Genomic DNA, 56,559 nt, shown 5'->3' with positions numbered 1-56,559 from the left:
CTTGGACTTGAGGTGGTTGACCAGCAGGGTGAACGGCTGGCCGCCGCCCGCGCGGCGGAAGGTCTGGATCAGCGGCGGGCGGCTGAACACCGGGTCCTCCGACGCCGCCGGCGCGCCGACCGGGGTGAGCCTGGCGGGCTTGTAGATCAGGCCGACCTGGATGGCGTCGGTGCCGGGGTACGGGTGCGCGAGCGCGGCGTACGTGCCCGCCCCGACCTCGGCGTTGACCGCGTCCACCAGTGCCTGCAGCGCCGTCTGGCCGTTGTTCTCGACCTCCATGAGGGCGACCGCGTCGGCGTCGATCCCCTTGAGCGCGGCCACCAGCTTGGCGAGCTGGCGGCGCTGCTCCTCGGCGTTGCCCGCGCCCCGGGAGCCGAGCGTGGTGAACCAGTTCAGGGTGTTGAACGAGGCCACCTTGACGTTGCCGATCACCGGGAACGGCCTGGGCGGGCGCGGGTTGGCGTCCTTGTAGTCGATGGGCTCGGTGGGCTGCAGCCGGTACTTGCCGAAGCCGTACCCGAGCACGCCCGTCACCCCGCGCGCCACGTCGCCGCCGCGCACGATGGGCGGCAGGACGGCGGGGTTCTCCCGGTTGGAGCCGTCGTCGACGAGCAGGGAGCGGCGGGCGTTGCGTGCGGCGTCCACGCCCGGCCGGTCGGTCGGCTGGAAGAGCCGCCCCTGGGAGGAGAGCGTGACCTCGCCGTAGCGGCCGAGGTTGTAGTGGTCGCTGACGGTCAGCGGCTGCGGGAAGGTCAGCAGCATGTTCTCGACCGGCTCCAGGCCGTCCGACGGCAGCCGGTACGGCTGCGCCGCCACGCTCCCGGTACCACAGACGTCCACGGCGGTCACGGGCGACAGCTCGGTCCAGCCGTTGTACTCCACGGCCCGGCCGGTCACCAGGACCCGGTCGCCGACGTTGACGTCCTTGAAGGTGTCGCGCGCGTACGCGAACAGCCCCTCGGAGGTCAGCGGGTCGGAGTCGGGCCGGGGGTCCTGGAGGAAGAATCCGCTGAGCTGGTCGCTCCGCTGGAAGTCGGCGGTCACGACGCCCTCGACCCGCACGGTCCGGCCGGCCAGCGGGGTCGCGTCGCCGGCGCCCTGCACCTGCGCGACGCGGTGGGTGACAGGGGTGTCGCAGGGGGCGGCAGGGTCGCTGGACAGGCCGCCGGACAGGTCGCCTGAGGGGCCGGCGGACGGGTCCGCGGCCGCGGGACTCGCGGCGAAGGCCACCACAAGCACGGCAGCCAGGGCTGCTCGGGATAAAGCGCGCATGTCCGGCACTTTAGAGCTAATTTAGCTCGCATATTTCCACACAAAAGTGGATAGAACATTAAATCGTCGAACCTTGACATGGCCCGCTGCGGGTATCACCCATGCATGGACTGGGTCACCTGCGCGTATTCCGCTGCCTGCACCGGAGTCGCCCGCCGGCCGTCCGGCCTCTGCCTGGCACACCTCGCCCCGGAACAGCTCGGCGCCGCGCTGGCCGAGCTCTCCCCCGGCCGCCTGCTCGACCTGCGCGGCATCACCGTCACCAGCGACCTGCTGTCCATGGTGCTGGAGGCGACCGGCCGCCGGCCGGGCCGCACCCGCCTCGACCGGGCCAGGTTCACCGGCGACGTCCGGCTGGCGGGCGTCACGTTCGCGGGCGACGTGTCGCTCGACGGCGCCCGGTTCGACCGGCTGGCCTCGTTCTTCGGCGCGCGCTTCGAGGGCAACGTGTCGCTGGCCGGGGTCAGGTTCGGCCGCGAGCTGTCCTTCCACGGCGTCACCGTGCGCGGGCACGTCTCGCTCGACCGGGCCGTGATGGCGCGCGACGCGCTGTTCAGCCAGGCCGTCTTCGGGCACGGGCTGTCGTGCGAGCGGGCCAGGTTCGACGGCTACGCCACGTTCGACGGCGCCCGGCTCGGTGACGGCGCCGCCTTCAGGGGGGCGCGCTTCGGCCGTACGCTGTCCTTCCGCAAGGTCAGCGGGCACGCCGGGTTCGAGGCGGCGCACTTCGCCGCCGACGCCTACCTGTCGGCCACCGGCCGCCTGTCGGCCACCAGGGCGCGCGCCGACGGGCTGCTCGACGTGGCCGTGGCGCGGTGCGGCGTGGACCTGCGCCACGTGGAGGTGGCGGGCCCCACGACCGTGCGGCTGACCGACTCCCAGGCCGACCTGGAGGGCGCGGTGCTGCGCGGCCCGGCCACCGTGACCGGCCGGGGCAGGTCCACGCTCACGTCGCTGCGCCAGGTGGAGGCGGCCAGCCTGGGGCTGTCCGGGCTGGACCTGTCGGCGTGCCGGTTCGCCGGGCTGAGCCACCCGGCGGGGGTGCGGGTCAAGGACTGCACGTTCGCGATCACCTCGCGCGGGGTGCGGATGAGCCTGCGCTGGCCGATGCTGCGCTGGTTCTCGCGGCGGCGCTCGGCGGCCGACGAGCACCCGCTGCGCGGGCGGGCCGACCCCGAGGAGCCGGGCGCCTCGCCCGGCCGGCCGGCGACGCTCCATCCCGGCTCGCGGCCCGGCGACCGCGCCGGCTCGGCCGACTTCGCCTCCACGAGCCTGGTGGTGCGCCGGCGGGCCGGTCACGGGTGGTGGTTGTCGTTGTCCTGGCTGCTCTACGAGTACGCCCTCCGCCTCGACCGCCACCGCTGATCGCCACCAGTCCCGCCTCCGCCCCGGCCCCGCCTCCGCCTCGACCACCGCCGACCGCCACCGCCGACCGCTGCGCCTCCGCACCGGCCCCGCCTCCGCACCCGCGCCGGCCCGGTCGGAGGCGGGGGCGCGGGCGCGAGCGGGGGCGCGGGCACGGGCGGGGTGGGGTCAGAGTTCGGCGGCTATGGCGCCGATGGTGTCGAGGATGCGTGGCCAGCCGCCGCCCATGATGCGCCGCGAGAGCTGCTGCACCTCGTCGTCCGGGTCGAAGCCCTCGTGGTCGAGAAAGATCCGGGTGCCCCGGCCCTCGGGCTCCAGCCGCCAGGTGACGGTCCAGTCGCCCTGCCCGCGGGCGCCCCAGCTGATCCGCAGCAGCTTCTCCGGCTCGATCTCCAGCACCTCGCAGTGCACGGTCCCGTCGAAGCCGACCTGCTTCTTCGGCTTGGTGGTGAACGTGAACCGCTGCCCCACCTCGGCCTTGAAGCCGTCGTTGGGCATGAGCCAGCGGGCCAGCAGCTCCGGCTCGGTGAGCGCCCGCCACACCTTGGCCGGCGGGTGCGCGACGAACTGGTCGAGCCTGATCGCCCGCCGCTCCTCGGTGGTGGTGGTGTCGTCAGCCATCGTCGCCGCCCTCTTCGCTCCGCATTGCGCCATCCCTTTCGTCCGTTTCGTCGTCGATCTCGTCGAGCAGCGCGCCGAGCGCGGTGAGCCGCTCCCGCCAGAACCGTTCGTACGGGCCGAGCCAGTCGCGCAGCTCCATGAGCGGCGCCGCCTCCAGGCGGTAGTGGCGCTCCCTGCCCTTGCGGCTCTCGGCCACCAGCCCGGCGTCCTTGAGCACCTTCAGGTGTTCCGACACGCTGGGCCTGCTCATGTCGAACCGCTCAGCCAGCCGCCCGGCCGGCTGGTCGCCCTCGTCGCGCAGCAGGCGCAGCAGCTCGCGCCGGGCCGGGCTGGCCAGCGCGGTGAAGACGTGGTCGGCCGTCACGTCTGGCTGACCACGAAGCCGTTGCCGAACGGGTCGTGGAAGAGCAGCTGGCGGCCCCACGCCTCGTCGCTCGGCCCCTCGAAGGGCACGTCGTTCTCGCGCAGCCGGCCGGCCAGCGCGTCGAGGTCGGGCGCGCCCACGACCAGGCCGCCGATCGGCGCCATGCCGGGGAACCAGGAGGCCAGCAGCAGCGTGGTGTCCGTGCCCTTGGGCGCGACGGTGAGCCAGCGGCCCATGGGGAACGGGTTGTCGGTGCGGACCTCGAAGCCGAGCACCCCGGTGTAGAAGCCGAGCGCCCGCTCCTGGTCGGCGACGGGCACGGTGACCGTGAGGATGGAGGAAATAACCATGTCAGCCACTATATGTAGGATTTTTCCTACATAACAACCCCCGGAGGAAATCAGGGTGTTCCCGGATGAGGACCCGAGATCACCACTCCTAGACTTGAGCCATGCTCATCGACGACTACGTGGCGAAGCTCGACGGCGCCCTCAGGGGCCCGCGGAGACCCAAGCGCGACCTCGTCGTCGAGGCCCGCGACAGCCTGCTCGACACCGCCGACGCGCTGGAGGCGGACGGCCTGGACCGGGCGGAGGCCGAGCGGGTGGCGGTGGCGGAGTTCGGGGAGGTCTCCGAGATCGCGCCCGGCTACCAGGCCGAGCTGACCGCCGCCGCGGGGCGGCGCATGGGGGTGCTGCTGTTCGTCAGCGTGCCGATCACCGTGGCGATGTGGTCGGTGTTGTGGCGGATGTACCCGGCCACCGACGCGGCCCTGCTCGACGCGCCGTGGTGGCACGTCCCCGTCTCGCGGCTGCTCGACCTCGTCCAGCTCGGCACCGGCCTGTACGGCGGGCTCGCGGTGTTCGCGCTGAGCCGGGGCGCCCGGTGGATCCGCCGGCCGCGGCTGGTGACCAGGTCGCTGGGCGTGATGGTGTGGGCCGCGCTGCCGATCACGGCCGGGCTGGCGCTGCTGCTGTCGCATGGCGCGACGGGCTCGCACACCCTGGACGTCCTGCCGACCGTGCTGGCCAACCTGGTGACCTCGGTCACCTGGGGGATGCAGATCTACGGCGCCGTCCGGTGCGTGCGCGTCACGCGCGCGATGACGCCCGCCGTCGCCACCGGCTGACGGGTCCGAATGCACCGGCGACCACCGGCTGACCCGCCCGCCGTCATGACCCGGCCCCGGCCCCCGTCGCTGCCGCCCGTCGCCTGCCGCCCGTCGCCTGCCGCCCGAGCCTCCGGGGCGCGGGCCGGGGCGGCCTCCTCAGTGTTCGGCGCGGACCTCGGGGCGCAGGACGCCGCCGATCACGCTGGTGAACTCCTGCCAGGCCGACCGCTCCCCCTGGAGGTGCTTCCTGCCCGATTCGGTCAGCCGGTAGGTGCGGCGCTTGCGGCCGCCGACCGTGGCCCACTCGCTCGACAGGTAACCGATGCGCTCCAGCCGGCGCAGCGCCGGATAGACGGTGCCCGTGGGCACGGTGAGCGCACCCCCGCTGCGCTCCTGCAGCGCCTCCATGATGGCGTAGCCGTGCAGCGGCTCCCATTCGAGCACTGAGAGCAACAGCGCGTCCAGGTGACCGCGCAGCGCGTCCGGGTTCATGTCTCTGATCCTAAACACCTCCGTCACATGTAGCCAGTCTACATATAGAGTTCTACATGTAGACAGACATAACAACGGAGCGGTGATGGACGTACTCGATCTGGCGCGCACGCAGTTCGCGGTGACGGGCAGCCTGCACTTCCTGTTCGTGGTGCTCACGCTCGGGCTGGCGCCGCTGGTGGCGATCATGCACACCCGGTGGGCGCTCTCGGGCGGGCCCCCGCACGAGGGCATGACGCGGTTCTGGGGACAGGTCTACGTCATCAACTACGCGCTGGGCATCGTCACCGGGCTGGTGATGGAGTTCCAGTTCGGCCTGGCCTGGAGCGGGCTGTCGCACTACGCGGGCGACGTGTTCGGCGCGCCGCTGGCCATGGAGACGCTGGTGGCCTTCTTCCTGGAGTCCACGTTCCTGGGCCTGTGGATCTTCGGCTGGGGGCGGCTGCCGAAGTGGGCCCACGTGGCCTGCATCTGGCTGGTGACGCTGACGGCGTACGCGAGCGCCTTCTTCATCATGGTGGCCAACTCGTTCCTGCAGAACCCGGCCGGCGCGGTCGTCAGCGGCGGGCGGATGCACCTGACCGACTTCGCCGCGCTGCTCACCAACGAGGCCCTGCTCTTCTCCTTCCCCCACGTGGTCGGAGCCGGGCTGTTCACCGGGGGGATGGTGCTGGTGGGCGCGAGCGCGTACCGGCTGTGGCGCAGGGCCCCCGAGTTCGCCTTCTTCGCCAGGTCGCTGCGGCTCGGCGTGGTCACCGCGGCCATCGGCATCGTCGTGACCATGGCCTTCGGGTACGCCCAGTTCGGCGCCGTCCCCGAGGGCAAGTTCGGCGGCCACAACCCCGCCGCCGGCATCGCGCTCGGGCTGATGATCCAGTTCGGGCAGCTCCTGGGACTCGTCGTGCTGTTCGTGATGCTGCCGATGATCGCGATCCTGCCCCGGGCGCGCTGGACGCATCCGGTCCTCATCGCGATGACGCCGCTGCCGTTCGTCCTGTCGATCCTGGGCTGGATGGCCAGGGAGATCGGCCGGCAGCCCTGGATGATCTGGGAGCGGCTCACCGTGGCCGACGCGATGTCACCCGGACTGACCGCGGGCATGGTCACGGCCTCGCTCATCGGGTTCACCGCCGTGCTGGGGCTGCTGGCGGTCGTCGACTACGTCCTCATCGTCCGGGTGATCAGGCGGGGGCCGTCCGCCGTCCAGCTCGGGGCCGCCGCCGACGAGCCGCGTACCCCCGCGCTGAGCTACTGAGGAGTGCCGAGATGGAAGTGATCTGGTTCGTCGTCTTCGCGGTCCTGCTGACCGGGTACTTCGCGCTGGAGGGGTTCGACCTAGGAGTGGGGCTGCTGCTGCCGGTGCTGGGCCGGTCGCGGCTCAACCGGGACCGGATGGTGGCCGCGATGGCGCCGTACGTGCTGGCCAACGAGGTGTGGCTGGTCGCCGTGGCCGGGACCATGTTCGGGGTCTACCCGCTGCTGGAGGGCGAGATCCTGTTCGGGCTGTACCCGCTGGTCGTGGCCATGCTGCTGTGCTGGGTCCTGCGCGACGCGGGGCTGTGGTTCCGGCGCAGGATCGACGGCTCCGCCTGGCGGGGCCTGTGGGACGGGGCGATCGCGTTCGGCTCCCTGGGCCTGTCCGTGGGCTGGGGCATGGCCCTGTACGCCGCCGCCACCGGCTTCACGGCCTCGCCCGTGCACCCGGTCGGCCTCATGCTGGGCGTGGTCGTCACGCTGCTGTTCGCCTTCCACGGCTGGACGTTCCTGGGCTGGCGCACGCCCGGCCTGTTCGGCGTCACCAGGTCGGGGCGGGTGCTGGCGGTGTCGGGACTGGTGGCCGCGCTGCCCGTGCTGGGGGTGCTGGCGGGGGCGGCGCCGTACCTTCTGGAGCACAGCGCGCCCCCGGCTACGCTGAATGTGCTGAGTGTCATGGTGTTGCCCGTCGCACCCATCATGGTCGGCGCGCAAATATGGGTATGGCGCACTTTCCGGCCAGGGAAGGACGCTTCCCGGCTCCCGTCGTTCTTCTGAGGCCTCGTGCATAAGGATCTCCTCGCGCTCATGCGGGCCGAGCGCTCGGTTCGCCGCCACCTGGGCGTCACCCTGGCCGCCGCCGTGCTGGCGGGGCTGCTCGTGCTGGTGCAGGCCGAACTGCTGGCCGGCGTGCTGTCCGGCCGGTTCACCGCCGCCGCCCTGGCGGTGCTGGCCGCGGTGGTCGGCGTGCGGGCGCTGCTGGCGTGGACGCAGGGCGTCTTCGCCGGGCGTACCGCGACGGGCGTGAAGTCCGCGCTGCGGCAACGCCTGCTGGGCCGGCTGCGCGAGCTGGGCCCCGCCCGGCTCGCCGCGCACCGCTCCGGCGAGCTCGTCACGCTGGCCGGGCGCGGCCTGGACGGGCTCGACAACTACCTGACCGGCTACCTGCCCTCGATCGCGGTCGCCGCGGTGGTGCCGGTGGCCGTGCTGGTCCGGCTCTTCACCGCCGACCTGGCCAGCGCGGTGATCGTGCTGGTCACGCTGCCCCTCATTCCCGTCTTCGGCGCGCTGGTCGGGATGACCACGAAGGCGGTCACCGAGCGGCAGTTCCAGGCGCTGTCACGGCTGGGCGGCCACTTCCTGGACGTGGTGCGCGGTCTGCCCACCCTGCGGGCGTTCGGGCGGGCCCGCCACCAGGCCACCGTGATCCGGCAGGTCGCCGACGCGCACCGGGGCGCCACCATGCGGACGTTGCGGGTGGCGTTCCTGTCGTCGCTGGTGCTGGAGCTGTGCGCGTCGCTGTCGCTGGCGCTGGTGGCGGTGCCGATCGGGCTGCGGCTGCTCGGGGGGTCGCTGGACCTGACGACGGCGCTGCTGGTGCTGCTGCTGGCGCCGGAGGCGTACCTGCCGCTGCGGGCGATGGGGACCCGCTTCCACGCCTCCATGGAGGGGGTCGCCGCCGCGGACGCGGCCTTCGCCGTGCTGGACCGGTCGGCCGAGGAGCCCCGCCGGGAGCCCGCCCGCCGCCCGGAGGCCGTGGAGACCCCGGAGACCCCGGAGACCCCGGAGACCGGCGGGGCGCCGGAGATCCGCCTGGAACACGTCACCGTACGGTATCCGGGCCGCGACGGCGCCGCCCTGGACAACGTCTCGCTCACCATCGGCCCGCGCGAGCGGGTCGCCCTGGTCGGCGAGAGCGGCGGGGGCAAGAGCACGCTGCTCCACCTCATCCTCGGCTTCGTCGAGCCCACCGAGGGCCGGGTCCTCGTCGACGGCACGGACCTGCGCGACCTCGACCTGGCAGGCTGGCGGGCGCGCCTGGCGTTCGTGGCCCAGCGGCCGCACCTGTTCGCCACGTCGGTGGCCGACAACGTGCGGCTCGGCTCGCCGTCGGCCTCCATGGAGGAGATCCGGGCAGCCGCCGCGGCGGCGCACGCGGACTTCGTCGAGGCACTGCCCCAGGGGTTCGACACGGTGCTGGGCGAGCGCGGCGCCGACCTGTCGGCCGGCCAGCGGCAGCGGATCGCGCTGGCGCGGGCCTTCTGCCGCCCGGACGCCTCGGTGCTGCTCCTCGACGAGCCCACGGCCCGGCTGGACGGCCGCAGCGAGGCCGCCGTGGTGTCGGCCACCGCCGACCTGGCCCGGGACCGCACGGCCGTCATCGTCGCCCACCGGCCGGCCATGATCGACCTCGCCGACCGGGTGATCCGGATCCACGGCGGCCGCGTCGTCTCCGACACCCTCCGCTCCCCAGCCCCGCCCCCTGACGGGAGCGCGGGCGAGCCACGGCCGTCCCGGGGCCGGACCTCCGACAGCGGGGCGGGGACCGTGGTGGCGGCGCGGCGGGAAGGGAGCGGGCGATGAACCGGCGCATGGGCACGCGGCTGTTCTGGGCCGTGCTGGCGGGAGCGGCGGCCGACCTGGCCGGGCTCGGGCTCATCGCCGCCGCGGCCTGGCTGATCACCCGGGCCGCCGAGCAGCCGCCCCTGGCCGCGCTGAGCGTGGCGATCGTGGCGACCAGGGCGTTCGCCACCGGCAAGGGCGTCTTCCGCTACGCCGAACGCCTGACCGGCCACGACGTGGCCCTGCGCGCCCAGGCCGGCACCCGCGAAAGCCTGTACGAGGCCCTCATCCCGCCCCAGCGGCCCCGCCACGGCGGCGCCGACCTGCTGAGCCGGATGGTGGACGACACCGACGCCGTGCAGGACCTGCTCGTCCGCTGCCTGCTGCCCGCCGCCGCGGCGGCGATCGCCGGGCTGGCCGCGGTCGTCATCGGGCTGACGATCCTGCCGGTGTCGGCGCTGGTCCTGGTGGCCGGGCTGGTGCTGGCCGGGGTGCTGCTGCCCATGGGCACGGCGGCCGCGGCGCGCCGCTGGTCGGCCAGGATCGCCCCGGCGCGGGCGGCGCTGGCGGGCCGGGTGGCGGACCTGGTGCACGGCTCGGCGGACCTGGCCGCGTACGGCGCGGACGACGAGGCGCTGGCCAGGGCTCAGGCCGCCGGCGAGGCGCTGGCGGGCCTGGAGCGCCGCCAGGCCCGCGTGCACGCCGCCGCCCTGGCCGGGGGCACGCTGGTGCAGGGGCTGACGGTGGCGGGCGTCGTGCTGCTCGCCCAGGGCGCGGGCGCGGACTCGGTGGGCACCGCCGTGCTCGCGCTGACGTCCCTGGTGGCCTTCGAGCCCGTGCTGCCGCTGGCGGCGGCGGGCGAGCGGATGGCCGGCATCACGGCCGCGCTCCGGCGGCTGCGCGAGGTGCGCGCCTCCGCCCCGGCCGTCACGGAGCCCGCCGCGCCCGGGCCGCGCCCCGAGGCCCCGCTGACCGTCGAGATCGACGACCTCGTGGTGCGCCACCCCGCCCCGTCCCACGAGGAGCGGGCCGGGCGGCCCGCGCTGGATGGGGTGTCGCTCCGGCTGACGCCCGGCAGGCGGGTGGCGATCGTCGGCCCCAGCGGGGCGGGCAAGAGCACGCTGCTGGCCGCCCTGATGCGGCTGGTCGAGCCGGAGTCCGGCCGGGTCAGGGTCAACGGCGTGGACCTGCGTGACCTGGACGGCGACGACGTACGGGCGCTGATGACCGGCCTGACGCAGGACCCGTACATCTTCCGTGCCAGCCTGCGCGACAACCTGCGCCTGGCCGGGCCCGGCGCCGACGACGAGGCCCTGCGGCGCGCCGTGCGGGACGCGCGGCTGGAGGAGTGGGTCGAGCGCACCGGATGGGACGCCGAGCTGGGCGAGGACGGCAGGACCGTGTCCGGCGGGCAGCTGCAGCGGCTGGCGCTGGCCAGGGCGCTGCTGTACGACCCGCCCGTGCTGCTGCTCGACGAGCCCGCCGAGGCCCTCGACGAGGAGACGGCCGACCGGCTGATGGGCGACCTGCTCGACGTGACCCGTGACCGCACGACCCTGCTCGTGACCCACCGCCTCAAGGGGCTGGAGCTGGTGGACGAGGTCATCGTGCTGGAGGAGGGGCGCGTCGTCCAGCGGGGGCACCACGACGAGCTGGTCTCCACGCCGGGCTACTACCGCGACCTGTGGGAGTCGGAGGTCCTCACCCGCCGCTGACGGCCCCGCCCGCGGCTGCTGCTAGGGCTGGGGCGGGGGCTGGACGCGCTGGCCGTCTGGACGGTCGCGGCGGCGGGGGCTTACCGGCGCGACGAGGGGCGCCGTTTCTCCTGACCTCGGATGGGGGGGTGTGCCGCCGAGTCCGCAGCGATCTCAACGGCACACCCGTCCATGAGGGGGTCTGTGTTACTTGTTCTCCATGAGGGTGACGTCGACCTCGTGGGTCGCGCCATCCCTCATATATGTGATCTTGACCTCTTGGCCCGGTTTGAAACCTCTGACCTGCCCCACAACCGTATCGCCTCCGTCAACCGGCTTGTCGCCGATCTTGGTGATCAGGTCTCCCTGCCGCAGACCGGCCTGCTCCGCCGGGCTTCCCGCGGTGATCTGCCTGATCAGCGCCCCGGGCACGTCGCCGGTCGCGTCGGTGACGCTCACGCCGAGGAAGGCGTGGCTGACCTTGCCGGTGCTGATGAGCTGCTCGGCGACCTGCCTGGCGGTGTTGACCGGGATGGCGAAGCCGACGCCGCCGCCCGCGGCCTGCGAGGCGATGGCGGTGTTGATGCCGACCAGCTCGCCCGCGGCGTTGACCAGCGCGCCGCCGGAGTTGCCGGGGTTGATCGAGGCGTCGGTCTGGATGGCGCCGCCGATCGTCGCGGGCGCGCTCTGCTGCCCGCCCCAGCCGGGCGGGAGCTGGCGCTGCTCGTCGCCGAGGGTGAGGGTGCGGTCCAGGGCGCTGACGATGCCGGCCGTGACCGACCCGTCGAGGCCGAGCGGGCTGCCGATGGCGAGCACCGGGTCGCCCACCTTGAGCCGGTCGCTGTCGCCGAGCGTGGCCTTGGTCAGCCCCGAGACGCCCTCCGCCCGGACGACGGCGAGGTCGGTGGCGGGGTCGGTGCCGACGATGCCGGCGTTCGCCGTCTTGCCGTCGCTGAACTTGACGCTCATCTGGCCGCCCTGGCCCGCGCCGACGACGACGTGGTTGTTGGTGAGGATGAGCCCGTCCTCCGAGAGCACGACGCCGGAGCCCTCGCCGGTCCTGCCCTGGATCATCACGACCGACGGCTGCACCCGCGCCGCGACCTCGGCGACGGTGAGCTGGTCGGAGGCCGACTTGAAGACGGGGCTGGGCGAGTCGCCGGCGCCGACGGCGACGGGCACGGGCTGGAACGAGGTGGCGACGGCGGCCCCCACGACGCCGCCGCCGACCGCCATGGCGGCCATCGCGAGCGCCGCGACGGCCTTGCGCGCGACGCCGGGCCGCTGCCCGGCGGGCGGCGCGGGATCGGCCGGGGGCCGCTGGTGGGGCATGGGGTGCGTGTGGTCACGCCGGGGGAAGCCCCCGGCGGCCGGCGGGGTGGCTCCGAACTGGCTCCACCCACCGGCGCCCCGCTCCTCGGGGCCCTGCTCGTGAGGCTCGTTCGCGTTCATCTGTCATCTCCCTCGAATCCCGATGCTCCAAGGGTGTCAAGAACCACGTAAGACCTGGTTAAGGCAATGGTCCGGGGACCCGGCGACCCCTGATGCCGGCCTTATCGGACGAGGTCGGACCGGGGTCGCCGCGGCGGGGGGAATTGCCAAGATTTTACGGTCACGCGGGCCGGTATTCGTCGCGCAGGAGCCGCTTGTAGAGCTTGCCGGTCGGGTGGCGGGGCAATTCGGCGCGGAAGTCGACCGACCTGGGGCACTTGTAGTGCGCCAGGTGCTCGCGGCAGTACGCGATCAGCTCCGCCTCCAGGTCCGGCCCCGCCTCCGCCATCGACACCGGCTCGACCACGGCCTTGACCTGCTCGCCCATCTCCTCGTCCGGCACCCCGAACACCGCCACGTCGGCCACCTTGGGGTGCACCGACAGCACGTTCTCGGCCTCCTGCGGGTAGATGTTCACGCCACCGGAGATGATCATGTACGAGCGGCGGTCGGTGAGGTAGAGGAAGCCGTCCTCGTCCAGGTAGCCGATGTCGCCGAGGGTGGTCCAGCCCCGGCCCAGCGGGTCCTGGGCGGAGCGGGTCTTGTCGGGGTCGCCGTGATACTCGAAGCGGCCGCCGTTCTCGAAGTAGATCGTGCCGTGCTCGCCCGGCGGCAGGTCGGCGCCGTTCTCGTCGCAGATGTGCACGACGCCGAGCAGCGAGCGGCCGACCGTGCCCTTGTGCCGGAGCCAGTCGCCGGGGCCGACATAGAGGAAGCCGTTGCCCTCGGTGCCGGCGTAGTACTCGTGCACGATCGGGCCCCACCAGTCGATCATCTGCTCCTTGACGGGGACGGGGCAGGGAGCGGCGGCGTGGATCGCACACTGAAGCGAGGAAATATCGTATTTTGCCCGGGTTTCCGGCGGCAGCTTGAGCATCTTGATGAACATCGTCGGCACGAGCTGCGAGTGCGTCACCCGGTACCGCTCCACCAGCGCCAGGTACTCCTCCGGGTCGAAGCGCTCCATCACCACCACCGTGGCCCCGAGCCGCTGGAACGTCAGGCTGTAGCGCAGCGGCGCGGCGTGGTAGAGCGGCGCGGGCGAGAGGTAGACGCTGTCGGCCGAGGGCGCGAACAGGCCCTGGATGAGCTTGAACAGCAGTCCTGGCTCCTCCAGCGGGCCGTGCGCGGCGGCCAGCTTGACGCCTTTGGGGCGGCCGGTGGTGCCCGAGGAGTAGAGCATGTCGGCGCCCGTGCACTCGTCCCGGACCGGCGTGACCGGCTGCTTGGCCACCGCCTCCTCGTACGGCTCGAAGCCCTCGGCCACGCCGTCCATCATCAGCCGCAGCTCGACGCCGGGGGTGGCGGCGGTGATCGAGGTGGCGACGTCGGCCAGGTCCGCGCTGGAGATGAAGACCCGGGCGCCGCAGTTGCCGACGATGTAGGCCAGCTCCTCGGTCCGCAGCCGGGAGCTGATCGGGGTGTAGTACAGGCCCGAGCGGTGCGCGGCCCAGGCGACGGAGAGGAAGCGGGGGTGGTTGGCGAGCATGAACGCGATGTGGTCGCCCGGCCGCAGCCCCGCGGCGCGGAACAGGTGGGCCAGCCGGTTCGACTCCTCGTCCAGTTCGCGATAGGTGATGACCTGTCCGGAGCCCGCCATGATCACAGCGGGCTTGTCGGGGGTGACTGCTGCGATGGCTCCCGGATACATGGACCGAACGATATTCTGCCGGCCACCTCCGCGCCAGGACCCCGGACATGCCGCCGCCGCGGCCCCTCGTCGGTTCCGGGCCGCGGCGGGGCGGGGCGGGTCACTCGGCGGCGATGACCGAGCCCTCGTACTTCTGCGCGATGAACTCCTTGACCTTCGGGTCCCGCAGGAGCTTGCCGAGGGTGACGATGTTGGCGTCCTTCTCGTGGCCGGCGGCGACGACCAGGCCGTTGACGTACGGGTTGCCCGCGGTCTTCTCCAGCACCAGGGCCTGCGAGGCGGGCTTGAGACCGGCCTCGATGGCGTAGTTGCCGTTGATCACCGCGGCGTCCACGTCCTCCAGCGAGCGCGGGAGCTGCGCCGCCTCCAGGGGCTTGAACTGCAGCTTCTTCGGGTTGCCCGTCACGTCGCGCTCGGTGGCCGCGGTGCCCGCGCCCTCCTTGAGCGTGATCACGCCGTGGTCGGCGAGCAGCTTGAGCGCGCGGCCCAGGTTGGTGGCGTCGTTCGGCACGGCCACGGTGGCGCCGCTCGCCAGCGCCGCCAGGTCGGTGATCTTCTTGGAGTACAGGCCGAGCGGCTCCAGGTGCACCGGCGTGACGAAGCTCAGCTCGGTGCCCTTGCTGGCGTTGAAGTCGTCGAGGTACGGCTTGTGCTGGAAGAAGTTGGCCGTGAGCTGGCCCTCCTGGAGCTGCACGTTCGGCTGCACGTAGTCGGTGAACTCCACGACCTCCAGCTTGAGGCCGGCGGCCGGGGCCAGGTTGTCCTTGACGTAGTTCAGGATCTCGGCGTGCGGCACGGGGCTGGCGCCGACCTTCAGCACGGTGTCGGCCGACTCGGCGGTCTTCGCGCCGGTCTCGGCGCCGGTGGCGGGCTGCGACGTACCGCATGCGGCGAGCGACAGAGCCAGCGCGACGGCACCCACAAGGCGGTGAATTTTCATGATTTTCCTTACTTATGCGATAGGCGCCGAGCGACCCAGTCGCCCAGGCTCTGCAGGAGTTGCACGATCACGAGCAGGAGAACGACCGTCACGATCATCAGGAGCGTCTCGAAGCGCTGGTAGCCGTAGCGGACGGCCAGGTCGCCGAGCCCGCCGCCGCCGAGCGTGCCGGCCATGGCGGAGTAGCCGACGAGCGCGACCACGGTCACGGTGAGGCCCGCCACCAGGCCCGGCAGTGCCTCGGGCAGCAGCACCTTGCGCACGATGGCCGTGCGACTGGCGCCCATGGCCTGAGCGGCCTGCACGACGTCCCGGCCGACCTCCCGCAGCGCGGTCTCGACCAGCCGGGCGAAGAACGGCACCGCGCCGACGGTCAGCGGCACCACGAACGCGGCCGTCCCGATGGTCGTGCCGACCACGAGCCGGGTGAACGGGATGATCGCGATCATCAGCACGATGAACGGCAGCGACCGCCCGATGTTGACCACGAACCCGAGCGCCGACTTCAGCGCGGGCAGCGGCCGCAGCCCGTCACGGTCGAACACCACCAGCGCCACCCCGAGCGGCAGCCCGAGCACCGCGGTGAACAGCGTGGCCCAGCCGACCATCTGCGCGGTCTCCACCGTGGCCGGCCACAGCAGCGGCAGCATCTCTTCCCAGGTCATGCGGCCCTGCCTTCCCGGGTCTCCCCCGCCACCTCGACGATCAGCCCCGTGCCGCGCAGGTACGCCAGCGCCGCGCCGGCCTCGGCGCCGTCGAGCGCCACCCGCAGGCGGCCCACGGAGCCGCCGGCGAGGTCCTCGATGGAGCCGCCCAGGATGCTGAGGTCCACGTCGAACTTCCGCACCACCTCCGAGACCACGGGCTGGCGCGGGTCGCCGGTGAACGTCAGGGTCACCGAACCGGCCGGCGCGGGCTCGGGCAGCGGGAAGATCTCGCGGGTCAGGCGGGAGCCGGGCGTCTTGATGAGGTCGGCGATGGCGCCCGACTCCTCGACGCGGCCGGCGGACATGATGGCGACGGAGTCGCAGACGCTCTTGACCACGTTCATCTCGTGGGTGATGAGCAGGATCGTCAGGCCCAGCTCGGCGTTGAGCCGCTTGAGCAGGGCGAGGATCGACTGCGTGGTGGCCGGGTCGAGCGCCGAGGTGGCCTCGTCGGACAGCAGCACGGCCGGGTTGCCGGCCAGCGCCCTGGCGATGCCGACGCGCTGCTTCTGGCCGCCGGAGAGCTGGTGGGGGCGGTCCTTGCCGCGCCCTTGCAGGCCGACGAGTTCGAGCAGCTCGCCGACGCGGCGCTCGCGCTCGCGCTTCGGCACGCCCATGACCTCCAGCGGGAAGGCCACGTTGCCCGCGACCGTGCGCGAGGACAGCAGCGCGAAGTGCTGGTGGATCATGCCGATGCGCTGCCTGGCGCGGTTCAGCTCGCGGTCGCCGAGCGCGGTCAGGTCCTGGCCCGCGACGGTGACGGTGCCCGCGGTGGGGCGTTCGAGCAGGTTGACGCAGCGCAGGAGCGTGCTCTTGCCGGCGCCGCTCTGGCCGAGCACGCCGTAGATCTCGCCTTCGCGCACGTGCAGGTCGACGCCGTCGAGTGCGACGGTCGTGCCGTACTGCTTGCGCAGGCCTGAAGCCTGGATCACGGAGAATCCCCACGACTGAGGGCGGCCGCCAGCGGGGCCGCGAGAACGTACATCACCGGAGAGAGGAGGGGCCGGGGTCAGCGGGTTCCGGGGTGGAACGGCAGGTGGCTCAGCCTGCGCAGCACGAAGCCTGGTGCGATCATGACGACCTTCGAGGAGAACGGGCGGACGGGTTGCTTCTAACGGGCCGGCATTCGCCCCATACGCATGCGGCGACACGCGGCGTCCCTGGGGGCGCTGCGGCCTGTCGCGTATGCCTCGTTCACGCCGTTGCTAACAATGGCCGGAGATCCCGCTATTCCTGATCTGTTTCGTGATCTGCGTCACTTTCCGCGATCGCCCATCCCGTTTGCGCCGTCCCCGCGCCCGGGACACGGGCTCGGGGCGGGCGGGAAAAGACGACCGCCCCGCCGCACTCGGCCGAGTGCGGCGGGGCGGTGTCGCCGGGCGGTGTCGCCGGGCGGTGTCGCCGGGCGGTGTCGCCGGGGCGGGTCAGGAGGCCACGGAGGCCGCCTTCGCCGGAGTCGGGCCAAGCGGCCGAGGAGGCCGCCTTCGCCCACCGGGACCGGGTCAAGCGGCCGCGGAGGCCGCCTTCACCGGGGCCGGGTCAGGCCGCCACGGAGGAGGCGACCTTCGCCGGGGTGAGCGCGATGTCCAGGACCTCGCGCACGTCGCTGACGGTGTGGATGGTCAGCTCGTTGCGGACCTCCTCAGGCACGTCGTCCAGGTCGGGCTCGTTGCGGGCCGGGATGAGGACGGTCGTGATGCCCGCCCGGTGGGCCGCCAGCAGCTTCTGCTTGACGCCGCCGATCGGCAGCACGCGCCCGGTCAGCGAGATCTCGCCGGTCATGGCCACGTCACCGCGGACCAGCCGCCCGGACAGCAGCGAGGCCAGCGCCGTGGTCAGCGTCACGCCGGCCGAGGGACCGTCCTTCGGCACCGCGCCGGCCGGGAAGTGCACGTGCACCGAGCGGTCCTTCAGCGCGGTGACCGGCAGCTCCAGCTCCGCGCCGTGCGAGCGCAGGTAGGACAGCGCGATCCGGGCCGACTCCTTCATCACGTCGCCGAGCTGGCCGGTCAGCGTCAGGCCCGTCTCGCCGGTCTCGGGGTCGGCCAGGGACGCCTCGACGTAGAGCACGTCGCCGCCCGCCCCGGTCACCGCCAGGCCCGTGGCCACGCCCGGCACCGAGGTGCGCTGCTTGGCCTCCGGCAGCGACGACTCCGGCACGAACCTGGGCCGCCCGATGTAGTCCACCAGGTCGCCCTCGCCCACGGTCACCGGCAGCTCGTCCTTGGCCGCCACCTTGCGCAGGATCCGCGCGACCGACCGCTCCAGCGAGCGGACGCCGGCCTCCCTGGTGTATTCGGCGGCCAGCCTGCGCAGCGCCGCGTCCTCGACCGTGACCTCCTCGGGGGTCAGCCCCGCCAGCTCCAGCTGCCTGGGCAGCAGGTGGTCGCGGGCGATGGCGACCTTCTCGTCCTCGGTGTAGCCGTCGAGCGTGACGACCTCCATGCGGTCGAGCAGCGGCCCGGGGATCGCCTCCAGGACGTTGGCCGTGGCCAGGAAGAGCACGTCGGACAGGTCGAGCTCGACCTCGAGGTAGTGGTCGCGGAACGTGTGGTTCTGGGCCGGGTCGAGCACCTCCAGCAGGGCGGCCGTCGGGTCGCCCCGGTAGTCGGCGCCGACCTTGTCGATCTCGTCGAGCAGCACGACCGGGTTCATCGAGCCGGCCTCGCGGATGGCGCGGACGATGCGGCCGGGCAGCGCCCCGACGTAGGTGCGCCGGTGGCCGCGGATCTCGGCCTCGTCACGCACGCCGCCGAGCGCGACGCGGACGAACTTGCGGCCCATCGCGCGGGCCACGGACTCGCCCAGCGAGGTCTTGCCGACTCCGGGAGGGCCGGCCAGGGCCAGCACGGCGCCGCTGCGCCGGCCGCCCACCACGCCCAGGCCCTTGTCCTGGCGGCGCTTGCGCACGGCCAGGTGCTCGATGATGCGGTCCTTCACGTCGTCGAGGCCGGTGTGGTCGGCGTCGAGCACCGCGCGGGCGCCGGTGATGTCGTAGTTGTCCTCGGTGCGGTCGTTCCACGGGATGTCGAGGACGGTGTCGAGCCAGGTGCGGATCCAGCCGGTCTCAGGGGACTGGTCGGGGGTCCGCTCCAGCTTGTCGACCTCCTTGAGCGCGGCCTCGCGCACCTTCTCCGGCAGGTCAGCGGCCTCCACGCGGGCCCGGTAGTCCTCCTCCTCGCTCTCGGTGGAGTCGCCGTTGAGCTCCTTGAGCTCCTTGCGGACGGCGGCGAGCTGCTGGCGCAGGAGGAACTCGCGCTGCTGCTTCTCCATGCCCTCCTGGACGTCCTTGCGGATCGTCTCGGCGACGTCGAGCTCGGCGAGGTGGTCGCGGGACCACTCGATCAGCCGGGCCAGCCGCTCGGCCGGGTCGGCCTCCTCCAGCAGCTCGACCTTCTGCGCCGTGGTCAGCCACGGGGTGTAACCGGAGCTGTCGGCCAGCACGGAGGGGTCGTCGATCTGGTTGACCTGGTCGACCACCTGCCAGGCGCCGCGCTTCTGCAGGATGGTGGTGGCCAGCGCCTTGTATTCCTTGGCCAGCTCCTGGGCGCGCTCGCCGGGGGCGACGGTGTCGATCGTCTCGGCCTCGACCCACAGTGCGGCGCCGGGGCCGGTCGTGCCGGTGCCCACGCGGACGCGGTTGACGCCGCGCACCACCGCCGCGGGCTCACCGCCCGGCAGCCTCCCGACCTGCTCGACCACGGCCTGGACGCCGATGGCGCCATAACGGCCGTCAATCCGGGGAACGAGGAGGACCCGTGGCTTGTTGCCACCGGATGCACGGGCCGCGTCGATGGCAGCGCGCACCTCGGAGTCGGACAGGTCCAGCGGAACCACCATGCCCGGCAGGACGACCTCGTCGTCCAGCGGCAGGACCGGGAGGATCAAGCTCTCACTCATGCGAACTCCAAAGGGTTGAGTTATACCGGCTCAACTCATCGGAGCCGGGTCCTGTTCCCTTCCCTGCCGATGTTCGCTCACGGCGATCGTAATGTTGTAAGCAGGACCTGAGGGTGAGGCCGGGATCAAACCCTGGTGTGACGACGGGGCGGGGCGGCGCTCCTAAGCTTGACCAGGTGATCCTCGTCCGGCGCGCCCGCTCGCTCGGCCAGGCGATCGGCCGGTGGCGCCCGTGGCGCAGCGCCCCGGCGACCGCCCCCGCCGAGCCCGGCGACCTGCCCGCCACCCCCTCCTCCCCCGGCGAGCCCCCCGCCCGGCCAGGTGCCACCGGAACACCGCGCGCTCCCGGTGGCGACGCGAAGCCCGGGCACGAGGCGAAGGGCGAGCGACGGCCGGAGCCGGCCGACGAACGCGCGACAACGCCGCACGACGACTCGGCACGCCCGGAAGGGCCCGTTGCGCGGTTGGAAGAGGCCCGGCACGACGAGACGGCACGGCAGGACGGGCCGGCCGAGGGGTCCGGGGAGGCGCGGCGTGGCGCGGCGGTGCGGGCGGCAGGGCCGGTTGAGCGGCTGAGAGAGACGTGGCGGGAGGGGGCGGTGCGGCGGGCAGGGAACGCGGCCGTGCGGCCGTTCGCGATGGCGTTGTTCCAGGGCGACGCCGACCCGCCGCCCGGCCCGCCGCGTCTGACGGTCCCGGTGCCGCGCTGGGTCGGCGTGCTGGTGCCCGTGCGGTCCGTCGCCCTGGTCCAGGCGGCCGACCTCCTCCTGGCCGTCGTCCTCTACGGCCTCACCGTGTCCTCGACGATGGCGGGCAACATCGCGGTCGGCCTGGTCCACGCGCGCAACCCGATGGCCCCCGGCCCGGTCGCCGACCTGTTCGTCTACCTGACCGCGATCGGCGTCTCCCTGCCCGTGGCGCTGCGCGACCGGTGGCCCCTGGCGGCCTGGCGGGTCGCGGCGGTGCTGCTGCCGGTCGTCACGTGGGTGACCCTCGTCGTCGACCAGAGCAGCCCGCCCTACGGCGCGGCGACGGTCCTGATGTACCTGCTCACCATCTACTCGGTCGCGGTCCGGTGCGACCGGCGGATCACGTTCGGCGTCTGGGCGCTCACGGTCCTCACCGTCTGGATCATCCACCCCGACTCGATGTTCCTCGCCGGCGTCATCGTGTCGGTCGCGGTGCTGTTCGGCTACAACGTGCGCGTACGCCGCAGCGCCACGGCCCGGCTGGTGCAGGAGGAGCAGCGCACCCAGCAGGCCGAGGCCGCGCAGGCGGTGCTGGAGGAGCGGGCCCGCATCGCCCGCGAGCTGCACGACGTGGTGGCGCACCACATGTCGGTGATCGCGATCCAGGCCGAGGCGGTGCCGCTCAAGGCGGCGGGCGACGCGGCGCAGCTGGAGGCGGGCCTGGCGGAGATCCGGGGGCTGTCGCTGGAGGCGATCGCCGAGCTGCGCCAGGTGCTCGGGGTGCTGCGCGATCCGCAGGGGCGCACGGACACGGCGCCGCAGCCGGGGCTCGACCGGATCGACGAGCTGGTCGCCAACGCCCGTGCCGCCGGGCTGGCCGTGCTGGTCAAGCGGAGCGGGTCGCTCGGCGGGCTGCCGTCGGCGGTGGAGCTGTCGGCGTACCGGATCGTGCAGGAGTCGTTGTCCAACGTGATGCGGCACGCGGCCGGGGCGACCGTCGCGGTGGACATCGCCCGCCAGGGCGACGAGCTGCACCTGCGCATCGCCAACGGCCCCGCCCCCGCGTCCGCGACCGGCACGGCGGGCGGGAGCGGCACGGCAGACCGAAGCGGCACGGCAGACCGAAGCGGCACGACGGGCCGGAGCGACACGGCAAGCCGGAGCGACATGGCGGGCCGGAGCGACATGGCCGGCGGGAGCGGCACGATGGGCGGGAGCGGGCGGTCGGCGGCGGGAACGGGCGGGCGGGGTGGCGGGCAAGGGCTGGTGGGGATGCGGGAGCGGGCGGCGTTGCTCGGGGGCGTGCTCGACGCCGGGCCCGTGGCGGGTGGAGGGTTCGAGGTGTACGCGAGGTTGCCGATCGCGGAGAGGGAGAGCGTTTGATCCGGGTTCTGATCGCCGATGACCAGGGCATGGTGCGCACCGGATTCACGGTGTTCCTGAGTGGACAGCCGGACATCGAGGTCGTGGGCGAGGCGGCGAACGGGCGGGAGGCGGTCGAGCGGGCCGCCGCGCTGAGCCCCGACGTGGTGCTCATGGACGTGCGCATGCCGGTCATGAACGGCCTGGAGGCGACCAGGGAGCTGATGGCGCGCCAGGACGCGGCGAAGGTGCTGATCCTGACGACGTTCGACCTCGACGACTACGTCTACGAGGCGTTGCGGGCGGGGGCGAGCGGGTTCCTGCTCAAGGACGCCTCGGCCGCGCAGCTCGCCGAGGCCGTGCGGGTCGTCGCCGCCGGTGAGGCGCTCATCGCGCCGGCCATCACGAAACGGCTGATCACCGAGTTCGCCCGGCTCGGCGCGCCCCGTACGGTGGCGGGCAGGCGGCTGGACGAGCTGACCGAGCGGGAGACGGAGGTGCTGGTCCTGGTGGCGCAGGCGCTGTCCAACCAGGAGATCGCGGACAAGCTGTTCGTGGCCGAGCAGACGGTCAAGACGCACGTGGGGCGGGTGCTGATGAAGCTGGGGCTGCGCGACCGCGCCCAGGCCATCGTGTACGCCTACGAGAACGGCCTGGTCCGCCCCGGCGAGTGAAGACCCCTCCTCCGACCCGTCATCGCCCGGTGGGGCGTTTCGGTGTGGGGGTGGGCGTCGTACAGTCGGCGGATGGACCCGGTTGAGCTCTTCCATCAGGTGGCGGCCACCGTGCCCGCCTACCGCAGGTTTCTCGCCGAGCATCGGGTGGACCCCGCGACGGTCGTGACGCTCGACGACTTCGCGCGGCTGCCGATGACCACCAAGGACACCTACACCCGCCGTCATCCCCTCCCCGACCTGTGCAGGGATGGCGTGATCGGGGACCTGATCGCGGTGTCCTCGGGATCCACGGGGGCGCCGGCGTTCTGGCCGCGTTCGGTGTCGGACGAGAGGGTGGTCGCCGACCGGTTCGAGGAGGTGTTCAGGGACTCCTTCGACGCGCGCGGGCGCCGTACGCTGGCCGTGGTCTGCTTCGCCCTGGGCACCTGGGTGGGCGGCCTGTTCACCGTCAACTGCTGCCGCCACCTGGCCGAACGCGGTTACCCGATCACGGTGGTCGCCCCCGGCACCGACCGGCGGGAGATCCTGCGGGTGCTCCCCGAGCTGGCCCCGTACTTCGACCAGGTCGTCCTCCTGGGCTACCCGCCGTTCCTGAAGAACGTCATCGACACCGAGGACCTGCCCTGGGCCGACTGGGACGTCAAGCTGGTCACGGCGGGTGAGGTGTTCAGCGAGGAGTGGCGCGCGCTGGTCGCCGAGCGGGCCGGGATCGCCGACCCGGTACGCGGCATCGCCTCCCTGTACGGCACCGCCGATGCGGGCGTCCTGGGCAACGAGACCGCGCTGTCGGTCGAGCTCCGCCGGTTCCTGGCGGCGCGGCCCGGCCCGGCCAGGGAGCTGTTCGGCGAGTCCAGGCTGCCGACGCTCGTGCAGTACGACCCGGGGGTGCGCTTCTTCGAGGAGCACCAGGGCACGCTGCTCTTCTCGGGCGACAACGGCGTGCCCCTCGTCCGCTACCACATCGCCGACGAGGGCGGGGTGCTGGCGTATCGGGAGCTGCTGGACTTCGTGCGCGGGCACGGCTTCGAGACCCGGCAGGAGGGACCCGAGCGGCCCTTCGTGTACGTGTTCGGCCGCAGCCACTTCACCGTCTCCTACTACGGCGCGAACGTCTACCCGGAGAACATCGCGGTCGGGCTGGAGCAGCCGGAGGTGAGCGGGGTGGTGACGGGGAAGTTCGTCCTGGAGGCGGCCGAGGACCAGCGGCACGACCGGCACCTGACGGTGACGGTGGAGCTGATGCCGGGCGAGAAGCCCTCCGACGAGGTCGCCCAGGCGGTGGGCGCGTCGATCCTGGCCCAGCTCCTGCGGCTGAACAGCGAGTTCGCGGCCTATGTGCCGGCGGGGCGGCAGATGCCGTTCATCCGGCTGCGCGAGTCGGGCGACCCGGAGTACTTCCCTCCGGGCGCCAAGCACCGCTACACCCGTTAGCCACGGCGAACTCCCCGTGGCGGTCCCCCGGCCGCGATCCCCTGTGGCGGTTCCTCCGTGGCGGTCTCCCCGTGGCGGTCTTCCTGTGGCGGTCTTCCTGTGGCGGTCTTCCTGTGGCGGTCTTCCTGTGGCGAGGGTGGGCGGCGGCGCTTACCGTCGAGGGGTCGGAGGCACGACGGTCTCTCCCATGGCGGTGACGGCTCATGCTGGAAGATCTCGACCAGGTGCTGGCCTGGCTGGTGGCGCACCTCGTCCGGCCCACGTCCGGACTGTACGGCGAGCACGACCTTCGTCCCGGCGACCGCGATCCGGCCCCTGGCCTGCCCGCACGGTACGGCGGGCGGGACCGGCCGGAGCTGACGGACGCCACGCACGTCCGCGACCTGCACCGGGACCTGCACGAGCTGGGTTTCCTGCTCGCCCCGGGTGACGCGACGGTCTTCACGACGGCGACGGAGCTGGCGGTCATGGAGTTCCAGCGGTACGCGTCCCTGCCCGACGCCGCCGTCGAACGCGAGCCCGGCTCAGCGGCCCTCGCCGAGGCGGTCACGGCGGACGCCGTCGTCCTGCGCGCCGGGCCCGCGACCGCCTTCCCCGCCGATCCCCCGTTCCGGATCCGCATCGACGACGAGGTCCTGGAGGTGACCGCCCTCGCCCCGACCCCTCAAGGCGGCCCGCGAGGCGCGACGGATAACGGTCCTCAAGGCGAAGCGGATGGCGAGGCGAATAACGGTCCGCAAGACGGCGCGGATGGCAGGGACGTCGTGGAGCTGCGGGTGGCGCGGGGAGCGGAGGGGACGGCCGCCGCCGGGCATGCCACGGGCGCCGCCGTGGAGCTGGTGCGGTGGTCGGATCGGCTGGTCCCCGTGCCGGCCCGCTTCTACGAGCGGTACGCCGAGCCGATCACCGGCGTCGTCAACCCGTGGACCCGGTTCGTGCTGTCCCGGTGGAAGCGGCGGCGGCGGCGCTGCCCGGTCGTGGTGGAGGCGTGGGAAATGCGGCAGGGGCAGCCGGACCGGATCCACACCATCCCGGCCGCCGACGGCCGTCCGGCCCGCCGGGCCGACAACGTCTGGGGGTATCGCGAGGTCACCTCGACCGCGCCGCGCTTCTACGTACGCGACCTGACCCGCACCTGGCCCCGCCCCGCACGCCCGCCGGTCGCGCCCGCGCACCCCGAGCTGGACGTGGTGGGCGACTACCGGGTGCTCGGCGACTGGTCGGGGCCCCGGTCCTGGCCGGAGCTCGGCCACACCTGGCGGCCGGAGGGCGAGATGCTGCCCGAACACCTGCTCCCACCCCTCGCCCCGAGCGCCCCGGGGGCGGGTGGCGGGGTGCGGAGGGGGCCGACGTTGCGGGAGCTGGTGGACTCCGGGGAGCGGGCCGTGCTCGGCACGTACAAGGTGGTGCGGGCGGTGAGCGAGGTCGAGGCGGTCGGCTACTTCGACGGGCTCAACGCCTACGACCGGGCGTTCCTGTCCCTGGGCCCCTGCCACTGGACGGCGGGGCTGGCGAGCGACCCCGCCCCGGGCAGCGCCGTGGAGGGGAGCGAGTTGTGGGGGTTCGTCTCCTGGTTGAAGTCGGCGGACCGGGTGGCGTTCGCCCAGGTGTTCGGCCGGTTCGGGGTGGACGTGGCGACCGGGTGGGGCGGGAACGGGGCGGCGCTGTTCAATCCGAGCCAGCGCAAGTACACCTCCCGGCCCACCGTCCCCCGTGAGGCCGGCGGGCGGCGGGCGCTGGCCAGGGTCGAGGAGTTCGACATGTTCCGCGACTGGCACTGGTTCTACCGGCTGCAGATGGCGGCCCGTACGGCGGACGGGTTCCGGCGGGGGATGTGGCACATGGCGCGCGTGCGCATCCGCGACGTCGGCGATACGCCATGGGACGGGCCGGCCGGCGCGCCCACCTGGACGGTGCCCGACCCGGCGGCGCCGGAAGGCGCGCGCCCGGCGCGCATCAAGGACGTGATCACCTCGGAGCGGGGCGTGGCGATCGTCTACCGCTGGCACATCAGGGCGCCGGCCAACATGGTGTCGGCGGGCCCGGCCACGGAGCCGCCCGAGGTCAGGAGGGTGGGGCGGGCGGGCCCCGTCCTGCGCGCCGCCTACGAGGCCGCCGCCGCGCAGGACCCGGACGCCTTCGCCGGCACGCCCGACACCTGGGGCGACGCCGCCGAGCGGGCGCTGGTCGGGCAGTTGCGCAAGCAGGGCGGCGCGTCGGTCGACTACGTGCACGAGTGGCCGCGCCTGGCGTCGGCGAACCGGGGCTTCACGCTGCCGTACGAGCTGCTGCCGGAGGCCGCCGACGGGGGCGGCCGGCGGCTGGCTCTGGACCGGGGGTCGTTCGAGCTGGACACGCGCGACCTGCCTCCGCCCCCGCTGTGACGGCGCGGGATCAGCCGCCCCGGGCGAACGGCGACAAGAGCGACGTACAGCACCCCGATCAGGGGTCCCGGCGGACGGCCACGAGGGCGACGTCGTCCTCGCGCGCCCCGAACGCGGCCAGCATGCGCTCGGCGAACTCCTCCAGGTCGTCCTCGACGGTCTCGGCGAGCCCTCTGGCCCGCTCCAGGCTCTCGTCGAGCGGGATGTCGCGGTCCTCCACCAGCCCGTCAGTGAACAGCAGCAGGGTGCCGCCCGGCGGCAGCTTCAGCCGGTCCACCGTGTACGTCTCCGGCAGCGCCCCCAGCAGCAGGTTGCCCAGCCGGTGGTAGGCGCAGCCGGGCCCGGCGAACAGCGGCGGGATGTGCCCGGCGTTGGCCACCTCGACCTCGCCCGTGGCCGGGTCGATGAGCACCAGGCACAACGTGGCGGTCATGCGCGGATGGTAGCGGCGCATCATCTGGTTGAGCAGGTCGAGCGAGACGCTCAGGTCCACCTGCCGGATGAACGAGGCGCGCATCGCGTGCCGCAGCTCCGCCATCACGGTCGCGGCGTGCAGCGAGTGGCCCTCGACGTCGCCGATCGCGACCAGCACCCGGTCGCCGAGCGGCAGCACCTCGTAGAAGTCGCCGCCGACCTCGATGTTGTCCACGGCCGGCTGGTAGCGCATCGCCACCCGCAGCCCGGGCACCTCGGGAATGCGGGTGGGCAGCAGGCTGCGCTGCAGGGTCAGCGCGATCGCGTGCTCCTCGGCGTAGGCGCGCAGCGCGTCCACGGCCAGGGCCAGCTCCTGGGCGAGCAGGCGCAGCAGGTTGACCTCGTCGTCGTCGAGCGGCGGGTCGGCCTCCACGCCGAGGTAGACGGGCACGCGGGAGTTCTTCGTCCGGGACAGCACGCCCGTGGAGGAGCCCTCCATCTGCACGTCCGGCAGCAGGCCGCGCCACTCCTCGGCGCGCAGCGTGAACACGTGGGTGCGCATGGACTCCCGCTGCACCAGCCCGCTCAGGCGGTCCAGCAGGCCGGGCCCGGCGCTGTGGGCGGTGGCCGGTTCGCCGGGCCGGGCCCTGAAGCGGCGGGTGCGCCCGTCGGGCAGCAGCGCCAGCGTGCCGGCGAAGCGGCCGAGCAGCCTGGCCGCGCCCTCGACCGCGACGGTCAGCAGCCCGTCGAACGTCTCGGCCTCGTTGATGCGCAGCGTCACCTCGGCCAGCACGGCCAGCCGCTCGGCCATGAGCTCGGCCCGCCAGCGCGCCCGGTAGTAGCGCAGCATGGCCTCCACGGTCGCGGCGAACTCGGCGGGCTCGATCGGCTCCGCCAGGTACGCGTCCGCGCCCCGCTCCAGCCCTTCGGCGCGCTCGGCCACGGTGATGGCGTTGGCCGACACCTGCACGACGGGGATCGAGGCCGTCGCCGGGTCGGCCTTGATCCGCTCGCACACCTCGTGCCCGGGAATGTCGGGCAGCCGCACGTCCAGGACGACCAGGTCCACCTGCCGCGCGGCGAGCGTGGCGAGGGCCTCCGCGCCGCCGCCGGCCTCGATCACGTGGTGGCCGGCGCGGCGCAGCCAGCTCGACAGGATGTACCGCTTGGTCGGCGTGTCGTCCACCACCAGCACGGTCGCCGCCTCGTTCACGCCCGGCTCCCCCTCGCGCTGCGGATCGCCTGGAGCAGCTCCTCCCTGCGCAGCCCGTGCTTGGACAGCACCACCATGTCGTCGGGGGCGCGCTGCGGCGCGATGGTCACCACGACCACGGGGGTGCGGCGCAGGTCGTCGTCCTCGGTCATCCGCTGGAGCAGCACGTGCCCGTCCATGCGCGGCATGAGCAGGTCGACGAGGATCGCGTCGGGCGGGGCCACCGCCATCAGCTCCAGCGCGGCGGCGCCGTCGGCGGCCTCGTCCACGTGGACGGCGAAGCCGTACAGCATGCGGCGGGCGGTGGCGCGGAAGACCTCGTCGTCGTCGGCGATCAGCACCCGCCCCAGCTCGGGCGGGCCGGCGTAGTGCGGCAGGCGCAGCGTGGCCGCGGTGCCCCTGCCCTCCTCGCTGGTCAGCTCCAGGGTGCCGCCGAGGGCCTCGGCGAGCCTGCGCGCGTACGGCAGGCCCAGGCCGGTGCCCCTGGACCTGACCTGGAGGGTGTTGGGGACCTGGAAGAAGTCCTCGAAGACGCGGCTCAGGTGTTCGGGCGCGATGCCGATGCCGGTGTCGGTGACCGTGATGACGGCTTCGTCCCTGGCCGCGTCGAGGCGGGCGGTCAGCCGCACCTCGCCGGCCACGGTGAACTTCAGCGCGTTCGACAGCAGGTTGCGCAGGATGCGCAGCAGCATGCCCTCGTCCACGTACAGCTCGGCGACGTCGGGGGCCACCTCGTGGTGCAGCTCGACGCCGGCGCGCTCGTTCGTGGGCCGCATGGTGACGCCGAGCTGGGCGGCCATCCGCTCCAGGTCCACCCGCGAGGGCTGCGGGTCGAGGCGGCCCGACTCGGCCTTGGCCATGTCGAGCAGCTCGCTGACGAGTTCGAGCAGCGTCTCGGCGGAGCTGCCGATGAGCCGCACCTGGTGGGCCTGCTCCTCGGTCATGGGGTCGCCGCCGGGCCCGATCAGCAGCCTGACCAGGCCGATGACGGAGTTGAGCGGGGTGCGCAGCTCGTGGCTGACCGTGGCCCAGAAGCGGTTCCTGGCCTCGCTGGTCTCGCGCAGCTGGCCGGACTTCTCGTCCAGCTCGGCGTACAGGGCCACCACTCCCCTGTTGGTCTCCTCCAGCTCGGCGGAGAGCTGGTTGTACAACGCCAGCACGCCCGTGTTGGTCTCCTGCAGCTCGGCGTTGAGCCGCATCACGTCCTCCAGGGTCTCCGCCAGCTCCCTGTTCTGCTCGCGCAGCTCGTCGAGGGCGGAGACCGGGGAGAGCCGGGCCAGCTCGTCGCGCATCTTCCTGGCGTCGGCGGGTTTCAGCCGCGGGGGCAGCCGCTTGGCGAGCGTGACGCTGCTCTCGGCCACCGTGATCTCGTCCACCAGGCGGCCGGCCAGCGTCAGGCCCTCCGAGCCGGTCAGGTCCTCGCGGTGCGCGTGCCGCAGGGTGATGAGCAGGTGCCGGTCGTCTAGGGCGACCACGGCGTACGAGCCGGGGCCGAACACCTCCCTGCCGGCCTCGCTGAGCGCGGTCGCCACCCGGATCTGGTCCTGCGGCTCCAGCCCGGCCAGCTCGGCGGCGGCGCGGCCGAGGCGGCGCAGCACGAAGACGTCCTGGTCGGTGTCGAGCCGTACACGGATGAGCTCAGCGGGGGCCACGGCGCGGCCTCACCATCGTGCGCTCCTGCGGGGGGCAGGCCGTCACCGGGGCGCCGGGCGGCCGCACGGTCACCACGCAGGCGTCGTCGCGCCTGCTGCCGGCCTCGCGCATGAGCCCGGCGGCGATCACGGCGGGCGTGCGGGAGAACAGCCCCGGCAGGTTCCCCGGGTCCCAGCGCTCGGTCAGCCCGTCGGTGTGCAGGACCACGGTGGCGTAGCGGGGCAGGTCGTAGGTGTACTGGCGCAGCCGGCCGCCCTGGTGCCCGGCGATCCCCGGCACCGACACCATGCCCTGCCGCCCCTCGGCGTGCGCGACCCAGCCGGAGACGTTGCCGAGCCCGGCGAACAGCACGCGGTCGGGCTCGACGCGGGCCACCGCGACCGCGCCGCCCCGGGTGCCGTCCATGCCGGCGTGCAGGCGTTCGACGACGGCGACCGGCTCCTGCTCGCCGGCCTCCAGGAACAGCTCGACGGCACGGTACGTCGCCTGCGCCGCGTTGGGCCCGTGTCCCAGCCCGTCGCAGACCAGCACGGTGGTGACCGGGCCCGCCTGGCTGATGGCGAAGCCGTCGCCGCACTCCGTCTCGTCGCCGATGGGCCGGGTCAGGCCGCTGGCCCGCAGCGGCGGCCCGGGCGTGTGGCGGGCGGTGAAGTGCATGGCCAGCACGGTGCCCTTGCCGGGCAGGGAGTGCACGTCGTAGCCGGAGGCGATGCGGGAGATCGCGCCCAGGCCGATGCCGAGGGTGCCCGAGGTCGAGTAACCGTCTCGCAGCGCCCTGGCCACGTCGGCCATGCCGGGCCCCTTGTCCACGGCGACCAGCTCCACCGTGGCGGGCGCCTCGGGGTGGGGGCGCACCATGACGGTGCCCTCGACGGCGTGCTTGACGAGGTTGGACACGGCCTCGCTCACGGCCACGGCGGTCTGGCCGATGAGCACCTGGTCGAAACCGGCCACCTCGGCGAGCTCGACGGCCCGCCGGCGTACGGCGCCGACCGCGCTGGGGTCCTCGGCGCGGACCCAGTGGCCCGTCCGCAGGCCGTTCACCGGGCACCCGCGAGACGGAGGTCCGCGCGGTCCTCCGGTGCGCGCCCGGCGGTCAACGGGCCCACTTCGTCACCGTCACGGTCGTGCCCTTTCCCGGGGCGGAGGCCAGGTCGAACTCGTCCACGAGCCGGCGCGAGCCGCCGAGGCCGAGCCCCAGGCCGGTGCCCGTGGTCCAGCCGTCGGAGAGCGCCTGGTCGATGTCGGGGATGCCGGGCCCGTCGTCGCTGACGGTCAGCTTGAGGCCGCGCCTGGCGCCGTTGCGGACGGTCTCGACGCGGACGTCGCCGCCGCCGGCGTACACCAGGGCGTTGCGCGCCAGCTCGCTCGCGGCCGTGACGATCTTGGTCTGGTCGACGAGCGACAGGCCCACCTCCAGGGCGACGCTCCTGACCAGCCGGCGCACGCCGACGACGTCCGCGCTGCTGGCGATCGCCATGTTCTGGTCGTCCGCCATGTTCCGGTCGTCCGCCATGTTCCGGTCGTCGCTCACGACGCCGCGCTCCTGAGGTGGTCGAGTAGCGCAACCCCCTTCTCCAGGTTGAGCGCCGTGCGGACGCCGTTCAGGGAGAGCCCGAGCTCCACGAGCGTGATCGCCACGGCCGGCCGCATGCCGACGACCACGGTCTGCGCGTCGAGCATGCCGCACATGGAGGCGATCGTGGCCAGCATCCGGCCGATGAACGAGTCGACGATCTCCACGGCCGTGATGTCGATGATCACGCCCTTGGCGCCGTGCGCGACGACCGCCTCGGCCAGGTCCTCCTGGAGGGCCAGCACGCTCTGGTCCTCCAGGTCCACCTGGATGGAGACGATGAGGACGTCGCCGAGCTTGAGTACGGGGACCCGCTGCACTACACGCGCTCCGCTCGGATCGCGACGTGCGCGCCGCCCCCGCCGCTGACCTGGAAACCGGAGCGCCTGAAGGCGTGGGCGAGCGCGTCGGCCAGCGACGCCTTGGTGACGATGTCGCCGAACTCGATGCCGAGGGTGACGATGGTGTGGGCGATCTGCGGGCGGATGCCGGAGATGATGCATTCGGCGCCCATGAGCCGGGCCGCGACGACGGTCTTCAGCAGGTGCTGCGCGACCTGGGTGTCGACGGCGGGCACGCCGGTGATGTCGATGACCGCGTGCTCGGCGCCGGTGTCGACCAGCGTCTGGAGCAGCTTCTCCATCACGACCTGGGTCCTGGCGGAGTCGAGCGTGCCGACCAGCGGCACGGCCACGATGTTCTCCCAGAGTTTGACCACCGGGGTGGACAGCTCCAGCAGTTGCTCGGCCTGGTCGAGGATGATCTTCTCGCGGGCGTCGGCGTACGTCTCGAACGTGAACAGCCCCAGGTCGTCGATCAGCCGCGAGAACCAGATGAACCCGCGCGCCGCCTCGACCCCGTCGGTGTCGGCCTCGACGACCTCGTAGAGCGCCTCCTTCAGGCCGAAGACGGCCCTGGCGGTGTCGGCCGGGGCGTAGCCGGCGCGGGCCCGCGAGCGCGACAGGTCGGCCAGCAGGCCGCGGACGTCCGCGAAGTCGTCCCTGCCCTCGTCGAGGACGGACAGCAGAGCCTGGTAGATCTCGCCCAGCTCCTCGGGGGAGGCTTTGGCTATCTCGGCCCAGCGGCGGACGGCCTGCTCCTCGTGTGCGCGGAGAAGCTCTTCGACGCGTCGCCTGGCTACGTCGGCATGAACAGACAAAGATCACTCCAGAGGGCGGCTGACGTTGCTCGTATGCTAATGCCCCTTTGCGAAAATCAGGGGCTCCCATTGCCTTCGCCACACCGCCGGCCTCCCGCCCTCCCGCTCTTGACCGGGCCATTCCTGGGTACGAGGAGGGAGAGGCAGGCTTTGGTGACAAGGTGTCGTCATCAGCTTGACGTTCCAGGCCGACGTTTGTGACACTTCGTCATGAAACGCCAGCACGAGCAGAGGTGGGCCGTGACCACGCCGTTCTCCGAGACCCTGAGAAACTCCACCTGGGCCGACCACGAGTCGGCGGAGTCCGAGGGCTACCTCTCAGCGTTGATGGGCGGCCGGTTGAGCGAGCACGACTACGGCGAGATGGTCGCCCAGCACTACTTCGCCTACGTCGCCCTCGACGGGGTCTCCAGGGAGCTGGCCGGCCATCCGGTCGCCGGCCGGTTCGTCTTCCCGGAGCTGTACCGGGAGCGGGCGCTGGAACGCGACCTGGCCACCATCTACGGGGCAGGCTGGCGAGACCGGATCACGCCGTCGAAGTCCACCCGCACCCTCGTGGCCCGCATCCAGCAGGTCGCCGACTGGCCGGGCGGCTACGTGGCCCACCACTACACCCGCTACCTGGGCGACCTGTCCGGCGGGCAGTTCATCCGGATGGAGCTGCAGAAGATCTACGGCTACGGCAAGGGCGGGGGCGTCGACTTCTACATCTTCGACGAGCTGGGCAGCCTGCCGCGCTTCAAGAACGAGTACCGCTCCCGGCTCGACGTGCTGGGACTGGAGCTCGACGAGCGCGAGCGCGAGCGCATGATCGGCGAGGTGCGGCTGGCCTACCAGCTCAACGCGGAGGTGCTGGCCGAGCTCCGCCACGTCGTCAAGGCCGCCGCCTGACCCGCGACCCGCGAGGCCGGCGGGTCACCAGGTCTCCCGGTAGGGGTCGCGCAGCGGGGTGACCCGCTCCGCGTACTCGGCCTTGAGCTCCGCCAGGCGGGGGCCGGCCTCGTAGTAGCGGCCCTTCGTCTCGCCGTAGGGCCGCAGCCAGCCTCTGGCCGCCAGGTCGCGCAGGTCGCGCGCGGCCTGCCCCTGGCTCAGCTCCTCGTCCGCCTGGTAGCGGCCGCGCAGCAGCCGCCTGTTGGCGAACGCCTCGTAGAGCGCGGTCACGCAGCGGGTGTTGAGCCCTTCGGCGTCCACCCGCTCCTCCAGGTGCGTCCAGATCTCGCCGGCCTCCCTCAGCCGCGCCGCCACCCGCTGGGCCTGCATGTGGTGGGCCCTCAGGCAGAAGCGCACCCAGTCGAGGGTGTCGCCGTGCGGGCTGAAACGGCGGCGGCCGACCGCGCCGAGCACGTCGTAGTACTCGATCGTGACCCGCTGCTCGCCGAGCCACTCCTCGATGGAGCAGAACTCGGGCGTCAGGATCTGGTCGCGGCCGAGGACCAGGCTCTGCAGGGCCCGGGACATGCGGCCGTTGCCGTCGCGCCAGGGATGGATCTTCACCAGGTTGAAGTGGGCCATCGCGGCCCGGACGTAGCTCGGGGCCTCCCGGTCGCCCTCGTTGAGCCACGCGACCAGCTCGTCCATGAGCGCCGGCACGAGCTCCGCGTCCGGCCCCTCGTAGACGACCGCGCCGGAGGTGGAGTCGCGCACGTAGATGGCGGCCGGGCGCGGCACGCCGGGCGTCTTGGCCCGGTGATGGCCGATCATCATGAAGTTCAGGGCGTTGAGCAGGCCGACGTCGTAGCGGAACACCGGGGCCCTGGACAACGTCCTGATGTAGGTCATCGCCTGCTGGTAACCCGCGATCTCCTTCGCCACGGCGGCCGAGGTGTGGAGAGGCTCCTCCCCCTCCATGATCGACTGGATGTCCTCGACGCCGGCGCGGTACCCCTCGATGGAGTTCGAGCCCTGGATCGCCCGCGCCTGCAGCTGCCTGCGGAGCTGGCCGTCCCAGCGGTGGGTCTCCGCCAGCCGGTATTTGAGGTCCTGCCGCATGTCCTCGATCTCCGCCAGCACGGTCTTGTCGGCGGGTTCGAGCGCGGGCGTGCCATAGAGCATGCGGCCAGCCAAGCATGAGCGAAACATTCGGTCAAACAGATGAATGATTTGACCATTTATGTCCGTGGTGTGCGGACGTTCCGGACCGGTGCGGGGACGCGCGCGGGCTCAGCGCGGGCAGCCGGCGCCGGCGAAGGTCGCGGCCAAGGGTTCTCTGTGGCTCGACGCCTCCGGCCTGATCACATGTCAGCGACGCGTTCTGCGGAACGCCGGAGCCGTCGCGCCTACCATGGGCCTATGCCCCGTATCTCGGCCGCCACGATCGGCGAGCACCGTGCTCAGACGCGTGACCGGATCCTGCAGGCCGTCTCGCGCCTGTCGAGGGTGCAGGGCATCGACGCCATCTCCATGACGGACGTGGCCGGCGAGGCCGGCATCACCCGTACCGTCCTGTACAACTACTTTCCCGACAAGGCCACCCTGCTGCTGGCCTTCGCCGAGCGGGTGACCAGCTACTTCATCGACAGCTACGAGCGCGACCTGCCCGAGGACGCCTCGCCGGCCGACCGGATCAGGGCGTTCGTACGCCTGCAGCTCGCCGGGCTGCTCGCCCACCCGCACCCGGGCGCGGCCGACCTCGGCGCGGCGCTCGGCCCCGACGCCTACCAGCGGCTGGCCGAGCACGTCGAGCCCATGCAGCGCATCCTGGTCGAGATCCTGGAGAGCGGCATCGAGGCGGGCGACTTCCGCGCGCTCGACGTCGCGGCGGCGGCGCGGATGATCCTCGCCGTCGTGGGCGCCGAGCGGGTGCCGCTGATCAGCGGCGACGTGACGGTGGAGACGGCGGGCGAGCTGGTGTCGGAGTTCGTGCTGCGCGCCCTGGGCAACACCGGCTGAGCCGGGCCGGCGGGGCGAGAGCAGGTCTTGGCCGACGCCGGCCGGCCTGCGCCGGCGGGGGGAGGGCAGGCCCCGGGCGAGGCCGGTTGAGCTGGGGCGGCGGGGTGAGGGCCGAGGGCCCCGCGAGAGGGGCGCGGGCCGGTGGGACCATGGACGCATGACCAACCGCGCGGGGGCACTCAACGGCCACGTCGAGCTCAGGTCGGCGCGAGGCCGCTGGATCCTCGGCGCGACCGTCCTCGGTTCCGGCCTGGCGATGCTCGACAGCACCGTGGTGAACGTGGCGCTGCCGTTCCTGGGCCGCGACCTCGACACCGACGTGGCCGGCCTGCAGTGGACGATCAACGCGTACACCCTCACCCTGGCCGGGCTGATCCTGCTGGGCGGCTCGCTCGGCGACCGCTACGGCCGCCGCCGGATCTTCCTCATCGGCACCGTCTGGTTCGCCGTGGCCTCCGCGCTGTGCGGGCTGGCGCCGAACATCGAGACCCTCATCGCCGCCCGCGCGCTGCAGGGCATCGGCGGGGCGCTGCTCACGCCGGGCTCGCTGGCGATCATCCAGGCGTCCTTCGTCCGGCACGACCGGCCCAGGGCCGTCGGCGTGTGGTCCGGGCTCGGCGGCGTGGCCAGCGCGATCGGCCCGCTGCTCGGCGGCTGGCTGGTGCAGACGGCCGGGTGGCGGTGGGCGTTCCTGATCAACCTGCCGTTCGCGGCGCTGGTCGTGTTCATCACGCTGCGGCACGTCCCCGAGAGCAGGGACGAGCAGGCGGCCGGGCGGTTCGACGTGCTCGGCTCGGTGCTGGCGGCGCTGGCCCTGGCCGGGATCACCTACGGGCTGATCGAGAAGGGCGCCCCGGTGCCGCTGGTGGCGGGGCTGGCGCTGGCGACGGCGTTCGTGGTGACGCAGATCCGCAGGTCGCCGGAGGCGCTGGTGCCGGTGAGCATGTTCCGCGACCGGGTGTTCACGGCGGTGAACGTGGTGACGCTGATCATGTACGGGGCCATGGGCGTGGTGTTCTTCCTGTTCGTGGTGCAGCTCCAGGTGGTGTCCGGGTTCTCCCCCGTGGTCGCCGGCACGGCGCTGCTGCCGGCGACGATCCTCATGATGCTGCTGTCGGCCAGGGCCGGCGAGGTGGCCAAGCGCGTCGGGCCCCGGCTGCTCATGACGATCGGGATCCTGATGGCGGGCGCCGCCTTCGTGGCCATGAGCACGATCGGGCCCGGCGCGTCGTACGCGCTGCACGTGCTGCCCACGATGTGCCTGTTCGGGCTGGGGCTGTCGGCGACGGTCGCGCCGCTGACGGCGACCGTGCTGGCCTCGGCCGACGAGCGGTACGCGGGCACCGCCAGCGGCGTCAACAACGCCGTGGCCCGCACCGGCGGCCTGCTGTCCGTGGCCGCCGTGCCGCCGCTGGTGGGGCTGGTGGGCGGGGCGTTCGAGCAGCCGGCGGTGTTCGACGCCGGGTTCCGGACGGCCATGCTGATCAGTGCCGGGATGATGGTGGTGGCGGCGCTGATCACGTTCTTCACGATCACGACGAACGTGCTGGCCGTCGATGACGACGACGCCGGCGACACCGGCCCGGCCCCGGCCGCCACCCCGGCGGATCGCACGGGCGATGGCACGGCCGCCGCCCCGGACCCCGGCACGGGCACCACCCCCGGCACGGGGGCCGGTCCGGGCACCGTCCCCGGCCCCGGCACCGTCCCGGGCACGGGCCCCGGCACCGGCCGGGGATCCGGCTCCGGCGGCTGACCGCGGCGGCGCGGCTCCGGCCTCCGGACAGCGGCCCCGGCCCCCCGGACAGGGGCCGGACGCGCGTCAGAAGGTGAAGGGCTGGCTGCGGACGCTGTTGTCGAAGTTCGACAGCAGCAGCTCGGGCTCGCCGACCGAGCGGACGTCGGGCAGGCGGGTCAGCAGCTCGCGGAACATCGTGCGCATCTCCTGCCTGGCCAGGTTGGCCCCCAGGCAGAAGTGCGGCCCCGGGCCGCCGAAGCCGACGTGGGGCTTGGTGTCGCGGGTGATGTCGAAGGCGTCGGCGTCGGGGAAGACCGACTCGTCGCGGTTGGCCGAGCCGTAGAAGAGCACGACCTTGTCGCCCTTCTTCAGCTCCAGCCCGCGCAGCGAGTAGTCCTCGGTGACCGTGCGGCGGAACTGCATGATGGGCGAGACGTAGCGGACCATCTCCTCGATCGCGCCGTTGATGTGCGCGTCGAAGTCGCTCATCAGCAGCTCGCGCTGGGCCGGGTTGTCGGTGAGGAGCTTGATGCCGTGGGCCATGGTGTTGCGCGCGGTCTCGTTTCCCGCCACCAGCAGCAGCGAGAAGAACGAGCCCAGCTCCTTGTCGGTCAGCTTCTCCCCGTCGGGGTTGGCGTTGACCAGCAGGGAGACCAGGTCGCCCTTGGGATTGGCGACGCGCTCGTGACCGAGCTTGATGACCATGCGCTGCAGGGCCAGCAGGGCCAGCATGTTCTGGCCTGCCATCTGCACGCTGCGGGCCAGGCTCGGGCGCACGCCGGTGTAGGCGGTGGAGATGTCGACGTGCTGGTGGACCTTCTCGCGCAGCTCGTACGGGATGTCGAGCATGTCGCAGATGACGTGGATGGGCAGCCGGGCGGCGACCTGGGTGACGAAGTCGCGCGGGCCGTCCTTGATCACGTCGTCGACGATGCGGGCGCAGGCGGCCTCGATGTCGCTCTGCAGCCCGGCGAGCATCTTCGGGCTGAACGAGCGGGTGACGATCCGGCGCAGGCGGGCATGGCGCGGGTCGTCCATGTTGACCATCGACTCGCCGAACACCTGCTTCACCCAGCCGGGCGGCTCGGGGTTGGTGACGGCCGGCTCGCTGGAGAAGATCTTGGCGTTGCGGCTGGCCTCGACCACGTCGGCGTGGCGCACGAGGGCGTAGAAGCCCTTGCCCGAGCGGAGGAGCGGCACCTTCTTCTCCGGGAAGAACACCGGGTGCTCCAGTTGCCGGAGCCGGGCGAACGCCTCATTCCGCTCTTTGAGTGGTTTCCGCCAGAAATCCAGATCAGCGAGGTCGATGTCCACCTGTCTATCCTGGCACGTTCCCGCGCCTCCGGCGGACGGCCGGACCACCGGCCGGAAGGCGATGTGCATCCTGCCCTCCTGGGCCGTTCTCGTGCCGTTCAGGCCGGGTTCGGGCGGGCCGGACATGACTTCCGGTATGAATGCGTTGCTCGCCGTCTGCCTGGTTCTCCCCCTCGCCTCCGGTTCGGCCCCCGCCGCCCGCGCATGCGGCGGCCACCCGCTCGACTTCGACGCCGACGGCCGGCCGGACCTGGCCGTGGCGGCCCCGTACGACGCCTCCAGGGCCGGGTCCGTCACCGTCATGTACGGCAGCGGCGAGAAGACCAGGCTCACCCAGGACGGCGCCGAGCCCGGCGACTCGTTCGGGTCGGCGCTGGCCGTGGGCGACTTCGACGGGGACAGGTGCGCCGACCTGGCCGTGGGGGTGTCGGAGGAGTTCACCGGCGCGCGGGTGCCCGGTGGCGACGGGAACGGCGTGGTGCAGATCTTCAACGGGTCGCCGCGCGGGCTGGTCGCGGGCAAGGAGCTGGCGCTGGGCAAGCCGGCCAGCGACCGGTTCGGGGCCGCGCTGGCGGCGGGGGACTTCGACGGGGACGGCCGGGACGAGCTGGCCGTCGGGGCGCCGAGTCACCGGTCGGGCGGGCTGGTGACGGTGTACTGGATGAAAGGCCGCAAGCCGTACCAGATCTCGCAGAAGACGCGGTGGGTACGGCAGGCCGCGAACGTCACCGACCAGTGGGGCGCGTCGCTGGCGAGCGGCGACTTCGACGGCGACGGGCGGGACGAGCTGGCCGTGGGCGCGCCCGCCGACAGCGTGACGAAGGACGGGCAGGGGTCGGTCACCGTGATCGACGTACGCCAGAGGCGGGCCCGGTTCCTCACCCAGAGCACCCCGGGGATCAAGGGCGCCGCCGAGAAGTGGGACAACTTCGGCGCCGCGCTGGCCACCGGCGACTTCAACGGCGACGGCCGCTCCGACCTGGCGATCGGGGTGCCCGGCGAGGGGCTCAGCGCGAACCAGCGGGCCATGGACTATGGCGACGGCACCGTGGACGTCCTGTACGGCTCGCGGGCCGGCCTGCGCACCGACCGGACCGAGGCGTGGTCGCAGAACTCCCTCGACGGCAAGCCCCGCTACTACGACCGGTTCGGGGCGTCGCTGGCGGCCGGGGACTTCAACGGCGACGGCAACGACGAGCTGGCCATCGGCGTGCCCGGCGAGAAGGCCGTGCAGGTGCTGGCGGGCCGGTCGTCGGGCGGGCTGACGCGGGTGGGCAACCTGCTCGTGAAGGGGAAGGGCCGGGACTTCGGCGCCTCGGTGGCGGCGCTGCCCGGCTGGGAGCGCTACCGGACGCTGGAGAGGCGGCGGCCGGTGTACGGGCTGGTGGTGGCGGCGCCGGACCAGGGGCTCGTGATGTACGCGCCGGGGCGGCGCGAGTCCGGGCTGAGGCTGGGCAAGGTGCGCGAGCTCAGCAAGGGCACCGGCCTGTACGGCTACGCCTTCGGCTGACCCCCGGGCCCGGCCCTGAAACCGGAGCCGGAACCGGAACCGGAACCGGAACCGGAACCGGGGTCGGGTTCCGGTTCGCGCTCGGCTCCGGGGTCGGGTCGTACCGGGAGGATGACCCGGAACAGGGCGCCCTTGCCGGGCTCGCTCTCCGCCACGATGATCCCCCCGTGCGCCTCCACCAGCGTGGCCGCGATCGACAGCCCCAGCCCCGACCCGCCGGCGCTGCGTGCCGGGTCGGCGCGGTAGAAGCGCTCGAACACCCGCTCGGCCACCTCCGGCGTGAACCCCGGCCCCTCGTCGGCCACCTCCAGCACGGCCTGTCCCCCGTCGCCACCCCTCCCGGCGCCGCCGGCGTCCCCGGCCCCGTCACCAGCCCCGTCGCCGGCCCCGTCGCCGGCCCCGCCGCCGTCGCGGATGCCGACCCGGACCTGGAACGGGGTGCCGGGCGGGGTGTGGGTGAGCGCGTTGGTGACGAGGTTGTTGAGCACCTGCGCCAGCCGCGTCTCGTCCCCGGTCACGAGCACCTCGCCCTCGCCGCCGTACAGGCGCACCAGCTCGATCCTCCTGTCGGGCGCCAGGGTCTGGGCGTCGATGACGGCGGTGGCGGCCAGGCTGAGCAGGTCCACGGGCCGCAGGTCCAGCGCGCGCCGCTGGTCGAGCCGGGCCAGCAGCAGCATGTCCTCCACCAGCAGCCCCATCCTGGCCGCCTGCCCCTCGATGCGGCCCAGCAGCCGTACGGCCTCGGCCAGGTCCTTCTCCTCCCCCAGCCGGTACAGCTCGGCGAAGCCCCTGATCGAGGTCAGCGGCGTGCGCAGCTCGTGGGAGGCGTCGGCCATGAACCGGCGCATCAGCTCCTCCGAGCGCCTGGCGGCCGTCGCCGACTCGCGGGCGGCCGTGGCGGACTCGCGGGCGGCCTCGGCGGCCTCCTCGCGCTCGCGCACCGCCACCTCGATCTGGGCGAGCATGGTGTTGAGCGAGCGGCCGAGCTTGCCGACCTCGGTGGTGCCGGCCCAGAGCGGCACGCGCCGCGACAGGTCCCCGCCGGCGATGTCGTTCGCGGTACGCGCGATCTCGCGGAGGGGGCGCAGGCTGCGGCGTACCAGCCAGTAGCAGGCGAACCCGAGCACGGCCAGCGTGCCCCCGCCGCCGACGGCCACGATCAGGCCGAGCTGGGAGACCGTCGCGTCCACGTTGGCCAGGCTGATGGCCGTCAGGCGGCTGTGGCCGTCGCGCGTCGGCACGGCGACGACCCGCCAGCTCGGCCCGCCGGCGTCCCGGGACTCCACGGTGAAGGGCCGGCCCCGCAGCTCGATGACCTGGCGGAGGGTCAGGCGGGGCAGGTCGGGCGTGTGCTCCTCGGTGGACTCGCTGATGGTCCTGACCGGGTCGCCGCCCGGCCCCAGCAGCACCCCGTGGAACAGGCCGAAGTAGCGTTGCGGCCGGCCGTCGGGGCGCGGGTCGGGCGGCGGGGGCGGGTCGCGCGGCACGGTGGCCACGCGGAGTTGCTGGTCCACCCGCTCGACCAGGTAGCTGCGCAGCAGCCGCACGGCGAACAAACCGGTCAGCGTGATGGCGAGGGTGACCAGCAGGAGGGTGGCCGAGACCAGGCGCAGCCAGAGCGGCGCCCGGGAGAGCTGTCTCCTGATCCGGCCCGGGTGGAGCCGTCTCCCGCGCCGGCTCATAGGCGCGGCGGGCGCAGGATGTAGCCGACCCCGCGCAGGGTGTGCAGGTATTTCCGTTCGCCGGTGTCGACCTTGCGACGCAGGTAGGAGACGTACGACTCGACGAGGCCGACGTCGGTGCGCCAGTCGCCGTTCCAGACGTGGTCGAGGATCTGCGTCTTCGACAGCACCCGGCCCACGTTGAGCATGAAGTAGCGCAGCAGCCGGAACTCGGTGGGCGACAGCCGCACCGCGACGCCGTCGCGCCAGACCTCGTGGCTCTCCTCGTCCAGCTCCAGGTCGGCCACCCGCAGCCGGTTCGGCGGCGGCGCGCCGCGGCGGGTCCTGCGCAGCACCGCCCTGATCCGGGCGATGACCTCCTCCAGGCTGAACGGCTTGGTCACGTAGTCCTCGCCGAGCCCCAGCCCGGCGATCCGGTCCTCCGGCGTGTCCTTGGCGGTCACGAACAGGACCGGGACCCGGCGGCCGCGGGACCGCAGCCTTCCCGCGACCGCCAGGCCGTCCAGGTCGGGCAGCATGACGTCGAGCATCACCAGGTCGGGGGTGCTCTCCTCCGCCACCCGCAGGGCCTCCATGCCGTCGGCCGCGGTCAGGACCTCGAACCCGGCCATGCGCAGGCTGGCCGAGAACAACTCCCTGATGTTGGGCTCGTCATCGACCACCAGCAGCCTGGCCTCGGCCTCGCTCATCGCGGGCCTCCCCCCTGGAATCCCTGTCCGCCTCCCTGGCTGATCGACGCGGCCGCGACCGCGCCGTCGTCGCCCTGCTGCCCGCGCACCACGACCGTGGTGCCGGCCTCCAGGTCAGAGACCTTACCGGGCTTCGAGACCCGCACGGTCGTCCGGTCGGTCGTGGTCACCGTGACGGTGGCGCCGTCCGCGGTCTTGACGTAGACCTTGCCGCCCTCGACCTTCTCGACGGTGCCGACGGTGGCACCCGCGCCACCGCCCGGCTGACCCGTGCCGTCCTGCTGTCCCGTGCCGCCCGGCTGACCCGTACCGTCCTGCCGGCCCGTGCCGGGCTGCCGGTCGGGCCGGCCGTACCCGGCCTCGCCGCCCTGGCCGCCGTACCCGCCCGGCTGGCGTTGCGCGCCGGCCGCCTGCGGGGGCACGTCGGCGGGGGCCGACCAGCTCGCCGCCTGGATGCCGATCAGGATGCCGGCCACCAGGACGACCCCGGCGCCGAGCGCCAGCGTGAGCTTCGAGGCGCCCTGGGCGGGCTGGACGGCGAGCTCCTCCCGCAGGTCGCCGGAGAACGGCGAGGAGTCCAGCTTGTCCATGTCCTTGTCTCCTTACTCGTGCGGCGGGGTCACTCATGGCGCAGGGCCTGGATGGGCCTGAGCTTGGCCGCCCGGTTGGCGGGATAACTGCCGAAGAACAGCCCGATGGCCAGCGAGACGCCCAGCGCCAGCGCCACCGACGACGGCACGAGCACCGGCTCGATGCCGGCGATGGTGAACCGGGTGCCCACGAACGCCACCAGCACCCCCGACAGCCCGCCGACCAGGCTCAGCAGCGTGGCCTCCACCAGGAACTGGCCCAGGATGGCGCTCCTGGGCGCGCCGACGGCCTTGCGGATGCCGATCTCGCGGGTGCGCTCGGTGACCGTCACCAGCATGATGTTGGTGATGCCGATCCCGCCCACGAGCAGCGAGATCGCGGCGACGGCGCCCAGCAGCACGGTGAAGGTGCCGGTCGCCTCGCTGACGGTCTCCTGGAGGGCGGCCTGGTTGAGCACGCGGTAGTCGGGGTTCGCGCTCGTGACGCCGTGCCGCTGGTTGAGGATGGCCGTGACCTCGGCCTGCGCCGTCGTGGTGGCCTCGGCGCCGGTGGCCTGCACGACGATCTGGCCGAGCGGGCCGAACCCGCTCAGGCTCTGCTGTACGGCGGGCAGCGGCGCGATCGCCACGTCGTCGGCGTCCTGCAAGCCGCCGGCCCCGCTCTCCTTCAGCACGCCGACGACCGTGAACGGCACCCCCGACACGCTGACCTGCCTGCCGATCGGGTCGGCCGTGCCGAACAGCTCCGCCGCCACCGTCCGGCCGAGCACCACGACCTTCCTGGCGGCCAGCACGTCGTCGTTGAAGAAGTACGAGCCCCGGGCGACGGGCTTGTTGACGGCCTCGAAGTAGCTGGGGTACGTGCCGACGAACTGGGCGATGGCATGGGAGGCGGCGCCGTACGAGGCGGTGGCGGAGGAGACGGTCGCCACCGGCGAGACGCTCTTGACCGAGGGGGCGAGCGTCTTGTCGGTCAGCGCCTGGGCGTCGGCCAGGGTGAGCTGCCTGGCCTGCGTGCGCGGCCCCGTGTTGCCGCCACCGCCTCCGCCAAGGCCACCGCCGCCGCCGCCGGGAGCGCGGATCGCCCCGCCTCCGCCGCCGCCCGAGCCTCCCGAGAAGGACGGGGAGATCGTCAGCGTGTTCGCGCCGAGGCGCTGGATGTTCTGCTGGATGCTCCGCGAGGAGCCCTCGCCCACCGCGACCAGCATGATGACCGCCGCGACGCCGATGAGGATGCCGAGCGTGGTCAGCGCGCTGCGCAGCTTGCTGGCCAGCAGGCCGCGCAGCGCGAAGCGGAGGATCTCGACCTGGTTCACGCCGGAGCCGTCCCCTCGGACCCGGACGGGCGCGGAGCCGCCTCTTCCCCGGGTCGCCGTATGGCGGTGCTCTCCGTCGCGGGCAGGCGGGGCGGGGGGCCGTCCACCGGGGCCTGGCGGCGGTCCTCCACGATCTCGCCGTCCACCAGCCTGATCACCCGCTTGGCGTGCCCGGCCACGTCGTCCTCGTGCGTGATGAGCACGATCGTGCGGCCGGCCGCACTGAGGCGGTCCATGATCTCCAGGACGTCATTGGTGGAGGCGGTGTCCAGGTTGCCGGTGGGCTCGTCGGCAAGCAGCAGCGCGGGCGCGGTGACCAGGGCCCTGGCGACGGCGACGCGCTGCTGCTGGCCGCCGGAGAGCTGGTTCGGCTCGTGGTGCACCCGGTCGGTCAGGCCGACCCGCTCCAGCGCGGCCAGCGCCCTGGCGCGCCGCTCGGCCGGGGCGACCCCGCCGTACACGAGCGGCAGCTCCACGTTGGCCAGCGCGCTCATGCGCGGGATCAGGTTGAACGACTGGAAGACGAAGCCGACCCGGCGGTTGCGCAGGACGGCGAGCCGGTGCTCGTCGAGCCGGCCCACGTCGGTGCCGTCGATGAGGTACGTGCCGGAGGTCGGCACGTCGAGGCAGCCCAGGATGTTCATGAGCGTGGACTTGCCGGAGCCGGAGGCGCCCATGATGGCCACGTAGTCCCCCTGCTGGACGTCCAGGTCGACGCCGCGCAGGGCGCGTACCCTGGCGTCGCCCTCGCCGTACTCCTTGACCAGGTTCCGCACCCGCAGGACCGGCACCGGGTCCACGACGCGCAGGCCGGCCGTCATCGCCCGCCCCCGGGCATCCCGCCGCCCCCGGGCATGCCGCCTCCGGGGAACCCGCCGCCGCCGAGCTGCCGCCGGTCGCCGCCGTTGCCTGTGGTGCCGGTGGCGCCGCCCGTGGTGGACGGGGGCACGATCCGGTCGCCCTCGGACACTCCGGACCTGATCTCCGTGAGCGCGGTGCCGCGCACGCCGACCTCGACCGGCGTCGTGGTCTGCCGCCCGTCCTTCAGCACGGTCACCGTGGTCCGGCCGCCGCTGGTGGAGACCGCCGTGGAGGGGACGGTGACGACGTTCTCCGCCCGGCCGACCACGACCTCGACGGTGGCGGTCTGGCCCAGCCTCACCTGGCCGGGGACCTGGGTGAAGGTGACCGTGACCGGGTAGCGCACGACGTTGTCGCTGGTGGTGGCGACCGGCTCGATCTGGGTGACCCGGCCGGTGGCGGTCACGCCGGGCAGCGCGTCGAACGTGATCGTGGCCTGCTGGCCCTGCTCCAGCTTGCCGACGTCCGACTCGGTGAAGGTGCCGACGAGGCGCAGCCTGGTGGTGTCGGCCAGCTCGACGAACCCTCCGGTGCCTGACGTGCTCGCGGAACCGCCCGCCGCGCCCTGCCCGCCCGAGCCCGAGCCGGTGCTTGAGCCGGTGCTTGAGCCGGTGCTTGAGCCCGAGCCGGTGCTTGAGCCTGTGCCTGAGCCCGAGCCGGTGGCCGTGCCGCCGACCGAGCCGTTCACCGCCGTCACCGTGCCGTCGAACGGCGCCTTCAGCACGGTCGCGGCGACCGCGCGGCGCGCCTCCCGGTAGGCGTTGCGGGCCTTGACGTAGGCGGCGTAGAGCCGCGCCGTGCCGGTCCCGTCGTCGAGGGCGCTCTGGTAGTCGGCCCGGGCCGCCGACAGGGTCTCCTGGGCGGCGGAGTCGTCCAGTTCGGCCAGCAGGTCGCCCTTGGCCACCTTGTCGCCCGCCTTGACGTGGATCCGTTCCACGGTGCCGCTCGTACCGAACGAGAGCGCCCGGGAGCGGGAGCTCTCCACCGCGCCCGAGGCGGACACCGAGGCCGTCACGGAGCCGCGGGCCGCGGTCACCGTGCGCACGGTCGTCTCGCCCGCGGCCTGTCCCGTGCCGAGCTGCGCGTAGGCGAGCCCGGCACCGCCCAGCAGGAGCGCCGTGAGCGCCCCGTTGGTAATCAGCGCTCTGCGCCTGATCGACACCTTCACGAGCGGTGACCCTCGCACACGATGCTGCGCCGCAGCCGGGAGCAAGCTGAACGTTCGCTGACAGCCGCCGCCCGCGCCGCGGCGTCCAGGGAACTCTGAGGGTGCTCACAGGCCGGCGCGATCTCGCCCGGCCAGGATGTCCCCTCATGAGACCGACTTTCGCGCTGGGCGGGCTCGCCCTGGCCGTGCTCGTGGCCGGGTCCGGCCTGGCGCTGGCGCTGCGCGACGACACCCCGCCCGCCGTCCCGGTACGGCTGGCCGCCGCGCAGCGCGGGCAGGTCACGGCCTCGGTGAGCGCGGCGGGGAACACCGTGGACGGCGCGCGCAGGGACCTGGCGTTCGGCTCTCCGGGGACGTTGACCAAGGTGTACGTCAAGGCCGGGGCCAAGGTGACGAAGGGCCAGGTCCTGGCCAGGATCGACGGGCGGGCGGCGCGGGAGGCGTACGCGGCGGCCAAGGCCGACCTCGCGGCGGCCGAAGAGGCCCTCAAGACGGCGTCGACCAGCACGGCCGCCGCCATCCGCCCCACCGGCGCCGCCTCCCCCACGCCAGCCTGCCCCCGCCCTTCCGCACCCACCCCGCCCAGCCCCACACCCTCCGACCCCACGACCTCCGGACGCGCCACGTCCGCCGGGAGGATGCCGACGACCGGCAACGTTCCCTCCCCGTCGGGCAGGGCCACCGGCGTCGTCGTTCCCGGGGACGCAGTAGCCGGTACGGGCGGTGGGGCCAGCGGGGCGCTCGGGCCGGCGGCGCCGGCTGACGAGAGGGCGGGGTCGCGTTCCGGCACGGGCACGGGCACGAGCCCAGCACTCGGCCGTACCCCACGCCCGGCCGGACACCCGGCCCCGCCTGCCACCGGGCATCCCACGACCACACCGGCCCCTGACCCCACCGGCCCCGGCCCGGAACCCACCGTGACGGTCACCGTAACCGCCACTGCCACTGTCACCACCACCGTCACCGTCACCGCCACCGCCACCGCCACCGCGACGAAGACGGTCACCGCCAGTCCGACGGGCGGCGCGTCCAGCGGGGGAACGGGCGGGCCCGGCGACGCCTCCGGCCCCGGGAACGGCGGCACCGGAGGGAACGGACAGCCTGGAGGGAACGGACAGCCAGGAGGACAGCCCTCCGCGACCGGCTCCCCGTCCGCCTCTCCCGCCGGCAAGCCACCCACCACCGGAAAGCCCGCCACCGGAAAACCCGCCACCAGCGCGAAGCCGTCGGCGAGCGGCAGGCCCACCGGAAAGACCTCCGCCAGACCCGGCGCCGGCGACCGCCCCGCCCAGGACTCCTGCGCCCGCACCGCCACGAGCGCGACGGGCAACACGGGCGACACGGGCGACACCGGCGGGGCCGGGAGCGGGATGAGTGAGGAGCAGGCGGCCGCGAGCGTGGACCGGGCCGAGGCCGCCCTGGAGGAGGCCGCCGACGCCGTACGGGGCACCCGGATCGTGGCCCCCGTGTCCGGCACGGTCCTGTCGGTGGCGGGCGCGCCCGGCGACGCCGCCGGCACCGGCACCTTCATCAGCCTCGGCGACCTGAACGAGCTCCAGGTGGCCGCCATGGTCACCGAGTCCGACGTGAACAGGCTCAAGCTCGGCCAGAAGGCACAGATCACCCTGGCCACCCGGAGCGGCGAGCGCCACCAGGGGACGGTGACGGCGATCGCTCCGACGGCCACCGTGGACGGCCGGCTCGTCCGGTACGCGGTCACCCTCGCCTTCGACGACCCGCCCACCGGTCTCATGCTCGGCCAGACCGCCTCGGTGACGATCACCACGGACGAGGCCAGGAACGCCGTGTACGTGCCGGCCGCCGCCGTCCGCACCCGGGCCGACGGCACCCAGGTCGTCACGGTCCGCGCCTCGGGCCGGGACGCGGCGAAGGCGGTGCGCACCGGCGTGCGCGGCGACCAGTACGTGGAGGTCGTCTCGGGCCTGGGCGAGAGCGACCAGGTGGTCATGCCCGGCAGCACGTCCGGCGCGTTCCCCGACGGAACCTGGCCCGGCACATGACGAACCCCGGACGCCCGAGCTCCCGGCGGATGGGCGGAAACGGTTGAGCGGATCCTCAGCGGGTTCCCAGCGGACGTTCAGCCGGCGCGGGGCGCCGCCGCCGCGCGGCGGGCCGCCGCGTCCCCGGCCTCGGCCGGGATGGTCAGGCGGTGCGCGGTCCTGGCGCGGGCGCCCCTGCGGGAGATGTAGTCGAGCGTGCGGAATTCGACCGACAGCTCGTCCCGGGTCAGCCGGGCCATCAGGTAGCCGCGCCGCTGGTCGATGTAGGAGATGTGCGGATTCTCCTGGAGAGCCTCGGAGATCCACGTACGGTCCCGGTACCCGTCGCCGTCGCTGGCGATCGACGAGGCCACCAGCTCCCTGGCCACGACCGGCGCGTCCGGGTCGTCGAAGTCGGTCTTGAGCTCGGCCAGGTGGTGCATGTGCGCGTCGCCCGTCAGCACGACCGGGTTCGACGTGCGGGCCAGGGACTCCAGCAGCCGGGTGCGCTCGGCCGCGTACCCGTCCCAGGAGTCCAGGTTCACCTCGCGGCCGGGCCCGACCTTGTAGTCGCGGTGGGCCACCATGATCTGCTGGCCGAGCAGGTTCCAGCGGGTGGTGGAGTCGTTCAGGCCGCTCTCCAGCCAGCGCCACTGGCCGGAGCCGAGCAGCGTGCGCCCGGCGGCGAGCCGGTCGTCGCAGCCGGCCCGCACGCCGTCCTGGCACGCCTGGTCGTCGCGGAACTGGCGGGTGTCGAGCAGGTGGAAGCGGGCCAGCGTGCCCCAGGAGATGCGCCGGTTCACCTTGAGCGCGGCGCCCTGGAGGCTGGCGCGGCGCAGCGGCATGTTCTCGTAGTACGCCCTGAACGCCTCCGCCCGCCGCCGGGCGAAGCCCGCCGCGCCGGTGCTGGAGACGGGGCCGGCCCAGTTGTTCTCGACCTCGTGGTCATCGAAGGCCACCAGCCACGGGGCGGCGGCGTGCGCGGCTTGCAGGTCGGGGTCGCTCTTGTACTGGGCGTGCCGCAGCCGGTAGTCGGCGAGCGTGCGGCACTTGCCGGGGGTGTGGCTGCGTACGCGGCCGGCCAGGGCGGTGTAGCCGCTGGGGCCGTACTCGTACAGGTAGTCGCCGAGAAAGACCACCAGGTCGGGCTCCTGCTCGGCGAGGCGGCGGTAGGCGGTGTAGTAGCCGTGCTCGTAGTGCGCGCAGGCGGCCACCGCGAAGGTGAGCGGCGTCTCCCCCTGGGGCGTCGTCCTGGTGCGGCCGGCCGGTGAGAGCCGGCCCTGGCTCCTGAAGCGGTAGAAGTAGTCACGGCCCGGCTCCAGCCCCTTCAGCTCGACGTGCACGCTGTGGGCGGCGCCCGCCCGGGCGGTGGCGGTGCCGGACTTGACGACCTTGGTGAAGCGCTCGTCGGTGGCGACCTGCCAGTCCACGTCCACGTCGCGGGCGGGCATGCCGCCGCGCCCGTCGCCGCCGAGCGGGTCGACGGCGAGCCTGGTCCACAGCACGAAGCCGTCGGAGGAGGGGTCGCCCGAGGCCACGCCCAGCGTGAAGGGGTCGGCTCTGAGGGTTCTCGACGACGAGACGGCGGCCGCCGCCGGGGTGGCGGGCGGCGGGAGGAGGAGGCCGGCTGTCGCCGCTGTCAGGAAGGCTCTGCGGTCCACGCCACCAGGTATGTCCACCCGCGCTGACCCTGCCGTGACAGCGGAGTCAAGGGCGGGTGAACAGCATCGGTCGGCCCGCATCCGCCCGGGCCGCGCCACCCGGGCGGCGATCCCGCCGCCATGGGGCGGAACGGGCCGCCGTCCTGGCAGGGGGACCCGCCGTCGTGGCAGGCGCGGGCCGCCGTCATGGCAGGTGCGGGCCGCCGTCATGGCAGGTGCGGGCCGTCATGGCAGGTGCGGGCCGTCATGGCAGGTGCGGGCCGCCGTCGCGTCGTCAGGGGTGGCCGCTGGGGACGCCCGGGAGGGTCGCGCGCAGGGTGGCCGCGTCGGTGAACCGTACGCCGGTCATGCCCGCGCGCCGCGCCCCCTCGACGTTCTCCTCGCGGTCGTCGATGAAGACGATCTCGGCGGGTTCGGCGTCCAGCGCCCTGGCCAGCTCGTCGTAGATCTGCCGGTCGGGTTTGACCAGGCCCATCCTGCCGCTGTAGAAGCGCTGCCCGATGGCGGCGACCCAGGGCAGCTCGTCCAGCCCCTCCCCGATGCAGACGGGCGCGTTGGACAGCAGCGCCACGTCACGGCCCGCCTCGATCAGCTCGCCGAGCAGGGCGACCGTACCGGTGTCGGGGTGGGCCCAGCTCGCCACGTCCATCGCGACCAGCCGCGCGACCTCGGTGTGCGTGACGGGCCTGCCCAGGACGGCCGACCAGTAGGCGTGCGGGGTCAGGCTCCCCCGGTCGAAGGCGAGCCGGTGCTCCCAGTAGCCCCGCTTGAACTCCTCGGGCTCGGCGCCCACGGCGTGCGCCATGGCCTCGGCGTCGGAGTCGGGCTGGGGCAGCGACAGGACACCGCCGTAGTCGAACACGATCCACGTCATGCCAGGAATGGTCGCAGATGCGGGACCAGCGCCGGGCAGCCCAGGTATTTCCCGGCGGTGTGGAAGTCGATCCAGTCGAGGTTGACCAGCTCCTCGACGTCCACGCCGGTGAAGCTGCGGGCCAGTTGCGGCGGGATGGCGGCGATGTCGTCCTTGTCGGCGATGTTGACCCAGCGCCGCACCCCCTTGGGCCGCTCGCCGCGCCCGTTGACGGGGGCGGGCAGGAGGTGCTCGAAGATGACGTTGCGCATGCCGAGCGGGCTGCCGAGGGTGATCAGCAGCTCGACCTCCAGGTCAGGTTCCGCCCACAGCGCCTCGTACGTCACCACGCTGCCGAGCGAGTGGGCGATCACCACCTTGGGCCGGTTCTTCCTGATGCAGCCGGCCACGGCCTGCCGGGACCGCTCGCGTCCGGCCTGGTCGGTGAGGTAGGCGGCCACCTCGGGCGCGAACAGCTTCGCGAAGGCCGCCGACCTGCCGTCCAGCCGCTCCAGCAGCCACCCGGTGAACGACTTGAGCGCCCCCGTGACGTGCTCGCCCAGGCCGAGCTGGCGGGCCCAGGCGACGAACACCTGCTCGGCCCGCGCCTCCATGACGGCGGCCGCCTCCGGGACGTCCGCGTCGCCGTGCTCGTCACGCAGGAGGTGGGAGAAGTAGGCGATCTCGGCGAAGTACGCCCGCGCCTCGCCCCCGAGGGCCGCGTGCAGGTAGCGGTCCCACTTGCGGCGCATGGCCAGCTCGGCCCCGGCGGCGGACCGGCCGGCCCGGAGGTAGTAGTCGTACTTGCCGATCCCGTGCACGCCGACGATGCCGGCCACCGCGCCTCCCCGCACCCCGTGATTGTTCGCGCTATTGACATACGCCGGGGGCGGCGGGGCCGTCAATCGGCGGCCCCGTGCGGAAAATGCCTTTGCGGGCGGCATAGGGCGGCCAGATACGGTGACAACTCGTACAAAGAACGCAGGTTCGCGAACAGGAGCTCCCCACATGCCCGGCCCGCTGGTCGTCAACGACTCGGTCGTCATCCCCGACGCCGAGCTCGTCTGGCGCTTCTCCCGCTCGTCAGGCCCGGGCGGGCAGGGCGTCAACACCACCGACAGCCGCGTGGAGCTGACCTTCGACGTGGCCGCGAGCACGGCGCTGCCGCCGGCGCTCAAGGCCCGCGCGCTCGACCGCCTGGGCTCTGCCACGATCACGATCGCGGCCTCCGAATACCGCTCCCAGCTGCGCAACCGGGAGGCCGCCGCGCACCGTCTGGCACAGCGCCTGCGCGAGGCCATCGCCCCGCCGCCCAAGCGCCGCCGCCCGACCAAGCCCAGCCGGGGCGCCGTCGAGCGCCGCATCGCCACCAAGAAGCACCGGGCCGACCTCAAGCGCCTGCGCCGCGACCCCTGACCCCGGCGCCGGGCGCCTGCCGTATGACCTCGGCCACTTCCGCGCGCCGGGCGAGCGGCCGCCGATCAGCCGATGAGCCGGGGCAGCGCCGTGATGCTGGCCGAGAGGTAACCGGCCACGGCCTCCGGGATGAGCTTCCTGGCGAAGATCTCCGACTGCTCCAGCGGCACCCGTTCCACCTCGTACAGTCCCCGCGACGGGTCGTCGAACTCGGGCCCGTCGCGCAGCTCCGGGTCCATGGACACCAACCGGCAACCGAAGACGTGCTGTGTCTTGACCTCACCCCGCCACGGGTACGACACGGTCACCAGAGGCGTCACCGCGCGCACGGTCGCGCCCAGCTCCTCGCGCAGCTCCCGGTGCAGGGTGTCCTCCAGCGTGCCGTCCCCGGGCTCCACGTGCCCTCCGGGAACGCTCCAGTAGCGGGCGCGGCCCGGCACCGTACGCCGGAAGAGGATGAGCCGTTCGTCGTGGTCGAGCAGGACTCCCCGGACACTAGGTCGCATAGGTGCACCTTATTTGACCGTTATGTCCTTCGGGTAGCCTAACCTACGGTACCGTAACCAGAAGGAGAAGATCTTTTATGGCGATGACTCAGACGGAGCTGCTGCACGAGCTCGAGCCGGTGGTTGCCGGGGAGCTCGACCGCCACGAGAAGATGGCCAAGGAGTGGTTCCCGCACGAGTACATCCCGTGGAGCGAGGGCCGCGACTTCGACGGCATCTACGGGGGCGAGGCGTGGCAGGACAGCGACTCCAAGATCCCCGAAGCGGCGCGCGTGTCGCTCATCGTCAACCTCCTGACCGAGGACAACCTGCCCAGCTACCACCACGAGATCGCCACGACCTTCGGCCGTGACGGCGCCTGGGGCACCTGGGTGCACCGGTGGACGGCCGAGGAGGACCGCCACGGCACCGCCATCCGCGACTACCTCACCGTCACCCGCGCCGTGGACCCGGTGGCGCTGGAGCGGGCGCGCATGGCGCACATGGAGGCGGGCTACGCCACCGAGTACAACACCATGCTCCAGCAGCTCGCGTACGTCTCCTTCCAGGAGCTGGCCACCCGCATCGCGCACCGCAACACCGGCAGGGCGTCGGGCGACGAGGGTTGTGAGCGGCTGCTGGCCAGGATCGCGGCCGACGAGAACCTGCACATGCTCTTCTACCGCAACCTGCTCAAGGCGGCCTTCGAGCTCGACCCCAACCAGACCATGCGCGCGGTGACCGACGTGGTGACCACCTTCCAGATGCCCGGCCAGGGCATGGACGGCTTCGCCCGCAAGGCCCTGATCATCGCCAACGAGGGCATCTACGACCTGCGCCTCCACCTCGACGACGTGCTCATGCCCGTGCTGCGGCAGTGGTCGGTCTTCGACAAGACCGGCCTGGACGCCGAAGGGGAGAAGGCGCGCGAGGAGCTGTCGGCGTTCCTGGCCAAGACCGACGCCACGGCCGCCCGGTTCGTCGAGCGCCGCGAGGAGCGCCGCGCCCGCGCCGCCGCCCGCCAGTGACGCCCCGCGCCACCCGCGGGTGACGCCCCGGACCGCCGGGTCCGGGGGACCGCGCGGACGTGGCAGGATGCTGGCCCATGGATTTCGCCACCGCGCTGATCGTCGGGCTCGTCACGTTAGTGATGATCATCCTGCTCGCCGTCGCGGCGCAGCGCCTGCTGGACGTCCGGTTCGGGGTGCTGCGCACGTTCGTGGCCGCGCTGCTGGCGTTCGGGCTGTCGCAGCCGATCCTGGAGCCGATCCTGGCCACGATCGGCCCCGTGGACCTCGGGCAGCCGCCCCCCGCCGCCGCGCTGGGGCTGCTGCTGCTGGTCGTGATGTGCGTGGTGCTCATCCCGATGGCGCTGCTGGTGCTGGCGGAGGCGCTGGTGCCGCCGGGCTCCCTGCCGGGGCCGCTGGAGCTGGTCAGGTCCGTACGCGGCCGCGTCTCCAGGGGCAGGCGCTACTCCCAGATCACCCGGATCGCCATCCGGCACGGGCTCGGCCCGTACCTGAGGGGCCGGGGCGAGCGGCTGGAGGACCACCCGGGCAAGCTGCGCCTGGCCAGGTCGCTGCGCCAGGCGCTGGACGACGGCGGCGTCACGTTCGTCAAGCTCGGCCAGGTCCTGTCCACCCGGCGCGACCTGCTGCCCGCCGAGTTCGTCGAGGAGCTGGGGCGGCTGCAGGACCAGGTGGCGCCGGCGCCGTGGGAGCAGATCGAGCCGGTGCTGGCCGCCGAGCTGGGCAGGCCGGTGGACGAGGCGTTCGCCGCGTTCGACCGGACGCCGCTGGCCGCCGCCTCGATCGGGCAGGTGCACGCCGCCCGCCTGCACTCGGGGCAGAGCGTGGTGGTCAAGGTGCAGCGGCCGGGGATCGGCTCCACGGTCGCCAGAGACCTCGACATCGTCCGGCGGCTGGCCGCCACGCTGGAGTCCAGGACCCGCTGGGGCCGCTCGCTGGGCCTGCGGGACCTGGCCGAGGGGTTCGCCGCGGCCATCAGGGAAGAGCTGGACTTCCGGGTCGAGGCGGCCAACATGGCCGCCGTGGCCGCCTCCTCCGGCGGCACCGTCACCTACCCCGCCCCGATCACCGCCATGTGCTCCGAGCGCGTGCTGGTCATGCAGCGCCTGTCGGGCCGCCCGGTCACCGCGGCCGACGCCACGCAGGGCCCGCGCCTGGCCCGCGACCTGCTCGACTGCCTGCTCAGGCAGATCCTGGTGGAGGGCGTCTTCCACGCCGACCCGCACCCGGGCAACCTCATGCTGCTCGACGACGGCACGCTCGGCCTGCTCGACTTCGGCTCCGTGGGCCGCCTCGACGCCTCCGTGCGCTCGGCGCTGCAGCGCTTCCTGCTCGCGATGAACCGGCAGGACCCCCTCGGCGTCACCGACGCGCTGCTGGAGGTCGTGCCCAGGCCCGAGGACATCGACGAGCCCGCGCTCGAACGGGCGCTCGGCCAGTTCATGGCCAGGCACCTGGCGCCGGGCATGGACAGCGTGCAGCTCTTCACCGACCTGTTCAAGATCGTCTCGGTGTACGGGCTGTCGATCCCGCCCGAGGTGGCCGCGGTCTTCCGGGCGCTGGCCACGCTGGAGGGCACGCTCGTCCGACTGTCGCCGGGCTTCAACCTGATCGGCGAGGCGCGCGAGTTCGCCGGGCGGTACCTGGCCGAGCAGGTCACGCCCGACACCATCGGCGAGTCGATCGGCCAGGAGCTGGCCGCGCTGCTGCCGATGCTGCGCCGCCTGCCCCGCCGGGTCGAGCGCATCGCCAGCGCGGCCGAGCACGGCCGCTTCGGCATGAACGTGCGGCTGCTGGCCGACGACCGCGACCGCCGCTACATCACCGGCCTGCTGCACCAGGTGCTGCTCACGGTGCTGGGCGGCACGGCGGGGGTGATGGCGGTCATCCTGCTGGGCAGCGACGGCGGGGTCGAGGTGCTGCCCTCGACGACGCTGATCCACCTCATCGGCTACAACCTGCTGGTGATCTCCGCGATCCTCGGGCTGCGCGTGCTGGCCCTCATCTTCCGCCGCCCCCGCGACGCCGGCGAGCGGGCGGCGGGCCGCTGAATTCCCGTCTTCCCCCGGCGGCGGGAAGTCTGTGCGGCTCTTGACCTGGAGATGGTCTTGGACATCCCCGACATCGGGCAGGTTCCCGGTAACACCGGAACCCCTGGGGAGCAGAGGGTGAAAATCATCGGGATCGCCGCGAGCCTCCACGCGGGGTCGTTCATCACCAGATTGCTGGACGCGGCGGGCGGCGAGCTGCCGGCGGGCGTCGGCTTCGAGGTGTGGCGGGGACTGGGCGAGCTCCCGGGCTACCGCCCCGGGCCCGTGCCCGCCCCCGCGCGTGAGCTGCTCACGCTGGTCGCGGGCGGCGACGCGGTCCTGCTGACCGCCCCGGAGCACAGCCTGCTGCCGCTGGAGCTGACGAACGCGCTGGACTGGATGTCGGCCCGCGACGGGCTGTCGGGCAAGCACGTGGCGGTGATGAGCGCCAGCGCGCGGGCCTGCGGGGCCATGTGGGCCCAGGCGGAGCTGTACAAGCGGCTGCTGGAGGCCGGGGCGGTGGTCATGGGCGCCGAGCTGGTGATCTCGCCCGCCTGCCCGCACTTCGACGAGAACGGCCATCTGGCCGCCCCGGAGCTGCGGGCCCAGGTGCGCAAGGTGATCCACCAGCTCTGCCCGGCCGAGGTCATGGAGCCGGCCCTCTCACTCTGAAACGGCGCGGGCGGTTCAGGGGCCGGCGATCAGGGGCCGGCGATCAGGGGCCGGCGATCAGGGGCCGGCGATCAGGGGCCGGCGATCAGGAGGCGGTCGAGCTTGATGCCGAGGTCCATGATCTCGGAGCGGAGGAAGCTGAACTCCTGCTGGAGCTCCGACCGGATCACGCCGAACTCGACGGCGATCTCCGCCCGCACGTCCACGGCGTCGACGCGCTCCCGATCGGGCGTGACCGCGGGCGGGAATCCGGCGGGGCGCGCGGCGACCTCCCGCCTGACCCCCTCGACCTCGGTGCCGACGGCCGCGAACTCCTCGCCGATCTCGGCCCTGGCCCGGGAGAGCTGGGCCTTGAGCGAGGCGACCTCCGCCTGCAGCCTCTTCGACCGGTCGACGATCTCCCGCAGCAGGGCCTCCTGCCGCTCCAGCCCGCCGGCCTGCTCCGCGTTGGTCTCGAGATCCTCGACACGGAGTTTCAGGTCGAGGATCTCCGCACGTACGTCCACGCACCCTGCCCTTTCCCCCGGTGCCGCTCCTGTCATCACATCGTCGCAGCCGGTGAGCGGCGGGCGCGATCAGGAGGAAGATCGCGGGTGTGATTCTTTCCCCCGGCTGGTGAGCGGCAGGGTGCCGAGTCCGACATGCCGCACAATTCCGGCGCGAATCAGCGGGCGC

The 56,559-nt window shown here is 73.1% G+C and carries 49 protein-coding genes (1 of these 49 cut by a window edge); 19 read left to right on the top strand and 30 right to left on the bottom strand.

All coding sequences use genetic code 11. From position 1 onward, the window contains the following. Positions 1–1,272, bottom strand: the 5' portion of a protein-coding gene (locus tag IO39_RS46735) for an ExeM/NucH family extracellular endonuclease (protein ID WP_043639297.1). It extends 465 nt beyond the left edge of the window; the window shows 1,272 of its 1,737 coding nt (coding positions 1–1,272); it begins with the start codon at positions 1,270–1,272; its stop codon lies off the left edge, out of view. Between the two features lie 105 nt (positions 1,273–1,377). On the opposite strand from IO39_RS46735, the gene IO39_RS46730 reads away from it, so the two are divergent. Then, positions 1,378–2,637 (top strand): pentapeptide repeat-containing protein, encoded by a 1,260-nt coding sequence (locus tag IO39_RS46730; RefSeq protein WP_043639294.1) that lies wholly within the window; start codon positions 1,378–1,380, stop codon positions 2,635–2,637. Positions 2,638–2,805: 168 nt separating this feature from the next. Here the strand turns inward: IO39_RS46730 and IO39_RS46725 are convergent, their stop codons facing one another. The 3 genes from IO39_RS46725 to IO39_RS46715 are packed head-to-tail and all read right to left on the bottom strand — an operon-like array spanning position 2,806 to position 3,972. Further along, positions 2,806–3,258, bottom strand: a complete 453-nt coding sequence (locus tag IO39_RS46725; RefSeq protein ID WP_043639292.1) for an SRPBCC family protein — start codon at positions 3,256–3,258, stop codon at positions 2,806–2,808. After that, positions 3,251–3,622 (bottom strand): ArsR/SmtB family transcription factor, encoded by a 372-nt coding sequence (locus IO39_RS46720; RefSeq protein ID WP_052424247.1) that lies wholly within the window; start codon positions 3,620–3,622, stop codon positions 3,251–3,253. The genes IO39_RS46725 and IO39_RS46720 overlap by 8 nt, the downstream gene beginning before the upstream one ends. Continuing rightward, entirely contained in the window at positions 3,619–3,972 is a 354-nt protein-coding gene (locus IO39_RS46715; RefSeq protein WP_043639289.1) for a VOC family protein, read from the bottom strand. Before IO39_RS46715 ends, IO39_RS46720 begins: the two co-directional genes overlap by 4 nt. Positions 3,973–4,073: 101 nt before the next feature. Between IO39_RS46715 and IO39_RS46710 the strand changes: the two genes are divergently transcribed. Next, positions 4,074–4,751, top strand: a complete 678-nt coding sequence (locus IO39_RS46710) for a permease prefix domain 1-containing protein (RefSeq protein WP_043639286.1) — start codon at positions 4,074–4,076, stop codon at positions 4,749–4,751. A gap of 138 nt (positions 4,752–4,889) precedes the next feature. On the opposite strand, the gene IO39_RS46705 is transcribed toward IO39_RS46710, so the two are convergent. Further along, positions 4,890–5,225 (bottom strand): PadR family transcriptional regulator, encoded by a 336-nt coding sequence (locus IO39_RS46705; RefSeq protein WP_043639283.1) that lies wholly within the window; start codon positions 5,223–5,225, stop codon positions 4,890–4,892. 85 nt (positions 5,226–5,310) lie between these two features. Here IO39_RS46705 and IO39_RS46700 point away from each other — a divergent pair, with 85 nt between their 5' ends. The 4 genes from IO39_RS46700 to cydC are packed head-to-tail and all read left to right on the top strand — an operon-like array spanning position 5,311 to position 10,756. Beyond that, complete coding sequence (locus IO39_RS46700) at positions 5,311–6,480, top strand: cytochrome ubiquinol oxidase subunit I (RefSeq protein WP_043639281.1); 1,170 nt, start codon at positions 5,311–5,313, stop codon at positions 6,478–6,480. Positions 6,481–6,491: 11 nt separating this feature from the next. Further along, a complete protein-coding gene (locus IO39_RS46695) occupies positions 6,492–7,256 on the top strand; it encodes a cytochrome d ubiquinol oxidase subunit II (RefSeq protein ID WP_043639278.1) in 765 nt (254 codons plus the stop codon). Between the two features lie 6 nt (positions 7,257–7,262). Continuing rightward, entirely contained in the window at positions 7,263–9,062 is a 1,800-nt protein-coding gene (gene cydD, locus IO39_RS46690) for a thiol reductant ABC exporter subunit CydD (RefSeq protein WP_084774656.1), read from the top strand. Beyond that, entirely contained in the window at positions 9,059–10,756 is a 1,698-nt protein-coding gene (cydC, locus tag IO39_RS46685) for a thiol reductant ABC exporter subunit CydC (protein WP_043639275.1), read from the top strand. The genes cydD and cydC overlap by 4 nt, the downstream gene beginning before the upstream one ends. A gap of 186 nt (positions 10,757–10,942) precedes the next feature. On the opposite strand, the gene IO39_RS46680 is transcribed toward cydC, so the two are convergent. The 6 genes from IO39_RS46680 to lon form a co-directional block, all read right to left on the bottom strand. Beyond that, on the bottom strand, positions 10,943–12,187 hold the full coding sequence (locus tag IO39_RS46680) for a S1C family serine protease (RefSeq protein ID WP_043639272.1): 1,245 nt from the start codon (positions 12,185–12,187) through the stop codon (positions 10,943–10,945). Positions 12,188–12,347: 160 nt separating this feature from the next. Next, a complete protein-coding gene (locus tag IO39_RS46675) occupies positions 12,348–13,877 on the bottom strand; it encodes an AMP-binding protein (RefSeq protein ID WP_043639269.1) in 1,530 nt (509 codons plus the stop codon). A gap of 100 nt (positions 13,878–13,977) precedes the next feature. Further along, complete coding sequence (locus tag IO39_RS46670; RefSeq protein WP_043639267.1) at positions 13,978–14,817, bottom strand: MetQ/NlpA family ABC transporter substrate-binding protein; 840 nt, start codon at positions 14,815–14,817, stop codon at positions 13,978–13,980. An 8-nt stretch (positions 14,818–14,825) separates the two neighbouring features. Beyond that, positions 14,826–15,482 carry a methionine ABC transporter permease gene (locus tag IO39_RS46665; RefSeq protein ID WP_043639264.1) on the bottom strand — a complete coding sequence of 219 codons (657 nt, stop codon included), beginning with the start codon at positions 15,480–15,482 and terminating at the stop codon, positions 14,826–14,828. After that, a complete protein-coding gene (locus IO39_RS46660) occupies positions 15,479–16,456 on the bottom strand; it encodes a methionine ABC transporter ATP-binding protein (RefSeq protein ID WP_052424245.1) in 978 nt (325 codons plus the stop codon). The genes IO39_RS46665 and IO39_RS46660 overlap by 4 nt, the downstream gene beginning before the upstream one ends. Before the next feature lie 607 nt (positions 16,457–17,063). Continuing rightward, positions 17,064–19,424: an endopeptidase La gene (lon, locus tag IO39_RS46655; RefSeq protein ID WP_043639261.1), complete on the bottom strand. Its 2,361-nt coding sequence runs from the start codon at positions 19,422–19,424 to the stop codon at positions 17,064–17,066. A 176-nt stretch (positions 19,425–19,600) separates the two neighbouring features. Here lon and IO39_RS51715 point away from each other — a divergent pair, with 176 nt between their 5' ends. The 4 genes from IO39_RS51715 to IO39_RS46635 all read left to right on the top strand — a co-directional run bounded on the left by IO39_RS51715 (position 19,601) and on the right by IO39_RS46635 (position 25,967). Then, complete coding sequence (locus tag IO39_RS51715) at positions 19,601–21,496, top strand: histidine kinase (RefSeq protein ID WP_157549887.1); 1,896 nt, start codon at positions 19,601–19,603, stop codon at positions 21,494–21,496. Continuing rightward, positions 21,493–22,149, top strand: a complete 657-nt coding sequence (locus tag IO39_RS46645; RefSeq protein WP_043639258.1) for a response regulator — start codon at positions 21,493–21,495, stop codon at positions 22,147–22,149. The genes IO39_RS51715 and IO39_RS46645 overlap by 4 nt, the downstream gene beginning before the upstream one ends. 72 nt (positions 22,150–22,221) lie before the next feature. Beyond that, a complete protein-coding gene (locus IO39_RS46640) occupies positions 22,222–23,583 on the top strand; it encodes a phenylacetate--CoA ligase family protein (protein ID WP_043639256.1) in 1,362 nt (453 codons plus the stop codon). A 203-nt stretch (positions 23,584–23,786) separates the two neighbouring features. Beyond that, on the top strand, positions 23,787–25,967 hold the full coding sequence (locus IO39_RS46635; protein ID WP_043639253.1) for a peptidoglycan-binding domain-containing protein: 2,181 nt from the start codon (positions 23,787–23,789) through the stop codon (positions 25,965–25,967). Positions 25,968–26,025: 58 nt separating this feature from the next. Here IO39_RS46635 and IO39_RS46630 read toward each other — a convergent pair whose 3' ends face one another. From IO39_RS46630 to IO39_RS46605, 6 genes are read right to left on the bottom strand one after another with little or no spacing between them, the layout of a single operon-like run. Then, the gene (locus IO39_RS46630; RefSeq protein WP_043639250.1) at positions 26,026–27,594 is read right to left on the bottom strand and encodes a fused response regulator/phosphatase; all 1,569 of its coding nucleotides are present in this window, start codon (positions 27,592–27,594) and stop codon (positions 26,026–26,028) included. Then, a complete protein-coding gene (locus IO39_RS46625) occupies positions 27,591–29,246 on the bottom strand; it encodes an ATP-binding response regulator (RefSeq protein ID WP_043639247.1) in 1,656 nt (551 codons plus the stop codon). The genes IO39_RS46630 and IO39_RS46625 overlap by 4 nt, the downstream gene beginning before the upstream one ends. After that, positions 29,233–30,291 carry an ATP-binding SpoIIE family protein phosphatase gene (locus tag IO39_RS46620; protein ID WP_063765474.1) on the bottom strand — a complete coding sequence of 353 codons (1,059 nt, stop codon included), beginning with the start codon at positions 30,289–30,291 and terminating at the stop codon, positions 29,233–29,235. Before IO39_RS46620 ends, IO39_RS46625 begins: the two co-directional genes overlap by 14 nt. Before the next feature lie 52 nt (positions 30,292–30,343). Then, entirely contained in the window at positions 30,344–30,745 is a 402-nt protein-coding gene (locus IO39_RS46615) for an anti-sigma regulatory factor (protein WP_043639921.1), read from the bottom strand. A gap of 32 nt (positions 30,746–30,777) precedes the next feature. After that, positions 30,778–31,143, bottom strand: a complete 366-nt coding sequence (locus IO39_RS46610) for an STAS domain-containing protein (RefSeq protein ID WP_043639245.1) — start codon at positions 31,141–31,143, stop codon at positions 30,778–30,780. Beyond that, complete coding sequence (locus tag IO39_RS46605; RefSeq protein WP_043639242.1) at positions 31,143–31,982, bottom strand: STAS domain-containing protein; 840 nt, start codon at positions 31,980–31,982, stop codon at positions 31,143–31,145. The genes IO39_RS46610 and IO39_RS46605 overlap by 1 nt, the downstream gene beginning before the upstream one ends. Positions 31,983–32,192: 210 nt before the next feature. Between IO39_RS46605 and IO39_RS46600 the strand changes: the two genes are divergently transcribed. Further along, a complete protein-coding gene (locus tag IO39_RS46600; RefSeq protein WP_052424243.1) occupies positions 32,193–32,873 on the top strand; it encodes a biliverdin-producing heme oxygenase in 681 nt (226 codons plus the stop codon). 24 nt (positions 32,874–32,897) lie between these two features. Here the strand turns inward: IO39_RS46600 and IO39_RS46595 are convergent, their stop codons facing one another. After that, a complete protein-coding gene (locus tag IO39_RS46595; RefSeq protein ID WP_043639236.1) occupies positions 32,898–34,034 on the bottom strand; it encodes a Fic family protein in 1,137 nt (378 codons plus the stop codon). A 237-nt stretch (positions 34,035–34,271) separates the two neighbouring features. Between IO39_RS46595 and IO39_RS46590 the strand changes: the two genes are divergently transcribed. Then, positions 34,272–34,871: a TetR/AcrR family transcriptional regulator gene (locus IO39_RS46590; RefSeq protein ID WP_043639233.1), complete on the top strand. Its 600-nt coding sequence runs from the start codon at positions 34,272–34,274 to the stop codon at positions 34,869–34,871. A gap of 157 nt (positions 34,872–35,028) precedes the next feature. Then, positions 35,029–36,627 carry an MFS transporter gene (locus tag IO39_RS46585; protein ID WP_245642646.1) on the top strand — a complete coding sequence of 533 codons (1,599 nt, stop codon included), beginning with the start codon at positions 35,029–35,031 and terminating at the stop codon, positions 36,625–36,627. Positions 36,628–36,693: 66 nt separating this feature from the next. Here IO39_RS46585 and IO39_RS46580 read toward each other — a convergent pair whose 3' ends face one another. Next, positions 36,694–37,923, bottom strand: coding sequence for a cytochrome P450 (locus IO39_RS46580; RefSeq protein ID WP_043639230.1), 1,230 nt, complete (start codon positions 37,921–37,923; stop codon positions 36,694–36,696). Positions 37,924–38,059: 136 nt separating this feature from the next. Between IO39_RS46580 and IO39_RS46575 the strand changes: the two genes are divergently transcribed. Next, a complete protein-coding gene (locus IO39_RS46575; protein WP_043639227.1) occupies positions 38,060–39,433 on the top strand; it encodes an FG-GAP-like repeat-containing protein in 1,374 nt (457 codons plus the stop codon). Here IO39_RS46575 and IO39_RS46570 read toward each other — a convergent pair. The 6 genes from IO39_RS46570 to IO39_RS46545 are packed head-to-tail and all read right to left on the bottom strand — an operon-like array spanning position 39,418 to position 45,739. Continuing rightward, positions 39,418–41,115 (bottom strand): sensor histidine kinase, encoded by a 1,698-nt coding sequence (locus tag IO39_RS46570; RefSeq protein ID WP_052424242.1) that lies wholly within the window; start codon positions 41,113–41,115, stop codon positions 39,418–39,420. The genes IO39_RS46575 and IO39_RS46570 overlap by 16 nt on opposite strands. Beyond that, positions 41,112–41,804, bottom strand: a complete 693-nt coding sequence (locus IO39_RS46565; RefSeq protein WP_043639224.1) for a response regulator transcription factor — start codon at positions 41,802–41,804, stop codon at positions 41,112–41,114. The genes IO39_RS46570 and IO39_RS46565 overlap by 4 nt, the downstream gene beginning before the upstream one ends. Beyond that, complete coding sequence (locus IO39_RS46560) at positions 41,801–42,394, bottom strand: hypothetical protein (RefSeq protein WP_043639221.1); 594 nt, start codon at positions 42,392–42,394, stop codon at positions 41,801–41,803. The genes IO39_RS46565 and IO39_RS46560 overlap by 4 nt, the downstream gene beginning before the upstream one ends. Before the next feature lie 29 nt (positions 42,395–42,423). Next, entirely contained in the window at positions 42,424–43,710 is a 1,287-nt protein-coding gene (locus IO39_RS46555) for an ABC transporter permease (RefSeq protein ID WP_043639218.1), read from the bottom strand. Continuing rightward, positions 43,707–44,531, bottom strand: coding sequence for an ABC transporter ATP-binding protein (locus IO39_RS46550; RefSeq protein WP_245642645.1), 825 nt, complete (start codon positions 44,529–44,531; stop codon positions 43,707–43,709). Before IO39_RS46550 ends, IO39_RS46555 begins: the two co-directional genes overlap by 4 nt. Next, positions 44,528–45,739, bottom strand: coding sequence for an efflux RND transporter periplasmic adaptor subunit (locus IO39_RS46545; RefSeq protein WP_052424241.1), 1,212 nt, complete (start codon positions 45,737–45,739; stop codon positions 44,528–44,530). Before IO39_RS46545 ends, IO39_RS46550 begins: the two co-directional genes overlap by 4 nt. A 146-nt stretch (positions 45,740–45,885) precedes the next feature. Between IO39_RS46545 and IO39_RS59325 the strand changes: the two genes are divergently transcribed. Then, complete coding sequence (locus IO39_RS59325) at positions 45,886–47,760, top strand: efflux RND transporter periplasmic adaptor subunit (RefSeq protein WP_052424240.1); 1,875 nt, start codon at positions 45,886–45,888, stop codon at positions 47,758–47,760. 77 nt (positions 47,761–47,837) lie between these two features. Here IO39_RS59325 and IO39_RS46535 read toward each other — a convergent pair whose 3' ends face one another. The 3 genes from IO39_RS46535 to IO39_RS46525 all read right to left on the bottom strand — a co-directional run bounded on the left by IO39_RS46535 (position 47,838) and on the right by IO39_RS46525 (position 51,092). Then, positions 47,838–49,400, bottom strand: a complete 1,563-nt coding sequence (locus IO39_RS46535; RefSeq protein ID WP_043639215.1) for an alkaline phosphatase D family protein — start codon at positions 49,398–49,400, stop codon at positions 47,838–47,840. Between the two features lie 274 nt (positions 49,401–49,674). Then, on the bottom strand, positions 49,675–50,274 hold the full coding sequence (locus tag IO39_RS46530) for an HAD family hydrolase (RefSeq protein WP_052424239.1): 600 nt from the start codon (positions 50,272–50,274) through the stop codon (positions 49,675–49,677). Next, complete coding sequence (locus tag IO39_RS46525; RefSeq protein WP_043639212.1) at positions 50,271–51,092, bottom strand: hypothetical protein; 822 nt, start codon at positions 51,090–51,092, stop codon at positions 50,271–50,273. Before IO39_RS46525 ends, IO39_RS46530 begins: the two co-directional genes overlap by 4 nt. Before the next feature lie 169 nt (positions 51,093–51,261). Between IO39_RS46525 and arfB the strand changes: the two genes are divergently transcribed. Next, positions 51,262–51,669, top strand: a complete 408-nt coding sequence (gene arfB, locus IO39_RS46520; protein ID WP_043639211.1) for an alternative ribosome rescue aminoacyl-tRNA hydrolase ArfB — start codon at positions 51,262–51,264, stop codon at positions 51,667–51,669. Positions 51,670–51,734: 65 nt separating this feature from the next. On the opposite strand, the gene IO39_RS46515 is transcribed toward arfB, so the two are convergent. After that, complete coding sequence (locus IO39_RS46515) at positions 51,735–52,175, bottom strand: NUDIX hydrolase (RefSeq protein WP_043639208.1); 441 nt, start codon at positions 52,173–52,175, stop codon at positions 51,735–51,737. Between the two features lie 77 nt (positions 52,176–52,252). Here IO39_RS46515 and IO39_RS46510 point away from each other — a divergent pair, with 77 nt between their 5' ends. The 3 genes from IO39_RS46510 (at position 52,253) to IO39_RS46500 (ending at position 55,884) form a co-directional block, all read left to right on the top strand. Continuing rightward, the gene (locus IO39_RS46510; protein ID WP_043639205.1) at positions 52,253–53,182 is read left to right on the top strand and encodes an acyl-ACP desaturase; all 930 of its coding nucleotides are present in this window, start codon (positions 52,253–52,255) and stop codon (positions 53,180–53,182) included. A gap of 77 nt (positions 53,183–53,259) precedes the next feature. Beyond that, positions 53,260–55,233 carry an ABC1 kinase family protein gene (locus tag IO39_RS46505; RefSeq protein ID WP_043639203.1) on the top strand — a complete coding sequence of 658 codons (1,974 nt, stop codon included), beginning with the start codon at positions 53,260–53,262 and terminating at the stop codon, positions 55,231–55,233. Positions 55,234–55,350: 117 nt separating this feature from the next. Further along, a complete protein-coding gene (locus IO39_RS46500; protein ID WP_043639201.1) occupies positions 55,351–55,884 on the top strand; it encodes an NADPH-dependent FMN reductase in 534 nt (177 codons plus the stop codon). 71 nt (positions 55,885–55,955) lie between these two features. Here the strand turns inward: IO39_RS46500 and IO39_RS51705 are convergent, their stop codons facing one another. Further along, positions 55,956–56,390: a hypothetical protein gene (locus IO39_RS51705; protein WP_052424237.1), complete on the bottom strand. Its 435-nt coding sequence runs from the start codon at positions 56,388–56,390 to the stop codon at positions 55,956–55,958. Between the last annotated feature and the right edge of the window lie 169 nt (positions 56,391–56,559).

This window comes from Nonomuraea candida, assembly GCF_000725485.1.
GTDB lineage: Bacteria > Actinomycetota > Actinomycetes > Streptosporangiales > Streptosporangiaceae > Nonomuraea > Nonomuraea candida.
Note: the sequence above shows the minus strand (reverse complement) of the source record. Positions and strands in the feature narration are given on the sequence as shown.

Excerpts from the sequence above, each read along its gene's own strand:
- IO39_RS46730 (WP_043639294.1), top strand. The coding sequence starts at position 1,378 with ATGGACTGGGTCACCTGCGCGTATTCCGCTGCCTGCACCGGAGTCGCC.
- IO39_RS46725 (WP_043639292.1), bottom strand. The coding sequence starts at position 3,258 with ATGGCTGACGACACCACCACCACCGAGGAGCGGCGGGCGATCAGGCTC.
- IO39_RS46715 (WP_043639289.1), bottom strand. The coding sequence starts at position 3,972 with ATGGTTATTTCCTCCATCCTCACGGTCACCGTGCCCGTCGCCGACCAG.
- IO39_RS46710 (WP_043639286.1), top strand. The coding sequence starts at position 4,074 with ATGCTCATCGACGACTACGTGGCGAAGCTCGACGGCGCCCTCAGGGGC.
- IO39_RS46705 (WP_043639283.1), bottom strand. The coding sequence starts at position 5,225 with ATGAACCCGGACGCGCTGCGCGGTCACCTGGACGCGCTGTTGCTCTCA.
- IO39_RS46700 (WP_043639281.1), top strand. The coding sequence starts at position 5,311 with ATGGACGTACTCGATCTGGCGCGCACGCAGTTCGCGGTGACGGGCAGC.
- IO39_RS46695 (WP_043639278.1), top strand. The coding sequence starts at position 6,492 with ATGGAAGTGATCTGGTTCGTCGTCTTCGCGGTCCTGCTGACCGGGTAC.
- cydC (WP_043639275.1), top strand. The coding sequence starts at position 9,059 with ATGAACCGGCGCATGGGCACGCGGCTGTTCTGGGCCGTGCTGGCGGGA.
- IO39_RS46680 (WP_043639272.1), bottom strand. The coding sequence starts at position 12,187 with ATGAACGCGAACGAGCCTCACGAGCAGGGCCCCGAGGAGCGGGGCGCC.
- IO39_RS46675 (WP_043639269.1), bottom strand. The coding sequence starts at position 13,877 with ATGTATCCGGGAGCCATCGCAGCAGTCACCCCCGACAAGCCCGCTGTG.
- IO39_RS46670 (WP_043639267.1), bottom strand. The coding sequence starts at position 14,817 with ATGAAAATTCACCGCCTTGTGGGTGCCGTCGCGCTGGCTCTGTCGCTC.
- IO39_RS46665 (WP_043639264.1), bottom strand. The coding sequence starts at position 15,482 with ATGACCTGGGAAGAGATGCTGCCGCTGCTGTGGCCGGCCACGGTGGAG.
- lon (WP_043639261.1), bottom strand. The coding sequence starts at position 19,424 with ATGAGTGAGAGCTTGATCCTCCCGGTCCTGCCGCTGGACGACGAGGTC.
- IO39_RS46640 (WP_043639256.1), top strand. The coding sequence starts at position 22,222 with ATGGACCCGGTTGAGCTCTTCCATCAGGTGGCGGCCACCGTGCCCGCC.
- IO39_RS46635 (WP_043639253.1), top strand. The coding sequence starts at position 23,787 with ATGCTGGAAGATCTCGACCAGGTGCTGGCCTGGCTGGTGGCGCACCTC.
- IO39_RS46615 (WP_043639921.1), bottom strand. The coding sequence starts at position 30,745 with ATGGCGGACGACCAGAACATGGCGATCGCCAGCAGCGCGGACGTCGTC.
- IO39_RS46600 (WP_052424243.1), top strand. The coding sequence starts at position 32,193 with ATGAAACGCCAGCACGAGCAGAGGTGGGCCGTGACCACGCCGTTCTCC.
- IO39_RS46595 (WP_043639236.1), bottom strand. The coding sequence starts at position 34,034 with ATGCTCTATGGCACGCCCGCGCTCGAACCCGCCGACAAGACCGTGCTG.
- IO39_RS46590 (WP_043639233.1), top strand. The coding sequence starts at position 34,272 with ATGCCCCGTATCTCGGCCGCCACGATCGGCGAGCACCGTGCTCAGACG.
- IO39_RS46585 (WP_245642646.1), top strand. The coding sequence starts at position 35,029 with ATGACCAACCGCGCGGGGGCACTCAACGGCCACGTCGAGCTCAGGTCG.
- IO39_RS46575 (WP_043639227.1), top strand. The coding sequence starts at position 38,060 with ATGAATGCGTTGCTCGCCGTCTGCCTGGTTCTCCCCCTCGCCTCCGGT.
- IO39_RS46570 (WP_052424242.1), bottom strand. The coding sequence starts at position 41,115 with ATGAGCCGGCGCGGGAGACGGCTCCACCCGGGCCGGATCAGGAGACAG.
- IO39_RS46565 (WP_043639224.1), bottom strand. The coding sequence starts at position 41,804 with ATGAGCGAGGCCGAGGCCAGGCTGCTGGTGGTCGATGACGAGCCCAAC.
- IO39_RS46560 (WP_043639221.1), bottom strand. The coding sequence starts at position 42,394 with ATGGACAAGCTGGACTCCTCGCCGTTCTCCGGCGACCTGCGGGAGGAG.
- IO39_RS46550 (WP_245642645.1), bottom strand. The coding sequence starts at position 44,531 with ATGACGGCCGGCCTGCGCGTCGTGGACCCGGTGCCGGTCCTGCGGGTG.
- IO39_RS59325 (WP_052424240.1), top strand. The coding sequence starts at position 45,886 with ATGAGACCGACTTTCGCGCTGGGCGGGCTCGCCCTGGCCGTGCTCGTG.
- IO39_RS46530 (WP_052424239.1), bottom strand. The coding sequence starts at position 50,274 with ATGACGTGGATCGTGTTCGACTACGGCGGTGTCCTGTCGCTGCCCCAG.
- arfB (WP_043639211.1), top strand. The coding sequence starts at position 51,262 with ATGCCCGGCCCGCTGGTCGTCAACGACTCGGTCGTCATCCCCGACGCC.
- IO39_RS46515 (WP_043639208.1), bottom strand. The coding sequence starts at position 52,175 with ATGCGACCTAGTGTCCGGGGAGTCCTGCTCGACCACGACGAACGGCTC.
- IO39_RS46510 (WP_043639205.1), top strand. The coding sequence starts at position 52,253 with ATGGCGATGACTCAGACGGAGCTGCTGCACGAGCTCGAGCCGGTGGTT.
- IO39_RS46505 (WP_043639203.1), top strand. The coding sequence starts at position 53,260 with ATGGATTTCGCCACCGCGCTGATCGTCGGGCTCGTCACGTTAGTGATG.